The organism is Pseudomonas sp. TYF_14, from assembly GCF_043105275.1.
Taxonomy (GTDB): Bacteria; Pseudomonadota; Gammaproteobacteria; order Pseudomonadales; family Pseudomonadaceae; genus Aquipseudomonas; species Aquipseudomonas alloputida.
In genome coordinates this window covers 1-57,671 of sequence record NZ_JBICLK010000035.1, presented here as the reverse complement: position 1 = coordinate 57,671, position 57,671 = coordinate 1, and the positions used below count along the sequence as shown (strand labels likewise).

Annotated in this window: 43 protein-coding genes (1 of these 43 running past the window's edge); 18 read left to right on the top strand and 25 right to left on the bottom strand. The window is 63.0% G+C overall.

Annotation, left to right across the window (positions count from 1 at the left end; genetic code table 11):
* From qhpC to ACF8O8_RS11790, 3 genes are all read left to right on the top strand, one after another.
* On the top strand, positions 1–184 hold the 3' portion of the coding sequence (gene qhpC, locus ACF8O8_RS11800) for a quinohemoprotein amine dehydrogenase subunit gamma (RefSeq protein ID WP_004375838.1). The gene continues 140 nt to the left of window position 1, outside the view; 184 of the gene's 324 nt are visible here — the last part of the coding sequence; the start codon falls outside the window, past its left edge; it ends in the stop codon at positions 182–184.
* A 31-nt stretch (positions 185–215) separates the two neighbouring features.
* The gene (peaD, locus tag ACF8O8_RS11795) at positions 216–1,337 is read left to right on the top strand and encodes a quinohemoprotein amine dehydrogenase subunit beta (protein ID WP_392509743.1); all 1,122 of its coding nucleotides are present in this window, start codon (positions 216–218) and stop codon (positions 1,335–1,337) included.
* Positions 1,338–1,476: 139 nt separating this feature from the next.
* Positions 1,477–3,165: a fatty acid CoA ligase family protein gene (locus tag ACF8O8_RS11790; protein ID WP_392509742.1), complete on the top strand. Its 1,689-nt coding sequence runs from the start codon at positions 1,477–1,479 to the stop codon at positions 3,163–3,165.
* Between the two features lie 92 nt (positions 3,166–3,257).
* Here the strand turns inward: ACF8O8_RS11790 and mobA are convergent, their stop codons facing one another.
* From mobA to ACF8O8_RS11775, 3 genes are all read right to left on the bottom strand, one after another.
* Positions 3,258–3,833, bottom strand: a complete 576-nt coding sequence (mobA, locus tag ACF8O8_RS11785; RefSeq protein ID WP_392509741.1) for a molybdenum cofactor guanylyltransferase MobA — start codon at positions 3,831–3,833, stop codon at positions 3,258–3,260.
* A gap of 61 nt (positions 3,834–3,894) precedes the next feature.
* Positions 3,895–7,023 (bottom strand): multidrug efflux RND transporter permease subunit, encoded by a 3,129-nt coding sequence (locus ACF8O8_RS11780; RefSeq protein WP_392509740.1) that lies wholly within the window; start codon positions 7,021–7,023, stop codon positions 3,895–3,897.
* A gap of 11 nt (positions 7,024–7,034) precedes the next feature.
* Complete coding sequence (locus ACF8O8_RS11775; protein WP_010954321.1) at positions 7,035–8,210, bottom strand: efflux RND transporter periplasmic adaptor subunit; 1,176 nt, start codon at positions 8,208–8,210, stop codon at positions 7,035–7,037.
* Between the two features lie 244 nt (positions 8,211–8,454).
* Here ACF8O8_RS11775 and ACF8O8_RS11770 point away from each other — a divergent pair, with 244 nt between their 5' ends.
* Together ACF8O8_RS11770 and ACF8O8_RS11765 are read left to right on the top strand one after the other, a co-directional pair.
* Positions 8,455–9,156 carry a response regulator transcription factor gene (locus ACF8O8_RS11770; RefSeq protein WP_019437505.1) on the top strand — a complete coding sequence of 234 codons (702 nt, stop codon included), beginning with the start codon at positions 8,455–8,457 and terminating at the stop codon, positions 9,154–9,156.
* A 6-nt stretch (positions 9,157–9,162) separates the two neighbouring features.
* Complete coding sequence (locus tag ACF8O8_RS11765) at positions 9,163–10,464, top strand: ATP-binding protein (protein WP_392509739.1); 1,302 nt, start codon at positions 9,163–9,165, stop codon at positions 10,462–10,464.
* A 30-nt stretch (positions 10,465–10,494) separates the two neighbouring features.
* On the opposite strand, the gene ACF8O8_RS11760 is transcribed toward ACF8O8_RS11765, so the two are convergent.
* The 4 genes from ACF8O8_RS11760 to nrfB form a co-directional block, all read right to left on the bottom strand.
* Positions 10,495–11,586, bottom strand: coding sequence for a diguanylate cyclase (locus ACF8O8_RS11760; protein WP_010954318.1), 1,092 nt, complete (start codon positions 11,584–11,586; stop codon positions 10,495–10,497).
* Between the two features lie 124 nt (positions 11,587–11,710).
* Positions 11,711–12,550, bottom strand: a complete 840-nt coding sequence (locus ACF8O8_RS11755) for a DUF4434 family protein (protein WP_010954317.1) — start codon at positions 12,548–12,550, stop codon at positions 11,711–11,713.
* Positions 12,550–15,555 carry a phage receptor gene (locus tag ACF8O8_RS11750; RefSeq protein WP_392509738.1) on the bottom strand — a complete coding sequence of 1,002 codons (3,006 nt, stop codon included), beginning with the start codon at positions 15,553–15,555 and terminating at the stop codon, positions 12,550–12,552. Before ACF8O8_RS11750 ends, ACF8O8_RS11755 begins: the two co-directional genes overlap by 1 nt.
* Positions 15,552–17,726: a cyclic di-3',5'-guanylate-activated glycosyltransferase NrfB gene (gene nrfB, locus ACF8O8_RS11745; protein WP_392509737.1), complete on the bottom strand. Its 2,175-nt coding sequence runs from the start codon at positions 17,724–17,726 to the stop codon at positions 15,552–15,554. Before nrfB ends, ACF8O8_RS11750 begins: the two co-directional genes overlap by 4 nt.
* Before the next feature lie 192 nt (positions 17,727–17,918).
* Here nrfB and ACF8O8_RS11740 point away from each other — a divergent pair, with 192 nt between their 5' ends.
* Together ACF8O8_RS11740 and ilvA are read left to right on the top strand one after the other, a co-directional pair.
* Positions 17,919–18,350 (top strand): PACE efflux transporter, encoded by a 432-nt coding sequence (locus ACF8O8_RS11740; RefSeq protein ID WP_010954313.1) that lies wholly within the window; start codon positions 17,919–17,921, stop codon positions 18,348–18,350.
* Positions 18,351–18,532: 182 nt separating this feature from the next.
* The gene (gene ilvA, locus ACF8O8_RS11735) at positions 18,533–20,092 is read left to right on the top strand and encodes a threonine ammonia-lyase, biosynthetic (protein ID WP_392509736.1); all 1,560 of its coding nucleotides are present in this window, start codon (positions 18,533–18,535) and stop codon (positions 20,090–20,092) included.
* A gap of 114 nt (positions 20,093–20,206) precedes the next feature.
* Here ilvA and ACF8O8_RS11730 read toward each other — a convergent pair whose 3' ends face one another.
* From ACF8O8_RS11730 to ACF8O8_RS11720, 3 genes are all read right to left on the bottom strand, one after another.
* Complete coding sequence (locus ACF8O8_RS11730; RefSeq protein ID WP_267827555.1) at positions 20,207–21,388, bottom strand: hypothetical protein; 1,182 nt, start codon at positions 21,386–21,388, stop codon at positions 20,207–20,209.
* Between the two features lie 51 nt (positions 21,389–21,439).
* Complete coding sequence (locus tag ACF8O8_RS11725) at positions 21,440–21,919, bottom strand: VOC family protein (RefSeq protein ID WP_010954310.1); 480 nt, start codon at positions 21,917–21,919, stop codon at positions 21,440–21,442.
* Between the two features lie 110 nt (positions 21,920–22,029).
* On the bottom strand, positions 22,030–23,649 hold the full coding sequence (locus tag ACF8O8_RS11720; protein ID WP_010954309.1) for an NADP-dependent glyceraldehyde-3-phosphate dehydrogenase: 1,620 nt from the start codon (positions 23,647–23,649) through the stop codon (positions 22,030–22,032).
* A gap of 455 nt (positions 23,650–24,104) precedes the next feature.
* Between ACF8O8_RS11720 and ACF8O8_RS11715 the strand changes: the two genes are divergently transcribed.
* From ACF8O8_RS11715 to ACF8O8_RS11705, 3 genes are all read left to right on the top strand, one after another.
* On the top strand, positions 24,105–25,259 hold the full coding sequence (locus ACF8O8_RS11715) for a hypothetical protein (protein ID WP_104887713.1): 1,155 nt from the start codon (positions 24,105–24,107) through the stop codon (positions 25,257–25,259).
* Between the two features lie 73 nt (positions 25,260–25,332).
* The gene (locus ACF8O8_RS11710) at positions 25,333–26,451 is read left to right on the top strand and encodes a glycosyltransferase 61 family protein (RefSeq protein ID WP_392509735.1); all 1,119 of its coding nucleotides are present in this window, start codon (positions 25,333–25,335) and stop codon (positions 26,449–26,451) included.
* Positions 26,452–26,498: 47 nt separating this feature from the next.
* Positions 26,499–27,347 carry an AraC family transcriptional regulator gene (locus ACF8O8_RS11705; RefSeq protein WP_392509734.1) on the top strand — a complete coding sequence of 283 codons (849 nt, stop codon included), beginning with the start codon at positions 26,499–26,501 and terminating at the stop codon, positions 27,345–27,347.
* On the opposite strand, the gene ACF8O8_RS11700 is transcribed toward ACF8O8_RS11705, so the two are convergent.
* Positions 27,312–27,893 carry a LysE family translocator gene (locus ACF8O8_RS11700; protein WP_014590819.1) on the bottom strand — a complete coding sequence of 194 codons (582 nt, stop codon included), beginning with the start codon at positions 27,891–27,893 and terminating at the stop codon, positions 27,312–27,314. The genes ACF8O8_RS11705 and ACF8O8_RS11700 overlap by 36 nt on opposite strands.
* Positions 27,894–28,184: 291 nt before the next feature.
* On the opposite strand from ACF8O8_RS11700, the gene ACF8O8_RS11695 reads away from it, so the two are divergent.
* Positions 28,185–29,756 carry a TerC family protein gene (locus ACF8O8_RS11695; protein WP_010954303.1) on the top strand — a complete coding sequence of 524 codons (1,572 nt, stop codon included), beginning with the start codon at positions 28,185–28,187 and terminating at the stop codon, positions 29,754–29,756.
* Here the strand turns inward: ACF8O8_RS11695 and rarD are convergent.
* Complete coding sequence (rarD, locus tag ACF8O8_RS11690) at positions 29,719–30,606, bottom strand: EamA family transporter RarD (RefSeq protein WP_010954302.1); 888 nt, start codon at positions 30,604–30,606, stop codon at positions 29,719–29,721. The genes ACF8O8_RS11695 and rarD overlap by 38 nt on opposite strands.
* Before the next feature lie 33 nt (positions 30,607–30,639).
* Positions 30,640–32,226 carry a cyclic diguanylate phosphodiesterase gene (locus ACF8O8_RS11685; protein ID WP_010954301.1) on the bottom strand — a complete coding sequence of 529 codons (1,587 nt, stop codon included), beginning with the start codon at positions 32,224–32,226 and terminating at the stop codon, positions 30,640–30,642.
* Between the two features lie 298 nt (positions 32,227–32,524).
* Here ACF8O8_RS11685 and hppD point away from each other — a divergent pair, with 298 nt between their 5' ends.
* Positions 32,525–33,601 (top strand): 4-hydroxyphenylpyruvate dioxygenase, encoded by a 1,077-nt coding sequence (gene hppD, locus ACF8O8_RS11680; RefSeq protein WP_010954299.1) that lies wholly within the window; start codon positions 32,525–32,527, stop codon positions 33,599–33,601.
* A 23-nt stretch (positions 33,602–33,624) separates the two neighbouring features.
* Here the strand turns inward: hppD and ACF8O8_RS11675 are convergent, their stop codons facing one another.
* Positions 33,625–34,431 carry a CSS-motif domain-containing protein gene (locus tag ACF8O8_RS11675; RefSeq protein ID WP_010954298.1) on the bottom strand — a complete coding sequence of 269 codons (807 nt, stop codon included), beginning with the start codon at positions 34,429–34,431 and terminating at the stop codon, positions 33,625–33,627.
* A 129-nt stretch (positions 34,432–34,560) separates the two neighbouring features.
* Positions 34,561–35,247: a type 1 glutamine amidotransferase domain-containing protein gene (locus tag ACF8O8_RS11670; protein ID WP_392509733.1), complete on the bottom strand. Its 687-nt coding sequence runs from the start codon at positions 35,245–35,247 to the stop codon at positions 34,561–34,563.
* Between the two features lie 193 nt (positions 35,248–35,440).
* Between ACF8O8_RS11670 and ACF8O8_RS11665 the strand changes: the two genes are divergently transcribed.
* Positions 35,441–37,504: an ATP-binding protein gene (locus ACF8O8_RS11665; protein WP_392509732.1), complete on the top strand. Its 2,064-nt coding sequence runs from the start codon at positions 35,441–35,443 to the stop codon at positions 37,502–37,504.
* Between the two features lie 6 nt (positions 37,505–37,510).
* Here the strand turns inward: ACF8O8_RS11665 and ACF8O8_RS11660 are convergent, their stop codons facing one another.
* The 7 genes from ACF8O8_RS11660 to gspG all read right to left on the bottom strand — a co-directional run bounded on the left by ACF8O8_RS11660 (position 37,511) and on the right by gspG (position 48,153).
* Positions 37,511–39,127 (bottom strand): response regulator, encoded by a 1,617-nt coding sequence (locus ACF8O8_RS11660; RefSeq protein WP_010954295.1) that lies wholly within the window; start codon positions 39,125–39,127, stop codon positions 37,511–37,513.
* Positions 39,128–39,205: 78 nt separating this feature from the next.
* Positions 39,206–40,261 carry a tetratricopeptide repeat protein gene (locus ACF8O8_RS11655; protein ID WP_392509731.1) on the bottom strand — a complete coding sequence of 352 codons (1,056 nt, stop codon included), beginning with the start codon at positions 40,259–40,261 and terminating at the stop codon, positions 39,206–39,208.
* 224 nt (positions 40,262–40,485) lie between these two features.
* Positions 40,486–41,901 (bottom strand): efflux transporter outer membrane subunit, encoded by a 1,416-nt coding sequence (locus tag ACF8O8_RS11650; RefSeq protein WP_392509730.1) that lies wholly within the window; start codon positions 41,899–41,901, stop codon positions 40,486–40,488.
* A complete protein-coding gene (locus ACF8O8_RS11645) occupies positions 41,898–45,077 on the bottom strand; it encodes an efflux RND transporter permease subunit (RefSeq protein ID WP_003253849.1) in 3,180 nt (1,059 codons plus the stop codon). The genes ACF8O8_RS11650 and ACF8O8_RS11645 overlap by 4 nt, the downstream gene beginning before the upstream one ends.
* 12 nt (positions 45,078–45,089) lie before the next feature.
* Positions 45,090–46,331, bottom strand: coding sequence for a multidrug efflux RND transporter periplasmic adaptor subunit MexE (gene mexE, locus ACF8O8_RS11640; RefSeq protein ID WP_392509729.1), 1,242 nt, complete (start codon positions 46,329–46,331; stop codon positions 45,090–45,092).
* Positions 46,332–46,522: 191 nt separating this feature from the next.
* Entirely contained in the window at positions 46,523–47,716 is a 1,194-nt protein-coding gene (locus ACF8O8_RS11635; RefSeq protein ID WP_392509728.1) for a type II secretion system F family protein, read from the bottom strand.
* An 11-nt stretch (positions 47,717–47,727) separates the two neighbouring features.
* Positions 47,728–48,153 carry a type II secretion system major pseudopilin GspG gene (gspG, locus tag ACF8O8_RS11630; RefSeq protein WP_003253843.1) on the bottom strand — a complete coding sequence of 142 codons (426 nt, stop codon included), beginning with the start codon at positions 48,151–48,153 and terminating at the stop codon, positions 47,728–47,730.
* 185 nt (positions 48,154–48,338) lie between these two features.
* Here gspG and ACF8O8_RS11625 point away from each other — a divergent pair, with 185 nt between their 5' ends.
* From ACF8O8_RS11625 to ACF8O8_RS11610, 4 genes are all read left to right on the top strand, one after another.
* On the top strand, positions 48,339–48,932 hold the full coding sequence (locus ACF8O8_RS11625) for a lytic transglycosylase domain-containing protein (RefSeq protein WP_392509727.1): 594 nt from the start codon (positions 48,339–48,341) through the stop codon (positions 48,930–48,932).
* A 170-nt stretch (positions 48,933–49,102) separates the two neighbouring features.
* Complete coding sequence (locus ACF8O8_RS11620) at positions 49,103–50,554, top strand: sensor histidine kinase (RefSeq protein ID WP_392509726.1); 1,452 nt, start codon at positions 49,103–49,105, stop codon at positions 50,552–50,554.
* 307 nt (positions 50,555–50,861) lie between these two features.
* Positions 50,862–52,355 carry a sensor histidine kinase gene (locus ACF8O8_RS11615; protein ID WP_392509725.1) on the top strand — a complete coding sequence of 498 codons (1,494 nt, stop codon included), beginning with the start codon at positions 50,862–50,864 and terminating at the stop codon, positions 52,353–52,355.
* The gene (locus tag ACF8O8_RS11610) at positions 52,324–53,751 is read left to right on the top strand and encodes a sigma-54-dependent transcriptional regulator (RefSeq protein ID WP_392509724.1); all 1,428 of its coding nucleotides are present in this window, start codon (positions 52,324–52,326) and stop codon (positions 53,749–53,751) included. The genes ACF8O8_RS11615 and ACF8O8_RS11610 overlap by 32 nt, the downstream gene beginning before the upstream one ends.
* Positions 53,752–53,765: 14 nt before the next feature.
* On the opposite strand, the gene ACF8O8_RS11605 is transcribed toward ACF8O8_RS11610, so the two are convergent.
* The 3 genes from ACF8O8_RS11605 to ACF8O8_RS11595 all read right to left on the bottom strand — a co-directional run bounded on the left by ACF8O8_RS11605 (position 53,766) and on the right by ACF8O8_RS11595 (position 56,158).
* The gene (locus ACF8O8_RS11605) at positions 53,766–54,068 is read right to left on the bottom strand and encodes a hypothetical protein (protein WP_020192721.1); all 303 of its coding nucleotides are present in this window, start codon (positions 54,066–54,068) and stop codon (positions 53,766–53,768) included.
* Positions 54,069–54,154: 86 nt separating this feature from the next.
* A complete protein-coding gene (locus ACF8O8_RS11600) occupies positions 54,155–55,507 on the bottom strand; it encodes a GntP family permease (protein WP_060489439.1) in 1,353 nt (450 codons plus the stop codon).
* 111 nt (positions 55,508–55,618) lie between these two features.
* Complete coding sequence (locus ACF8O8_RS11595) at positions 55,619–56,158, bottom strand: gluconokinase (protein WP_010954284.1); 540 nt, start codon at positions 56,156–56,158, stop codon at positions 55,619–55,621.
* Between the two features lie 206 nt (positions 56,159–56,364).
* Between ACF8O8_RS11595 and ACF8O8_RS11590 the strand changes: the two genes are divergently transcribed.
* Positions 56,365–57,384: a LacI family DNA-binding transcriptional regulator gene (locus ACF8O8_RS11590; RefSeq protein ID WP_003253830.1), complete on the top strand. Its 1,020-nt coding sequence runs from the start codon at positions 56,365–56,367 to the stop codon at positions 57,382–57,384.
* Positions 57,385–57,671 lie beyond the last annotated feature (287 nt).

The window sequence follows — 57,671 nt, the reverse complement described above, 5'->3', positions numbered from 1 at the left end:
CTTTGGCGGCGTGAGCTCGCTGTGCCAGCCGATGGAGGCTGACCTTTATGGTTGTTCCGACCCTTGCTGGTGGCCGGCCCAGGTGCCGGACATGATGAGCACCTACCAGGACTGGAACGCCCAGGCGTCCAACTCGGCAGAGGACTGGCGCAACCTCGGCACCGTGTTCCCGAAAGACAAGTGACGGCCCAACAAGAATGACAAGGGGAAACCGCATGAAAGCTGGACGCTGCGCGCCATTGGCGCTCACCATCGCCGCCATGGCTTGCGCCGGGCAGGCACAGGCCGACGACACTGGCCCGGCACTCAAGGCTGGCCACGAATACATGATCGTGACCAACTACCCGAACAACCTGCATGTGGTCGATGTGGCCAGTGACACGGTCTACAAGAGCTGCCGGATGCCCGACAAGTTCGGCCCTGGCACCGCAATGATGGCGCCGGACAACCGCACCGCCTACGTGCTCAACAACCATTACGGCGACATTTACGGCATCGACCTGGACACCTGCAAGAACACCTTCCACGCCAACCTGTCCAGCGTAGCCGGTGAAGTCGGCCGGTCGATCTATTCGTTCGCCATCAGCCCAGACGGCAAAGAGGTGTATGCCACGGTCAACCCGACCCAGAGGCTGAACGACCATTACGTGGTCAAACCACCGCGGCTGGAGGTGTTCAGCACCGCTGATGGCCTTCAGGCCAAGCCCGTACGCACCTTCCCGATGCCGCGCCAGGTGTACCTGATGCGCGCCTCCGACGATGGCAGCCTGTACGTTGCCGGGCCGGACATTTACAAGATGGACTTGAAGACCGGCAAATACTCGGTAGCCCTGCCGCTGCGCAACTGGAACCGCAAAGGCTACAGCGCCCCGGACGTGCTGTACTTCTGGCCGCACCAGAGCCCGCGCCATGAGTTCACCATGCTGTACACCATTGCCAGGTTCAAGGATGACAAGCAGGACCCGGCCACCGCCGAACCGCTGTATGGCTACCTGAGCATCGACCTGAAGACCGGCAAGACCCACACCCAGGAGTTCGCCGACCTGACCGAGCTGTACTTCACCGGCCTGCGCTCGCCCAAAGACCCGAACCAGATCTACGGCGTGCTCAACCGCCTGGCCAAGTACGACATCAAACAGCGCAAGCTGATCAAGGCGGCTAATCTGGAGCACACCTACTACTGCGTGACGTTCGACAAGAAGGGCGACAAGCTTTACCTGGGCGGCACCTTCAACGACCTGGCGGTGTTCAACCCGGATACGCTGGAAAAGGTGAAGAACATCAAGTTGCCGGGTGGTGACATGTCTACCACGACGCCGCAGGTGTTCGTTCGCTAAACCGGTGTGTGCTTCTTCGCGGGTAAACCCGCGCCGACGAAAACCTCCACAGGCCCCAAATGTGGCGCCTCCTGTGTAGGAGCGGGTTCACCCGCGAAGAGGCCAGCACAGAAAACACAAGAACAACAAGAGAACGCCCATGCCCCAGCCAAGCTACACCCAGGGCACCCAGGACAAGCCCCTGCTGACCCAATGCATCGGCGACGCCTTCGACGCCACCGTGGCCCGCTTCCCCGACCGTGAGGCGTTGGTGGTTCACCATCAGGCCCTGCGCTACACGTGGCGGCAACTGGCCGACGCCGTCGACCAGCACGCCCGCGCGCTGATGGCCCTGGGCGTGCAGCCCGGTGACCGTCTTGGTATCTGGGCGCCCAACTGCGCCGAGTGGTGCATTACCCAGTTCGCCAGCGCCAAGGTCGGCGCGATCCTGGTCAACATCAACCCGGCCTACCGCTCCAGCGAACTGGACTATGCCCTTGGCCAGTCCGGCTGCCGCTGGGTGATCTGTGCCGACGCATTCAAGACGTCCGATTACCACGCCATGCTGCAGGGCCTGCTCCCGGGCCTGGCCAGCAGCCAACCGGGTGCGCTGATCTGCGAGCGGTTCCCCGAACTGCGTGGCGTGGTCAGCCTGGCGCTGTCGCCACCGCCGGGGTTTCTGGCCTGGCACGCATTGCAGGCCCGTGCCGAGGCCGTCAGCGGCGGGGCCCTGGCCGCGCGCCAGGCACAACTGCGTTGCGACGACCCGATCAACATCCAGTACACCTCAGGCACCACCGGTTTCCCCAAGGGGGCCACCCTTAGCCACAGCAATATCCTCAACAACGGGTACATGGTCGGTGAAAGCCTGGGCCTTACCGAGCACGATCGGCTGGTGGTGCCGGTGCCGCTGTACCACTGCTTCGGCATGGTCATGGCCAACCTTGGCTGCATGACACACGGCAGCGCACTGATTTACCCCAGCGATGCCTTCGACCCGCTGGCCACGCTGCGCGCAGTGGCGCAGGAAAAAGCCACTGCGCTGTATGGCGTGCCGACCATGTTCATTGCCGAACTGGACCATCCACAGCGTGGTGAATTCGACCTGTCGAGCCTGCGCACCGGGATCATGGCCGGTGCGACCTGCCCGATCGAGGTGATGCGCCGGGTGATTGGCGAGATGCACATGGCCGAAGTGCAGATTGCCTATGGCATGACCGAGACCAGCCCGGTGTCCTTGCAGACCGGTGCCGCTGACGACCTGGAGCGTCGCGTGACCAGCGTCGGTCGCACCCAGCCCCGGCTGGAGAGCAAGGTGGTGGACGCTGAAGGCAACACTGTCCCGCGTGGCGAGATCGGTGAACTGTGCACCCGCGGCTACAGCGTGATGCTGGGTTACTGGAACAACCCCAAAGCCACCGCCGAGAGCATCGACGCAGAGGGCTGGATGCACACCGGCGACCTGGCGGTGATGGACGAGCAGGGCTATGTGCGTATTGTCGGGCGCAGCAAGGACATGATCATTCGCGGCGGCGAGAACATTTACCCGCGCGAGCTGGAGGAGTTCTTCTTCACCCACCCGGCGGTGGCCGATGTGCAGGTGATTGGCGTGCCCTGCAGCAAGTACGGTGAAGAGATCGTGGCCTGGGTGCGGCTGCACCCGGGGCATGCTGTCAGTGAGGTAGAGTTGCGTGAGTGGGCGAGGGCAAGGATTGCGCACTTCAAGGTGCCCCGGTATTTCCGTTTTGTCGACGAGTTCCCGATGACGGTGACGGGCAAGGTGCAGAAATTCCGGATGCGCGAGATCAGTGTCGAAGAGCTGAAAGCAACGGCCTTGCCCAAGATTTGAACCGCCTGCGCGCTCGCCCGTAGGAGCGGGTTCACCCGCGAAAGGGCGGCCCTGCTGGCCAGTGAACTACCTGTGTTAACGGTGTCATGCCCTCAGTCCTGCAGCCGCTCCGGGCTGTTGAAGTTGCTTAGCCGGCGATCACTCTCGGCGCACTCCAGCCCTTGCACCGCCTCGCGCAGCAGGGCCTTCTGCAAACTCCGCTCACCCGCTGCCCAGGCCTGCTCCAGCACCGGCAACACCCGCTTGGGCAGTACGCTGAACATCGGCTGCCAGAAACCACCCTGACGCACCATTGCCGCGCTGTTACCGGCCACTGCCAACCGCAGCAGGCCCTCGATCAATTCGCGATCAACCAGCGGCGCATCGCAAGCCAGCACCACCACCCACGCATGACGTGCCACCCTGAGCCCGGCAATCACCCCCGCCAGCGGCCCGGGGAAGTCGGCTTCTGCATCGCCCACCAACCGGTCGCCGTATGCCTGGTATGCCGCCTGGTTGCGATTGCAGGAAATCACCAGGTCGTCGCTCAGTGGCCGCACCGCTCGATGAACATGTGCAATCAACGGCTCGCCTTGCCAGTCCACCAGGCCCTTGTCACGGCCGCCCATGCGCTGGCCGCGGCCACCGGCGAGAATGAGGATGGAGCAGGGGGGGAGTGCGTCAGGCATGAAAAAGGGTTCCGGGCAGTCATTGCCGAGAACCCTCCCATTTCAGGCGGGGCTTGTCCAGTCAGCTTTCGCGGGGCACGGGTTGCCCGTCGCTGTCATGCGCCTGGCGTCGCCCGGACAGGCGCATCACCACCACGAAGAACACCGGTACGAACACCACCGCCAGGGTGGCGCTGAGCATGCCGCCGATCACCCCGGTGCCAATCGCCTGCTGGCTGGCAGAGCTTGCGCCGCTGGCGATGGCCAGGGGCACCACGCCGAGGATGAACGCCAGCGACGTCATCACGATCGGCCGCAGGCGCAGGCGGGCCGCTTGCACGGCGGCGTCGGCGGCGTCCACGCCCTGGTCAACCAGATGCTTGGCGAACTCGATGATCAGGATGGCGTTCTTCGCCGACAGGCCGATCAGGGTAATCAGGCCAACCTTGAAGAACACGTCGTTGGGCATGCCGCGCAAGGTCACCGCCAGCACCGCACCGAGCACACCGAGCGGAACGACCAGCAGCACCGCAGTCGGGATCGACCAGCTTTCGTACAGCGCTGCCAGGCACAGGAACACCACCAGCAGCGACAGCGCCATCAGCAGGGGGGCCTGGCTACCGGACAGCCGCTCCTGCAGTGACAGGCCGGTCCATTCCAGGCCGGTACCGGCCGGTAGCTGCGACACCAGCCGCTCGACTTCGGCCATGGCCTCGCCCGAGCTGTAGCCGGCGGCAGGCTCGCCTGAGATCGATACCGCCGGGTAACCGTTGTAGCGGGTCAGTTGCACCGGGCCGCTGACCCACCTGGCCTGCACGAACGCGCCCAGTGGCACCATCTTGCCGCTGTCGTTGCGCACGTGAATGTTCAGCAAGTCTTCGACCTGGCTGCGCTGGTCACCTTCGGCCTGCACCACCACCCGCTGCATGCGGCCCTGGTTGGGGAAATCGTTGACGTAGCTGGAGCCCACGGCCACGTCCAGCACCGTGCCGATATCGGCAAACGACACACCCAGCGCATTAGCCTGGCGGCGGTCGATTTCCAGTTGCACCTGCGGGCTTTCCGCCAGCGAGGCTTCGCGCACGTTGGTCAGCACCTTGCTTTTGCTGGCGCTTTCGAGCAACTGGTCACGGGCTGCCATCAGCTCGGCGTGGCCCATGCCGCCACGGTCCTGAAGGCGAAATTCGAAACCGGTCGACTCACCGAGGCCGTCAATGGGGGGCGGCAGTACCGAATAGGCAATCGCGTCCTTGAGCTGGGTGAAGGCCATGGTCGCGCGGTCGGCGATCGACTGGGCGCTGTCGTCGGCGCCGCGCTCGGACCAGTCCTTGAGGGTGGTGAAGGCCAGCGCCGCGTTCTGCCCGCTACCGGAGAAGCTGAAGCCGAGGATCAAGGTGGTGTTGCCCACGCCCGGTTCTTCGGCGTTGTGCGCCTCGATCTGCGCGGCTACCTGTTCGGTGCGCATGCGGCTGGCGCCCGGTGGCAGCTGAATGTCGGTGATGGTGTAGCCTTGGTCTTCGGTAGGCAGGAACGCCGTAGGCAGCTGGCTGAAGCCGTAGCCCAGCACCGCCAGCAGCACCGCGTACACCAGCAGGTAGCGGCCACTGCGCTTGAGCGCCTGCACCACCCAGCGCTGGTAGCCGTTGCTCATGCTTTCGAAGCGGCGATTGAACCAGCCGAAAAAGCCTTTGCGTTCATGGTGCTCGCCCTTGGCCACGGGCTTGAGCAGGGTGGCGCATAATGCCGGGGTCAGGCTGAGGGCGAGAAACGCCGAGAACAGGATCGACACCGCCATCGACAGCGAGAACTGCTGGTAGATCACCCCCACCGAGCCTTGCATGAAGGCCATGGGCAGGAATACCGCCACCAGCACCAGCGTGATGCCGACGATTGCACCGCTGATCTGGCCCATGGCCTTGCGCGTGGCTTGCTTGGGCGGCAAGCCTTCTTCGGCCATGATGCGCTCGACGTTCTCCACCACCACGATGGCATCGTCGACCAGAATGCCGATGGCCAGCACCATGCCGAACAGTGTCAGCACATTGACCGAGAAGCCCATGGCCAGCATCACGGCGAAGGTGCCCATCAATGCCACTGGCACGACCAGGGTCGGGATCAGCGTGTAGCGCAGGTTCTGCAGGAACAGGAACATGACTGCGAACACCAGCAGCATGGCCTCGAACAGGGTGTTGATGACCTGCTCGATCGACACCTTGACGAACGGCGAGGTGTCGTAGGGGATGTCGTACTTGACGCCTTCCGGGAAGTAGCGCGCCAGGTCCTGCATCTTCGCCCGTACCAGGGTAGCGGTTTCCATGGCGTTGGCGCCGGGTGACAACTGCACGCTGAAGGCCGTGGCCGGTTTGCCGTTCAGGCGCGTGCCGTACTGGTATTCCTGGGCACCGATTTCAACCCGGGCGACATCCCCGATGGTGACCGTGGAGCCGTCCGGGTTGGCACGCAGGACAATGGCAGCAAACTCGTCGGGGCTGCTCAACTGGCCTTTGACCACCACGTTGGCGGTGATTTCCTGGGTGCTGCGGCTGGGCAGATCGCCGATGCTGCCAGGGGCGACCTGGGCGTTCTGCGCGGCGATGGCTTCGGCCACATCGTTGGGCGTGAGGTTGAAACCGATCAGCTTGCGCGGGTCGATCCAGATGCGCATGGCCCGTTCGGAGCCATACAACTGGGCCTTGCCGACGCCCTTGAGGCGACGGATCTCGTCCATCACGTTACGTGCAAGGATGTCCGACAGCGCGGTTTCATCGAGCTTGCCGTCTTCGGAGGTGAGGGTCGCCAACAGCAGGAAGCCGGTGGACACTTTCTCCACCTGCAGGCCCTGCTGAGTGACCGGGCGCGGCAGGCGCGACTCGACCACCTTCAGGCGGTTCTGCACGTCGACCTGGGCCAGGTCCGGGTGGGTACCCGGGGCGAAGGTGGCGGTGATGGTAGCGCTGCCCAGGCTGCTCTGCGACTCGAAGTACAGCAGGTTGTCGGCGCCGTTGAGCTCCTGTTCGATCAGGCTGACCACGCTTTCGTCCATGGTCGCCGCCGAGGCGCCCGGGTACACGGCGTAGATTTCCACCTGCGGCGGTGCCACGTTGGGGTACTGGGCCACCGGTAGTTGCGGGATGGCCAGCGCGCCGGCCAGCAGGATGAACAGTGCGACCACCCAGGCGAATACCGGGCGATCGATGAAGAATTGCGGCATGAATCAGGCCCTCACTGGCCGGTATGCTGTGCGATGGGTGGGGCAGCGGGCGTGTTGTCGACCTGCACCTGGTCACCGGCCTTGACGTGCTGCAGGCCCTCGACCACCACCCGCTCACCGGCCGCCAGGCCCTCGCTGACGATCCAGCGGTCACCCTGGGCGCTGCCCAGTACAACCTGGCGGTCGCTGACCCGGGCGTGCTGGTCTACCACCAGCACCTTGGGCACACCGGCGCTGTCGCGCAGGATGGCGCGTTGCGGCACGCTCAGGCCCTTGGGTTGCACCGCTTGCTCCAGGCGTACCCGCACGTAGCTGCCAGGCAGCAGGTCGAGGTCCGGGTTGGGGAACTCGCTGCGCAGGGTGATCTGGTTGGTGCTAGGATCGACACTGATGTCGGAGAACAGCAGCTTGCCCGGCAGCGGGTAGGCGCTGCCGTCATCCTGGATCAGCGTGGCGCGTGCCTGGCCGTCGCCCACCTGCTGCAATTCGCCAGCGCGCAGGGCGCGGCGCAGCGCGTTGAGCTCACGGGTAGACTGGGTGACATCGGCATGGATCGGGTCCAGCTGCTGGATGGTCGCCAGCGGGGTGGTTTCGTTTTGCCCGACCAGCGCGCCTTCGGTGACCTGGGCGCGGCCGATACGGCCGGAGATCGGCGCGGTCACGGTGGCATAGCCGAGGTTCAGCCGGGCGCGCTCCAGCGCCGCCCTGGCTTCGGCCACTTCGGCATCGGCCTGCAGGAAACTGGCCTTGGCGTTGTCGTATTCCTGGCGGCTGACGGCTTTGTCGTCGACCAGCTCGCGGTAGCGCTGCTCTTGCAGGCGCGCCTGGTACCGGGTGGCTTCGGCCTTGGCCAGTGTGGCGCGGGCGCTGTCATGGTCGGCCTTGAACGGCGCCGGGTCGATCAGGAACAGTACATCACCCTGCTTGACGTCGCTGCCTTCGCGGTACACCCGCTTGAGCACCACGCCTGCGACCCGCGCACGCACTTCGGCGGTGCGTGGCGCGAGGATACGGCCGCTGAGTTCACTGCTGATGGCCAGTGGCTGCAGTTGCAGGGTTTCTACGCGCACTTGCGCGGTGGGGGCCTGTTCGTCTGGCTCGGCGCTGTCGCTGCAGCCGGCCAGGGACAGGCTCAGCAAGGCCATGAGCGCCAACGGGCGCAGGCACGGGGAGAGGGTAGTAGGCATGCGGATCTTCCGATGATGACCGTGTATATGCTAAGGCAGACGCTGCCTGGGCGGCTGTTAATACCTGTAGGGCGAGTGTGAAAAAGTGTGAAGAATGATCCTGTCGAGTGGTTGGGTTCTATATTCTGCATGGGCCTGTGCTGGCCTCTTCGCGGGTGAACCCGCTCCTACGGGGACCTGCAGCAGCGGGTTTACCCGCGAAGCGCTCGCCACAGGCTTACTTCAACCCAGACGCCAAGCACCTATGCCGAACATTTTCCTGGTCGAAGACGACAGCGCCCTGTCCGAGCTGATCGCCAGCTACCTGCAACGCAACGACTTCCATGTCCAGGTGATCGCCCGGGGCGATCATGTGCTGGACGAGTACCGTCGGCAAAGGCCTGACCTGGTCATCCTTGACCTGATGCTGCCGGGCATCGATGGCCTGCAGCTGTGCCGGCTGCTGCGCCAGGAGTCGCAGACCCTGCCAATCCTCATGCTGACGGCCCGCGACGATAGCCATGACCAGGTGCTAGGCCTGGAAATGGGGGCCGACGACTACGTGACCAAACCCTGTGAGCCACGCGTGCTGCTGGCCCGGGTGCGCACGCTGCTGCGCCGCAGCAGTGTCAACGAACCGCGCCTGGACAACGACCTGATCCTGATTGGTGGCCTGCGTATCGACCTGGCCGAGCGCACGGTGAGTTGGCGCGGCGAGGAGGTGGAGCTGTCCAGCGGTGAGTACAACCTGCTGGTGGTGCTGGCGCGCAATGCTGGTGAGGTGATGAACCGCGACCGTATCCTGCAACAGCTGCGTGGCATCGAGTTCAATGGCACCGATCGCTCCGTTGACGTGGCCATTTCCAAACTGCGGCGCAAGTTCGACGACAACGCCGGCGAAGCGCGCAAGATCAAGACCGTGTGGGGCAAGGGCTACCTGTTCAGCCGTGTCGAGTGGGAGTGCTGATCGGCCATGCTCAAGATCCTGGTGCGGTTGTACCTGGTGATCATCGTCGCCTATGCCGGTGCATTGCTGTTCATCCCTGACACCATCGTCGGCCTGTTCCGCGACCGGTTCATGGCCTACAACCTGGATCAGGCCAAGGGTGTACAAGCGTTGATCGTGCGCCAGTTCCGCCAGGCCCCGCGCGAGCAGTGGCCAGCGGTGGAGCAGGAACTGGCCAGTGATTTCGCGCCACTGGAACTGCAGCTGCTGCGCAGGGATCAGGCCGGTTTGAGCGATGAGGAGCAGGCGCGCCTGGAGCATGGCCTGTACGCAGTGCGCATTGCCGAGTGGGGCTATTACGAGACGGTGTTGGCGCCGCTGGACAAGGAGTGGCTGATACGCCTGCATTCCCCGCCAGACCCGCTGGACATCAACGTGCTGTCGTGGGGCGTGACCGTGTTGATTGGTGCAGCCATGCTGGGTTGCCTGCTACTGTGGGTTTGGCCGCACTGGCGTGATCTGGAGCGCCTCAAGGAGACCGCTCGGCGCCTGGGCCAGGGGCAGATGGCCGAGCGTACGCACATTTCGCCTCACTCCAACATTGGTGAACTGGCCGGGGTATTCGACACCATGGCCAGTGACCTGGAACGCCATGTCAACCAGCAGCGTGAACTGCTCAATGCGGTATCGCACGAGTTACGCACGCCACTGACCCGGCTGGACTTCGGCCTGGTGCTGCTGTTCGACGAAGTGCCGCCAGCCAGCCGCAAGCGCCTGCTGGAACTGGTCGGGCATGTGCGCGAGCTGGATGAACTGGTGCTGGAGCTGCTGTCCTATAGCCGGTTGTACAACGCCGACCAGGCGCGGGAGCGGGTGGAGGTATCGCTGCTGGAGCTGGTCGACAGTGTGCTTGGGGGCTTTGCCGAGGAACTCGATGGCCGGGGTATCCAGTGGGAAGTGCGGGCCGAGGGTGAGTTGCCGCGCTTTGTACTGGACCCGCGACTGACGGCGCGCGCGGTGCAGAACCTGGTGCGCAATGCCATGCGCTATTGCGATGAAAGCCTGTTGCTGCGCTTGCGCCTGGAAGCCGATGGCGCCTGCCTGCTGACGGTGGAGGATGACGGGATTGGCGTCCCTGTGGAGGAGCGCGAGCGGGTTTTCCAGCCGTTCTACCGTCTGGACCGCAGTCGCGATCGCAACACCGGTGGTTTTGGCCTGGGGTTGGCCATCAGCCGGCGGGCGATCGAGGGGCAGGGTGGCACCTTGACCCTGGCGCAGTCGGCGCTGGGTGGGGCGCAGTTCAGGATTCGTTTGCCCGCCGGCGGATAGGGGCGCTGCAACCGCGAAGAGACGGGCCTGCTAATCCTGCTCTGCCAGCTCGCTGGACCACGACACAAAGCGGTCCTTGCCAGTGTGCTTGGCTTCATATAATGCCTGATCGGCGCGGACCAGCGCGGTGGTCAGGCTCTCTCCCCGGTCTACCTTGGCCAGGCCAATGCTGATGGTGACCGGGTGCTCGCCAGCGTCCTCGCGCACGCGCTGGCACAGCGCGGCCACTCGCTGCTCGGCCCCTTGCTGATCCAGCCCTTCGAAGAAGATCGCGAACTCTTCACCTCCCAGCCGGGCAAACGCCTGATCGGCCATGCTTGTCTTGATATGCAGGGCCACGCGCTTGAGCACTTCGTCGCCCACGTCATGGCCGAAACGGTCATTGACCCGCTTGAAATTGTCGATATCGATCATGGCCAGGTACTGCCCGGACGTCGCCATCCGCAGCTGGCGGTCGGCCTGGGCCATGAACGAGCGGCGGTTGGGAATGTCGGTCAGGGCATCGACGTAGGCTTGCTCCAGCAACACCTTGGACAGGTAGAAATTGTGCAGCTTGGCCTTGCGGATCTGCAGGTAGCTGTAGCTGACCAGGCCGCTTAGAAACACGGCATAGCTGATCAGCATGGCGCCTTCGAGCGCATCGGGCTCGATGCGGGTGTGGTAGAACGGATTAAGCATCACCCAGGTGATGACCATGGCGCAGAAGAATGACCAGCGCCGCACCGGTAGCACCGACATGGCATACAGCACGGTGGACACCCCGAGCACCAACCACACCGGGCGCAGGGCTATCGGGATGCCTTCGATCACCAGGCGCATGCCCAGGGTGATGACGGTAATGAACAGCAGGTTGAGCACGTCGAAGTGATGGCTGCGGCGGGTGAAATGCAGCACTACGATCAGGCTGCCGAGCAGGGCGATGAACAGGAAGGACAGCCAGGTGAAGCCTTGGTCGCCGAGGAAGCTGACGATCAGGTCGAAGACCAGCCAGATCAGGACGCTGATCGAGAATACCAGCAGGCAGAACGAGCGCATGGACTCGAATTCGTGCTGGCGGAACTCGGCGCGCAGGGCGGCGGGCGCGACCTGCTGGCGTATGTGGGCTTCGATGGTCTTGAACATCGGTGGGCTCCTGAGGCTACTACTTTTTCAGGCTTGGACCTTTCGCGGGTAAACCCGCTCCTACAGGGACCGTACGGTGTGGGGGACCTGTGGGTTTATCCGCGAAGAGGCCGGCCCTGGTAATTCATTGCTGTGGCAAGATACCCCGGGCCCAGGGCCGGTAGCGCAAGGCAAACACTGCCTCGGCATGGCACCCGCTACCCACCCTGGGCTCGGCGGGCTCCGCCCGAAACGCCTGCTCCGGCGCGCTCACCTGGCGGAACGCCTCGCGCACCACACCCACCCGGCACGGCAACGCCTGCTCGTAACCCTGACGCACCAACGCCGGCAAACGCCCGGTGCCGGCGCCATCCTGCCACCACACAGTCAAGCCCAAGCCGGCCAGTTGATCCAGCCAGACGGCATTGACCCGCGGCGTCAGCTTGCCTGTGCTGAAGGCGCTGATATGCAACGGCTTGTCCAACTGGCGGTTGAAGGCCTGCAACTGGCTGTACAGCGCATCGCGCCGTTCGGTCTCGCGCAGATGCTGGTCGTCCAGCTCCATGGGCAGGTACCAGCCGTCCACTGGCAACTGCCAGGCCTGGCGCAGTTGCTGGTACTGGCTGAGCGAGCGCCCCAGCTGCGCTTTCCAGTAGCTGTTCAGGCCCTCGCCATCCAGCTCGTCGAGGCGCTGGTAGTAGGCCGGGTCCATGTACAGCCCCAGCACCAGCTGCAAGCCCTCGGCACGCGCGGTGCGCAGGCTGTTGGCCAGCCAGCCCTGGGCACCGCCGAAATCGCTGTCGCCATAGGCACTCCATTGCACGATCAGGGTTTTGCCACCTTGGGCCGCGGTGGCTTGCCACAGTTGCTGCCACTGGGCGGGTGTGACGCTGGCATCGCGGTTGAGGGGTTGGTAGAACAGGCGCTGGTCAGCGGTGGCCGGTAGGCACAGGGCCAGCAGGCAGAAGGCGATGAGCGTACGCATCAGAAGGTCATCTCCGCACCGACCAGCACACCGTTGGCGCGCTCGTAGAGGTTACCGCCCAGCGATTGCTGGTACTCGGCACGCACTTTCAGCGAGCCGCGGTAGGCGTTGTAGCGGTCGTCGTCGAACCACCATTGCCAGCGCACGCCAACCCCGGCGCGGGCGTCCTGGCGCCAGTCGTTGCTGGGGTCCTGGCTGGAGAACTCGACAAAGCCGTAGGGCATGAGGGTTTGCGGCGAGCTGCCCGGCAGCTTCCAGGCGTGGCCCTGCTGGTAGCGCGACAGCCAGGCATGGTCGCCGGCGCGGGTCCACCAGGCAGCATCGAGGTAGAGGAACCGTTCGTTCCAGTCGTCCTCATCGATGCGCCAATCATTGCGCCAGCCTCCCTGGTCGAGGAACGAGGCGGTGGCGCGCAGCAGCAGGTCATTGCTCGATTCGGCGTGGTGGCGCAAATCGCCCCAGTTGCCGCCGACCTTGGCCGGGCTCAGTAACTGGCCAAGGCTGAGGCCGCGATAGTGTGCTTCGTCGATCTGCCGCTGGTGGTAAAGCTCGGCATACAGGTTGAGGTTGGCCTGGCCGAGCGGCTTGTAGCGCAAGCCGACACCGGTTCCCATGCTCTGGGCATAGTCGGTGCGGCTTTGGCCGCCGAACAGTACCCGGCCATACACTGACAGGGTGCTGCCATTGCGGCTGGGCTCCTCGCCCAGGGCATGGTCCCACATGGCCAGTTGCACGTTCTGCGATTGCGCCCGGCGCGAGCTGCCGCTGCGCTGGCCGTTGTCGAGAAACTTGTCGTTGGTCGAGGTGCCGGCCGGCGACCAGGTGCTGGCCAGGGTAATGGTGTCGCGACGTGACAGGCTCTCGTGGGCGCGGCGCTGGCGGTACTTGCGTGCCTCCAGGCTGCCGTATTCGTCATCACCGTCGACCAGGTTCTGCTCTACGTCGAGGATGCGGCGCAGTTCGCGGCGTGCCGCAGCGCTGTCGGCATGTTCGTCGTAGCGCAAGGCGAGTGTTTCGCCAAGGCGGTAGTCCTCGGGGAAGTCGTGAGTGGCGTGTTCAAGGTAGGGGATCGATTGCATGCGCTGAGCCTTGTCTGTCGAGCCAGCCAGGCGCATGCCGTAGTCGGCGCGATAGCGCGGCTGGTCGGGGGCCAGGCGCACGGCTTCGGCCAGCCAGGCGGTGCTCTGCGCACTGTCGCCGGCCAGTTGTGCGGTGCTGGATGCGGCGTAGTAGTGGTCGGGGCGCGGGCTGTGCGCCAGAGCCTGGCGCTGGAAGCCCAGCGCGGCCTGCGGGTCACCTTGGCGCTCGGCGATGGCGGCGCCCAGCGCCCAGTCATCAGCGCTCTGGTGCGCGGCAGCGTCCCAGTAGCGGCGTGCTGCATCGGCGTCGCCTGCATTCAGCGCGCCGCGGGCAGCGGTGAGGCGGGCATTATCGGTAAAGGCGCTGTCTGGCAGGCTGCGCCAGATCGGCTGGGCGGTTTCGGAGTCGCCGGCCGCTTCGAGTGCGTAGGCCAGCGGTAGACGGTTGCCAGGGTCGCCCAAACGCTCGGCAGCCTGGTAGTAGACCACCGCCGCACCCGGTTGGTCGGGCATGGCGCAACGGCCGAGGGCGCGGTACTGGCCAGATTCGCTCGGGGTGGCCGGCACTGCCTGGCGCACGGCATCGCACTGGCCGGCCTCGGCCAGCCGCCCGAGCAACTGGGCGCGGGTGTCGGCGTTGACCCGGGGTATCAGGCCGAGCATGCGGCGGCTGTCCAGGGGCCCGTCGTCACGGGCATACAGGTTGGCCAGACGCTGTAGCAGCGATGGGCCGAGGCGGCCCTGGTGGCGGTCGTAGGCTTGCTCCAGTAAGTGCCGTGCGTGATCGCCGTGGCCCTGTTCGGTCAACAGGAAGGTGGTTTGTTCCAGGGCGGCGAGGTCGCCGGTCTGCCGATAGCGTTGTTCCCATTCTGCGGCGGTGCGCGGCTGCGGGGGCTGCGGCGGGGCGCCATACAGGCGCTGCTTGAGCACGGCATAGGCCTGAGGGTCGGCGTTGGCGGGGCAGGCCTTGAACTGTTCCCGGGCCAGGTCCGGGTCTTGATGTGACAGCCAGTCGACCGTTTCAAGGCAGGGGCGCTGCAGGTCGTTGCTCAGGCGCCGCACCAGCGCTGCATCGTCGCCTTCGCGGGCCAGTTGCCAAAGTTGCTGGCGCTGCTCGGGTTGCTGCAGTTGATCAGGCGGTAGCGACTGCAGCCAGCGTTGGGCCTGCTGGTGGTGGCCGACGGCAATGGCGCGGTTGGCCATGGCCAGCCGCGTCTGGTTGGCCGCTGCGGGGGAGGGGGCGTGGGCCAGCAGCGCAGTCAGGCCCTTTTCGTCGACTTGCTGGATATAGGCATTGGCCAGGCGTTGCCAGTCCTGGGCAGGCAACTGGCCTGTGTCGGCCAGCGGCTGCAGTTGCTCGATGGTTTCTTTCCAGTTGCGCAGCTGTTCGGCGAAGGTGGCCCGGGCCAGGCGCAGGACCTGGCCGTCCCCACCGGGCGGCAGTTGGTTGAGCCAGTCCAGCGCTTTGGCGGCGCCACCAAACTTGGCCAGGCTCAGGCTGTAGGCCTGCCACAGCTGTACCCGGTGGTTGCCGTCGCTGGCGGCCAGCCATTGTTCCACCTGGCTGGCCGGTGGCGGGTCCTGCTCGATCCAGGTCAGGCGCAGCTCCAGCAGCGCGTCGGCATATTCGGGGCTGTCGCCTAGCTGTTCAGCCAGCGCTTGGGCCTCCTTGTAACGGCGCTGGTGGGCCAGGGCTTCGACCAGCAGGGCGCGGGCTTCGTCGTTGTTCGGTACCCGGCCCAGCACATGGCGGGTCAGGCGCTCGACTTCAGCCCAGTTGTCTTTCCTGGCCTCGCGATAGCTGCGGTCCATGAACGGAAAGCTGGTGAACCGCTGGAAGTCGGTCATCGGCGCCGAAGCGGCAACGGGCAGGACGGCGGAGCACAGCAGCAGGCCAGTGAAAGCAAGGGAAAAACGCGGCTTCATGCCACCTCCCGGGTCAGATCAATCGCCACTTGTTGTTCACTGGCCTGTTCGATCAGGGCCTGCTCCAGCACCTGCCTGGTGATGATGCCGCGGGCAATCAGGTGCTCGCCGAGGCTTTGGTGTTCGGGGTCGAAGTCGATCAACGCCTGGTTGAACAGGGTGACAGGGACCATGCCGCGCACCTGCAGCAGCGCGCCTAGCATGACTTGGTGATGGCTGACCCGCTCCAGCAGCGCTTCATCGTCCTGGTGGCGTTCAAGCACAGCCAGCATGTCTCGGGTTTCTTGATGCTGCCAGGGGCTCGGGTAGTGGTAGCGAAGGCCCAGCGTGACCCGGCCCTGGGGGGCCAGGCGTGCCTTTATCGGGCGTTTCAGCTGGCGGCTGATCACACCCAGCGACACCTGGCTGACCGGGCTTTCACTGGCCAGGATCAGGGTGTCGCCGTCTTCGTCCACGGGCAATACGCCGTAATGGGTGGCCAGCTTGCGCGGCAGTTTGGCGATCAGTTGCGGGCTGAGCTTGAACGGGTTCAGCGGTGCCCAGGGCAGGTCCAGTTGTTCGGCCAGGGTGGCCACCAACTGCTCACTGTTCAGCCAGCCACGCAGCAGCAACTCGCGGCCCAGGCGCCTGCGAACCGGGCTGGTGATGGCCTGCTGCAACTGTTCGTCGGTGATCAGGCCCTTGGCCACCAGGCGCTGGCCCAGTGGTGTGCGAGCCGGGGTGGCGATGGCGGGGAACTCGTGGGTGGTCTTGTCCCAGGCCACGCGCCGCGAATCGCCCATTTCCATTACCTGGCGCAGTGCACGCAGGTTGGCGAAAAAGTTGACGAAGTTGCTCCACATCATTCGCGGTGCCGACAGCAGGCCCTCGCCGATGCCATAGAAGCGGGTGACGAACCAGGCGCGCTGGAACAGCCGGTTGAGCAGCATCAGGCCGTTCAGCCACAGCAGGGTCGACAGCAACCAGCTGTCGCTGAGGATCGACATGAAGCGCCACGACTCAGGCGCAATCACCGTGACTAGCCACATGGCCAGCAACACCAGCAGTAACAGGTTGACCAGGAAGCTCAGCAGGTAGGCGAACAGCCCGCGGCGGTCACGCCAGAGGAAATAGTTGAGCGCGCCCTTGCGGCTCCAGCCGAGGTTGCTGGTGCCCTGGAACACGATGCCGACGATCCAGCGCGACTTCTGCCGGATGGCATGCTGCCAGTCACGCGGGAAGTGCTCGCGCACACAGATCACCTGGGAGAATTCGCGGCTCATGCCTGGGCGCCAATCCTGCTTCAGGGTCAGTGCCGGGTCGGTGATGGAGTAGCGGGCGAAAATGCACTTCATGCCTTTTTGCTTCAGGCGAAAGCCGATGTCGTAGTCCTCGGTCAGGCTCTGTACGTCAAAGGCGATGCCGTCACCGTCCTCGAGCAGTGCGCTGATGGCGCGGCGGCTGAAGCAGGTGCCGACGCCAGCACTGGGCACCTGGCCGGTCAGCGCTTCGCGCACGATCACGTCCTTGCCGTGGTTTTCGGCAAACTCGTCGACATAGTGGCCGGCAGTAAAGCCCTTCCACTCCGGTGCGTAGGGATACACCGGGATCTGGATCATGTCCTTGCTCGGCAGCAGGTAGTTGAACAGGCGCAGCTCCATCGGCGAGATCACGTCTTCGGCGTCATGCAGGATGAAACCGGCGAACTCGATGCCGGCGTCCTGCTGGAAGCGCAGCAGCGCGTCGATGATGTTGTTCAGGCAGTCGGCCTTGCTGGTGGGGCCGGGGCGGGCGCAGACCACTTTGTGCACGTTGGGGAAGTGCAGGCACACCGCGTCCACGTCAGCCTGGGTTTGCGGGTCGTTGGGGTAGGTGCCGACAAAGATCTGATAGTTCTCGTAGTCGATGGTCGAAGCGGCCAGGCGCGCCATTTCACCGACCACGCCGACTTCGTTCCAGGCGGGGACCATGATGGCCAACGGTTTTTCCGGGACTTCGTACAAACGCTTCTCATCGGCCCTTTCGAACTTGCCGTAGATGCGATAACGCCGGATCAGCGTGCGCCCCCAATAGCACAGATCGATGAACAGGTCGTCCAGGCCCAGCAGGAACATCAACGAGGCAAGGGTGATCGCCAGGAGCTTCAGGCCGAACAGCAGGTAAGTGAGAAAATCGATAAATACCAGGCTCATGTGTCAGCCACCGGCAGGGCAGAGTGGGCCATCGTCTTATCCTCGCTCGTTCCCTCGACGAAGGTGCAGGAGATGTCACTGTCATGTACGGAATAGATACAAGCAGCCGAACGCGGGATTGTCCAAATTTCGGGCTGTTTCTTGCGGGCTGCATCTTGTAGCTTTACAGGTCGTTCATTCAGGGAGCTGAACATGCAAGGTAAGGCCCGCAAGATCGTCCAGGCCATTCTCTATGAGGCCATCGCCGTCGCCTGTGTGGCGCCCGCACTGGAGCTGGCGTTCGGCGCCGGCATGGCGCAGTCGACCGTGCTGTCGGTGCTGATGTCAGGCATCGCGATGAGCTGGAACATGGGTTACAACTGGGTATTCGAACGTTGGGAAGCGCGCCAGCCCAAACGTGAGCGCACCTTCCTGCGGCGCCTGCTGCATGCGCTGGGCTTCGAGGGTGGGCTGGTGGTGATCCTGTTGCCGCTGGTGGCGTACTGGCTGGACGTGAGCCTGTGGGCCGCACTGCTGACCAATCTGGCGTTGTTCGTGTTCTTCTTCGTTTACGCCTTTGTCTTCCAGTGGGGCTTCGACAAGGTGTTCGATGTGCCGCTTTCGGCGCAGCAGGCCAAGTGTTGACTTTCGGCTGCGAGGCAGGCTAAGTTCCTACCCCAATGAATACATTCCCGCACGTGAACGCCATTATTATTACCGCCATTATCAGCTTGGCGGGCTAGCGCGTACGTGCACCGAACCCGCCCTGGAGGCGGGTTTTTTCTCTCTGACTCTTGGGCAACGTAAAAATAGCCAAGGAGTCATCGATGACCAGCTTCAGTGTCCCTCGTACTACCGTCACCCCCCAGCAACTGCTGTCGGAGCAGGTGCGGCGCATTCTTGCCGCGCCGGTGTACGACCTGGCCATTGAAACGCCCCTGCAAGCGGCCCCGGCCTTGTCTGCCGCCCTAGGCAACCAGGTGTTGCTCAAGCGCGAAGACCTGCAGCCTACGTTTTCGTTCAAGATCCGGGGTGCCTACACCCGCCTGTCGCGACTGACCGATGTGCAGCGTGAGCGCGGGGTGATCACCGCTTCGGCGGGCAACCATGCCCAGGGCGTAGCCTTGGCCGCATCGCATCTGGGTATGAAGGCAACCATCGTCATGCCCACCACCACGCCATCGTTGAAAGTGGAAGGCGTGCGTTCGCGGGGCGGGCACGTGGTGCTGCATGGCGAGAGCTTCCCCCATGCGCTGGCCCACGCGCTGAAGCTGGCCGACAGCGAAGGCGCGACCTTCGTGCCACCGTTCGATGACCCGGATGTGATCGCCGGGCAGGGTACCGTGGCCATGGAAATCCTCCGTCAGCGCCCGGGGGCGCTGGACGCTATCTTTGTGCCCGTGGGCGGTGGCGGCTTGATCGCCGGTATCGCCGCCTACGTGAAGTACCTGCGCCCTGACGTGAAGGTGATCGGCGTCGAGCCGGTAGATTCCAACTGCCTGCAGGCTGCCATGGCCGTCGGCGAGCGCGTGATCCTGCCGCAGGTCGGAACCTTTGCCGACGGCGTGGCGGTGGCGCAGATCGGCGCCCATTGCTTCGAGCTGTGCCGCCACTTCGTCGACGAGGTGGTGACGGTGAGCAGTGACGAGCTGTGCGCGGCGATCAAGGATATCTACGACGACACCCGTTCGATCACCGAGCCGTCCGGGGCCTTGGCCGTGGCCGGTATCAAGAAGTACGTGGCGCGTGAAGGTGTGCAGGGGCAGACCCTGGTGGCCATCGACTCCGGGGCCAACGTCAATTTCGACCGCTTGCGCCATGTGGCCGAGCGGGCCGAGCTGGGTGAGCAGCGCGAGGCGATCATCGCCGTGACGATTCCGGAGCAGCCGGGCAGCTTCCGGGCCTTTTGCCACGCACTGGGCAAGCGGCAGATCACCGAATTCAACTACCGCTTCTACCCCGGGAAGGAGGCGCGCCTGTTCGTGGGCGTGCAGACCCACCCGGTGCACGACCCACGTGAGCAGTTGCTGGCCAGCTTGCGGGAGCAGGGGTACAGCGTGCTGGACCTGACCGACAACGAGCTGGCCAAGCTGCATGTGCGCCATACCGTCGGCGGACATGCCGCGTCAGGGGCTGATGAGCGGGTACTGCGCTTCGAGTTCCCCGAACGGCCAGGGGCGTTGCTGGGGTTTCTGGAGCGGTTGGGCAAACGTTGGAACATCAGCCTGTTCCATTACCGCAACCATGGTGCGGCGCAGGCGCGGGTGTTCGCTGCCTTGGAAGTGCCAGCGGACGAATTGGCGCGCTTGCCGTTGACGCTGGACGAGATGGGGTACCGGTATTGGGACGAGACTGACAACCCGGCGTACAAGCTGTTCCTGGGTTGAGGCACCTGTGCGGCCAATGCACCCTTGTCTAGCCGCTTGCCGCCTGTGTTCGCTGAGTGACCGCCCCGCCCGAAGGGCAGGGCGATCTCCTGCAGGGAACTGCGCGAGTCAATTTCAACGCTCGCGCATGAAAAAGCCCGCAACGAACTTGCGGAACGTTTCCAGGCTTTTGAAGTCGGCGTAGCGCTTGAAGTTCTCGGTATCCGGCTCGGGGCCGATGGGCTGTTCCAGCAGCGACACTGACAACACCCGGTCCTGGTCCGAGGTCAGCACCAGCTCATCCATCACCTGCCCACCGATCACGGGGCGACGCATCTGCACTTTCACCCCTTTACTGGCCATCCAGTCGATCAGCGATACCAATGCCTTGAGCGGCTCGCGCTCTTCATCGCGGTACACCGGGAACAGGTGCGCGCGCGACAGCACGGGCACACTGGCCACATGAATCAGCTCATAGAAATGGCTACCGGCGCTGGTCGGCGAGTAGATCATCAGCGCCAGCAACGGCCCGCTGGTGCGGCTCCCGCCCCAGTACAGGTGATGCCCCTGGAAGTCGAAGCCGTCCTCGCTGCGGTTGTTGAACAACTTGCGCCCTTTTAGCTGGTCGATGCAGTCCAGCAGCAGACCGTGGCGGCGGTGGTTGCCGAACACAGAGGCTTCGCGCAGGCGGGACTTGAGCATCATCATGTGCTTCATGTCCAGGCGGGTTTCCAAGTAGTTGCTGGCGGGCACCCGCTCCAGCAGCGGATAGCGGCTGGCCACGCTGCGCAACTCGGCAAACTGTGTGGTCAGGTCTTTCTTCAGGTGGGTGGCGTAAAGGTTGAGTCCGCTGGTTTCAATCCAGGTCAGCAGCAGTGACAGCAGGCGCTGCTGTTCGCGTCTGTCGTTGCCATCGCCGGCGCCACCGGCCGTGCCAGCACGGAAGTCGCTGATCAGGCGCAAGGGTGTATCGGGTGGCAGCCAGGCGGCGGGTGGGGCGGGGTCGTTTTCACGTTCGGCGGCTTCCCGCTCGTCCTTGGTGAACGGGCAGCCAGGCGCGTGCTCGGCGGTGCCCGGGTTGTTCTTGAGGAAAAGTGTGCCGGTGCTGCCGTTGAGGGTGACATTGAGCACCGGCAAGGCATCGTTGCGGCAGTCGCAAGCCAGCCATTGGTTGGCGTTGCGTACTTTCATCAGTAGCTGGTTGGCCTGTAGCAGGCGCGGGCCGGCGAGGCTGCCGGTGGCAAAGCCGACCAGCAGTTCCTCTTCAGCGGGGGTCAGGCTGCGCACCTGGGTGGCGGTTTTGTCGATGATTCGCATGAAGCAGCTCCAAGCTACGAGCCTCAAGCTTCAAGCAAAGTCGCGCGGCTTTCAACTCGTCGCTTGGCTACCGCCGAACATCTTCGCGGCACGGGCGCGAATCTCGTCGGGGGTCAGGTCCTCTTTGTGGGTGGACACGAACCAGATGTTGCCAAACGGATCTTTCAGGGTGCCGCTGCGGTCACCGTAAAACTGGTCGGTCAAGGGATGTAACTGGATGCCCCCGGCGGCCAGGGCCTGGGCGTAGACCTTGTCGCAGTCCTCAACATACAAGTGCAGGCCAACACCCGCACCGTTGAGCTTCTGGCTGGCGGTGAGGCCGCCTTCCATGTCGCAAGGGTCGCCCAGCATCAGCGACGAATCGCCGATTCTCAGTTCGGCATGGCCAACGCGACCGCCTGGGGCATCGAGGCGGAACATTTCCACCGCACCAAAGGCTTGCTTGTAGAACTCGATGGCCTTGGCGGCGTCGTTGATGGCCAGGTAGGGCGTGATGCTGTGCTGGCCTTCGGGGATGGGTTTGACTGCCATGTTCGACTCTCCTGTGCAATGGGCGCCGAAAGGCGCCCTGTTGCTTAGAGTCGTTCGCCCAGATGGAAAATCGACAGTGACGCTAGATCGATTGTCTATAAGCGCGGCGGTCAGAAGATGTAGTCGGTGGTCAGGAAGCTCGACTGGCGGTTGCGAATGATCTCGCTGATCAGCGCTTTGTTGGCCTCCTGGAAGCGGGTGGCGACCAGCGTCCGGATGGAGAACACACGCAAAGCGTCATCCACCGAGAGCGTGCCCTCGGCGCTGTTCTTGCGGCCGTTGAACGGGTAGGTGTCAGGGCCGCGTTGGCACTGAGCATTGATGTTGATGCGCCCGACCTGGTTGGCGAAGATGTCGACGAGGCTGCCGATGGTGGCCGGGTCGTTGCCGAACAGGCTCAGTTGCTGGCCGTAGTCGGAGTCCAGCACATAGTCGATCACTGTCTGCAGGTCGCGGTAGGGCACCACCGGTACCAGCGGGCCGAACTGCTCTTCGTGGTACACGCGCATTTCCCGGCTGACCGGGTACAGCAAGGCCGGGTAGAAGAATGAGCCGCGGCTATTCCCGCCATTTTCGTTGAGTACGCGCGCGCCCTTTTCCGTCGCATCGGCAACCAGGCCATCGAGGTAGTCGACCTTGCCAGGCTCGGGCAATGGAGTCAGCGCCACGCCAGGTTCCCACGGCATACCGGGCTTGAGCGCCGCCAATTTGTGCTGAAACTTGTCGAGGAAGGCCTCGACCACATCCTCGTGCACGAACAGGATCTTCAGTGCCGTGCAGCGCTGGCCGTTGAACGACAACGCCCCGGTGACGGCCTCTTCGACAGCGTTGTCGAGGTCGACCTGGGGCAGCACGATGCCCGGGTTCTTGGCGTCCAGGCCCAGTGCGGCGCGCAGACGATGCGGGCGTGGGTGCAGTTTCTTCAGGTCGCTGGCGGCCTTGTGGGTGCCGATGAAGGCGAATACATCGACCTTGCCGCTGGCCATCAGCGCGCTCACCGTTTCCCGGCCGCGTCCATAGATGACATTGATCACGCCTGCCGGGAAGCTGTCGCGGAACGCTTCGAGCAAGGGGCGGATCAGCAGTACGCCGAACTTGGCCGGCTTGAACACCACGGTGTTGCCCATGATCAGCGCCGGGATGAGCGTGGTGAAGGTCTCGTTCAGCGGGTAGTTGTAGGGCCCCATGCACAGGGCCACGCCCAGCGGGGCGCGACGGATCTGGCCGAGGGTGCCTTGTTCCAGCTCGAAGCGGCTGGAGCGGCGGTCCAGGTCCTTGAGGGCGTTGATGGTGTCGACGATGTAGTCGCAGGTGCGGTCGAATTCCTTTTCCGAATCCTTCAGGTTCTTGCCGATCTCCCACATCAGCAGCTTGACCACGGCCTGGCGCTGTTCACGCATGCGGGCAAGGAAGGATTCCACATGCTGGATACGCTCGGCCACGCGCATGTTCGGCCAGGCGCCACGGCCTTTGTCATAGGCCTGTACGGCGGCATCGAGGGCGGTAAGCGCGGTCTCGGCATCCAGCAGCGGGGCGCTGCCCAGTATGACCTGATGCTCTTCGTCGCCTTGCTTGAGCCACACCGGGCTGCGCACCGTGGCCAACGGGCCGTCCCAGCGCCTGAGCTCACCGTTGACCAGGTAGTCGCGTTGTTCCAGTGGGGCTCCCAGGCGCCAGGTTTCCGGGATGTTCTCGGCGCTGGGGAAGAGTGAATCGAGCAAACGGTCCATGGGTACTGCACCTCACATCAAAGGGCGGTTTTCAAGTCAGTTGAATCGTTTCAGCTACGAGCATGCACTGGCTGTCGGAAAAACACCAGTCTGGTTCAACATGGCCGCCAATGCCTACCCGGCAAGCAGTCAGCGAACTGAAAGGCGTTGATGCAAGTAGGCTTTAAAGGTTTCTCATTGATAGCGAAGTAGCCAGCGGACGCTTGATGGGCATGGTTATAGCAAAAGTTGTGTTGAGCATTGGTCTGATGCGGGGAATTTGACGCCATGAAACTTGATCAAAAGTCAGCCAGAAGCCGCTTGCCAAAGCGTTTGCAGGCATCTTAAATTGTTACTGAATGTGATAGTAAAGTTTCAAGTAAAACAATAAAAATCAAAGTTTTAAGTGTTTTTGCCGGGTTTTTTCTCTTGTTCCGATTGGCCAACAGTGCACTTCAAAGGACGTCGAAGAAGAAATGAAAAAGACCTTGACGACTGTGGCGCGCAAGCTCCTGTCGCCCTCCCTGCGCTACGAAATCAGGCTGCTGGCCAGCAAAGTGCGAGAAATGTTGGCGCGTGCCTGTCTCTGGCGTTGGGAAGTCGCCAGGTTCCGCCCGCAACAGGAGAGCCCGTACGAAATCCTCTACATCGGCCGCAAGCAGCAACGGGAAATGGCCAAGCTGCTGATCGGTGGCAAGGGCCAGGGCAGCGCCTCGATCGTTGACGGTGCAAGTGCCACGGCGGCTGCCAGCCACGTCGTGGTCATCAGCGAAATGCCCACGTCGGGGTCGCTGTCAGTGCCGCACTACCTGAGCGCCGTGGTGCCGCTGGGGCGCCCACTGGAAGACATCACTGCCCGCTACGACAGCGAACTGCGGCGCAGCATTCGCAAGAACCGGCCGCTTTATCACATGCGCCAAGCCCTTTCGGACGAAGAAATAGCCATGGCCGACCGGGATCTGCTGCGCCCTTATGCTTCGGCCCGTCAGGGCATTCATGCCGCGCAGTTTCCTACCGAAGAGGTGTTCCGTATTGCCAAGAGTGTCGGCCGGCTTGACTTGATCATGCTGGGCGATGAGGTGATTGGCTGCCACCTGGGGTGTGAAGTGGTACGCAGCGGCAAGCGTTACTGGAGCACGTTGCGCTTTGGCTATTGCGAGGCGGTGTTTTCCGATGCGAAGAAACTGCGCGAGGTGAATTCGATCACCACTTTCATGGCGCTTGAATGGGCACTGGAACAGGGCTTCGATTATTACGACATCGGCCTGTGTCTGGCGCGCCCGGACGACGGCCTGCTGAAGTGGAAACGCCGCCGCGGTGGTGATATCGACTCGCTGGGTAACCATGCGTACCTGTTTGTCCGCCTGCCCAAGACCGGTACGGCAAAGTTCCTGTGGGACACGCCGATGTTCGCGGTCGAAGGCGACAAGCTGACGTTGCATCTGGGGCTCCCCGATGGCCCAAGCGATGAGGAAGTTGCCAGCCGCTATCACGAAATGGTGTTTGGTGGCCTGCACAAGATTTATCTCTACGGAGGCAGCGGGGCAGGCGAACCGTTTGTGGAAACATTGCGCAGCCGTTACGCCAGCTTGCAGTCACCGCCCACCATGGAAAGAGTCACGAGTAGTTGAGTAACTGCCAGGGATGCTTTGATCTGGCGCCGGGCGCCGGGCTCCAGTCTTCGTCATCAGGGGGGGACGCTTCATGGGAAGCGACATCTCGCAGTTCAGTGCATCGCCCGCAGCCAGGCAACACACCTGGACCTTGGCCGCCTACCGATACATGGCGCGCAAACGGCTGGGTGGAAAAACGGCGATCGATCTCAAGAGCGTCGCCACCAAGAGTTGGGACATTGCCCCGGGCGAAGCCACGGTTTCACCGCCGGCCATTTTCCTGCCTGGCCAGCTGGATCGGGTGACGGGCTGGGAAGGCAAGCGGTTTTACCCCTACGTGCACCCGGCGCAGACCATGGCGGGAGGTATCCACACGTTGCAAGGGCCAACCCGTGGCTACCTGATCAAGGATGTATGGCTGGTCGATGGGGCATTGTACAAGGGCAAGGCCAGCCACTGGCTGTCACAGAAGCCGACTACCTTCCCGACCATCCTCATCGACCATGAAATCGACCGCGCTGCGATCTACTGCACGCTAAACGGTAACGCCTGGTTCGGCACCTGGCTGATGGAAGATTGCCCGACCTATGCGCTGGCCTGCAACGAGGGCATCCCGGTGACCACCGCCCCCTCTGCCAGGTATCCGCTGTTCACCCAGGCACCGGCCTATGAAGACTGGCTGGACATGAAGCCTTTGCGCCTGCGCAGTGCGTTCTTCCGTGAGCTGGTGCTGTTCGATGACCAGAGCAACAACCGCAGCCGGCATGCTCGCTACCGAGCCATGGGTGACAAGCTGCTGTCGCATGTGACGCACACGCAGCACCCGGGGGTTTTCCTGTTGCGGGGCGGTGATGGTGATCTGCGCCTGTTGCGCAACGAGCTGGAGCTTGCCGAACACCTGCGCACGACCCGCGGTTTTCGCATCGTCAACCCGCTGAAGTCCGATGTGCCGAGTATTGTCGCGGCCTGCGCCGGGGCTAAAGTGGTCATCGGGGTGGAGGGTAGCCAGTTGGTGCATGGCGTGAATGTGCTGCAGGCGGGAGGCTGTCTGCTGACTTTGCAGCCGCCGAACCGTTTCGTCAGTTACTACAAATACCTGACGGATCGTGATCACCAGCATTTCGGCTTTGTGGTAGGCCTACCGGAAGGCGATGGTTTCCGGATCGATATTGACGAGGTGGAGCGCACGTTGGATCTGTTCCCTCGATAAATGTGTAGTATCCGTGCATGGATCAGCGGCGGGCAGGGCAGTAGAGGATGATCGAGGTATCACGGTTTTGGCGCGACCCTGCCTTGCCGTTCGTCGAAGCCCGACAGGTAGGGGACGGGCGCAAGGTGTGCTACGCCGCGCACTCTCACGAGAGTTTCTCCATCGGGGTGATCACGGGGGGACGTAGCACTTACATCAACAGTGACCAGTGCGTTGAGGTTGGGGCGGGTACCACGGTGTTGATGAACCCAGGCGTGGTGCATACCTGCAACCCTGTTGCCGGGGAACCCTGGTCTTACCTGATGCTGTTCGTCGATCAGCCTTGGTTGCAAGCAGTGGGTTTTACCCTGCCCACGCAGACCTGGAGCCGCTCGCCTGTGTTGTATCGGCGGCTGTTGCAGGCCTTTGCCGACCTGTTCGATGCCAGGCTGCCTGATCGCGAAGCCCGCCTGGCGGCCCTGTTTCACGAGTTGCCGGGCATGCTTGGCGGTAATGCCAGCGAGGGTGGCGAGGGCAACCCACGGCTGGATGCAGCGGCAGCGTTCATACGCGCCCATCGCAGTGACCCGCTCAGCCTCGAGGACATCTGCGGGGCTTGCGGCCTGTCTCGGTCCTACCTGATTCGTGCCTTTCGCCAACGCTTCGGCCTGACGCCGCATGGCTACCTGCTAGACCAGCGCGTGCAACTGGCCCGGGCGCAGTTGCGCCAGGGCCGCTTAATTGCTGAAGTTGCACAGGAGGCCGGGTTCGCTGATCAGGCACACCTGCAGCGGGCATTCAAACAGCACCTGGCGGCGACACCGGGGCATTACAGAAATGCCGTCGCTAGCCTGGGCGCTCCTGCAGGAGCCGTGCAAGCCTTAAAGGATCAGGTAAACCGCGCTGGCGACCAGTAACACGGCCAGGCTCCGATTGAGCATGCGCAGGTGGCGTGGGTTGTCCAGGTACTGGCGAATCACGCTGCCGGCCCAGGCCCAGCAGGCTACCGAGATGAAACAGATCGGCCCGTAGATCCAGGTAAACAGCCACAGCAAGTGCTGTTCACCGCCGGTGTAGGCACCCACCCCGGCAACGGCTGCCAACCAGGCTTTGGGGTTCAGCCACTGCATCGCTGCGCCGTGCCAGGCTGAAGGGGCTTGGGTAGGCTGTGCGTTGTTGAGGTTACCGTCGTCACTGGCCAGCTTCCACGCCATGTACAGCAGAAACGCTACACCGCCCCAGTGCAACATCAGGCCCAGCAAGGGCCAGCGTAACAGTAGTTGATGCAGGCCCAGCCCGACCAGCACCAGCAACAGGCAGAACCCCAGCGTGGCGCCGGCCACATGGGCAACGCTGGCGCGCAGGCCATGGCGGGCACCGCTGCCAAGGGCGACGATGTTTACCGGGCCGGGGGAGATCGAGGCCGCAAGGGCGAAGGCGGCCATGGACAGGTATAGGCTCATGAGGAAGATCCGCGTGGTTGGGGAGGCCTTATCCTCGCGTGGCTGGCGTTCTGATGTATTGAACAAAAGTACCTGCGCACAACCCGCGCCTGCAGGGCTAATGGCGATGCAGGGTTGTTACAGGTTTTGTAATAGTTTTGCGCTACTACAGAAACCTGCTGTGCTTGTAGTATCGTTCTCCCAATTTGTTATCAAGGTCTATATGAGCACCTTCGCGGAGCCCCCCAGTCTTCGGCCTTTCTGGCCATCCTTCCCCCGTCCTTGTGACGTGTCCCACGTGAGTACCCACTAATGGAATGGCTAGCCGACCCCACGGCCTGGCTAGGCCTGTTGACGCTTATCGTCCTCGAGCTGGTGCTGGGTATCGACAACCTGGTGTTCATCGCCATCCTTGCCGACAAGTTGCCGCCCCATCAGCGCGACCGCGCGCGGGTCATTGGCCTGAGCCTGGCGCTCATCATGCGCCTGGGCCTGTTGGCCAGCATTTCGTGGATGGTCACCCTGACCGCACCGCTGTTCGAAGTGTTCGGCAAGAGCTTCTCTGGCCGTGACCTGATCATGCTGTTCGGTGGTGTGTTCCTGTTGTTCAAGGCCACCATGGAGCTGCACGAACGCCTGGAAGGTCACGTAACCCAGGCCAGTGGCACGCTGCGCCATGCCGCGTTCTGGCCGATCGTTGCCCAGATCGTGGTACTGGACGCGGTATTCTCGCTGGATGCCGTGATCACGGCGGTCGGCATGGTCGATGAGTTGTCCGTGATGATGATCGCGGTGATCTTCTCGATCGGTATCATGATCGTTGCCAGCAAGCCGCTGACCCGCTTCGTCAACGCCCACCCCACGGTGATCATGCTGTGCCTGGGCTTCCTGATGATGATCGGTTTCAGCCTCACCGCCGAAGGCCTGGGCTTCCATATCCCCAAAGGCTACCTGTACGCGGCCATCGGCTTCTCGATCCTGATCGAGCTGTTCAACCAGCTGGCCCGTGCCCGCCGCAAGCGCAGCCTGCAACAGCACAGGCCGTTGCGCGAACGTACTGCCCATGCCGTGCTGCGCCTGCTGGGCGGCCGCCGGGTCGAGGCTGACGAGGTCGGCGAGGAGATTGCCGACCTGGTCGAGGGCGGCGGGGAACAGGTGCTGTTCGACCGCCGTGAGCGGGTCATGATCAGCGGCGTGCTGAACCTGGCCGAGCGGCCTATTCGTACGGTGATGACTGCCCGTGCCGAGGTTGATGTGATCGACCTGGCGCAACCGGCCGACGCCATTGCCCAGGCCCTGGCCAATTCGCCGTACTCGCGCCTGCCGCTGATCCGCGATGGTCGCGTGGACGAGCCCTTGGGCTTTGTGCACAAGAAGGAACTGCTGAAGGAACTGCTCTCGGGCAGCCAGCCCGACCTGGAAAGCATGGCCCGGGCGCCGTTGAACCTGCTGGAGAGCTTCAGCATCCTCAATGCCCTGGAGCAAATGCGCGGTCAGTCGACCCATATTGCCTTCGTGGTCAACGAGTTCGGTGACTTCACCGGGCTGTTGACCATGACCGACATCCTTGAGTCGATTGCCGGTGAGCTGCCGGATGCCAGTGAGGTTGAAGGCCCGGGCATCGTTCAGGAGGGGGAAGGCTTTGTGGTCAGCGGTGCGCTGAACCTCAGCCAGGTGCAGGCGCGTACTGGCTTCAGCGCCCGTGCTACCGAGGATTACCAGACCCTTGCGGGCCTGGTGATGAGCTTGCTGGACCGCCTGCCGATGGTCGGTGACCGGCTAGCCTGGAATGGCTGGATGCTGACCGTGGAGGCGGTTGAAGAGCGACGGGTACGCCAGGTTCGGCTTACACCGAACGGCGACGCTGACGTAGCAGGTGCTTGAAGCCCTCAAGCACCAGCACCAGTACTGCGGCCCAGATTGGCAGGTAGGTCAGCCACTGATCCGGGCCGATGGTTTCGCCCAGCAGCAACGCCACGCCTACCAGCAGCACGGGTTCGACGTAGCTGAGCAGGCCGAACAGGCTGAATGGCAGCATGCGGCTGGCCAGCACGTAGGCGATAAGCGCCGAAGCGCTGATCGCGCCAAGGATCGGTACCAACACGTACAGCCCGGGGTGTGCTTGCAGGTCAGCACTGGACAGTGGGCTCTGGATCACGAAGTACAGCGCCCACGGCAGCAGCAGGCACATGTCACACCACAGGCCGCCCAGGTTGTCGGTGCGGCAGCGTCGGCGCAGCACGAAGTAGACCGGGTAGCCGATCGTTACCAGCAGGGTTTCCCAGGCAAAACTGCCATTTTGGTACAGCTCGTGGCCCACGCCCAGTGCGGCGCAGGCCACGGCTACCGTCTGCAGGCGTGACAGCCGCTCGCCATATACCAGCCGCCCGGTCAGGACCATGGCCAGTGGCAGCAGGAAGTAACCCATCGACACTTCCAGGCTGCGCCCATGCAGGGGCGCCCAGAGAAACAGCCACAGTTGCACCCCCATCAGCCAGGACGTGCCGACCATGCCGAGCAACAGCACCGGCGTGCGTTTTACCCGGCCCATCAGTTCGCCCACCCGCTTCCAGTCTTTCGAGACAAGCATGAACAAGGTGAGGCAGGGCAGTGTCAGCAGGGTGCGCCAGCCAAAGATTTCTTCGCCATCGAGTGGCTTGAGCAGGGAGGTATAGAAGTACATCACAGCGAACAGGCAGGACGCCATGACCGATGAAACAATGCCTTTTGACACGAATGCCTCGAATACGGGAATTGAGCGGGTTGATCAGCCGCGCATGATCTCAGGGGGCGCATCTTGCGGCAACTGCGTTGCGCCCGGGCGAGTGGCCAGGGCTTCGAGGAACTGGGCGGCCGGCATGGGTCTGGCGAACAGGTAACCCTGCTGGAAGTCCACCCCGTGCGCGGCCAGGTAGTCGCGCTGCAGGTCGGTTTCCACACCCTCGGCAACGATGCCCAGGTCCAGCTTGCCCGACAGCTCGATGATGGTCTCGAGTATGTGCACTGACAGCGCATCGGCGCCGATCATGGCAACGAAGCTCTGGTCGATCTTCAGGTAGTCGACCTTGAATTGCCGCAGGTAGTTGAGGCTCGACTGGCCGGTGCCGAAATCGTCGAGGGCAATCATCACGCCCATGGCATGCAGCTTTTCGAACAACTCAAGGGTGACCGGCGTAGGCTCGATCAGCTTGCGCTCTGTCAGTTCCAGGGTCAGCACCACCCGGCCGGGCGGAAAGTGCTGCAGGAACGTGCGGCAGTCATCCAGCAGGCTGAGGTCGCGGCAGTGGTCAGCGGTGATGTTGACACCAATATGGAAGCCGTCTTCCAACAGGCCGGCATAGGGCGCCAGGCTTTGCGCGGTATGTGTCAGCAGCGCACGGGTCATGGCGACAATCTGCCCGCTATGTTCGGCATAGGGGATGAACAGGTCGGGACGAACCAGGCCTTCGCGTGGGTGGTGCCAGCGCATCAGCACTTCCGCACCGGCCCAGCGGTAATCGCCCTTGCGCACCACTGGCTGAAAATACGGCAGGAATTCATCGGCCTGCAGGGCACGGTCCAGTTCGGCACGCGGTGAGGTGGCGCGGCGAATCTGCCAGCGGCATGCCAGCGCCGCCAGGGCACCCAGTATCAGCAGCAGGCTGAGCAGGCCAGGGTAGTGGCTGCGTAACAGTTGGCCTTGCTTGTCGGCACTGTAGCCGCCCTGCACGCTGAAAGGGTAACGCGTCGAGCCTATCAGCACGTTGGCACTGGCGGCGGCAGGGGAGGCGCCTTTGTGGACCACGCCGTCCTTGCCCATCCAGGCGTCGCCCACGCGGATTTGCAATTCTTCATCGGGGCCGATCAGGCGCAGTGCTGTCAGCAGGTGGTCGCCATCCACCGTGGTGATTGCACCGTGGTCGCCGTCGCTGGCACGGTAGACCAGCAGCGGGTGGCCCGGGGTAACCGAGTTGCCGTCCATCAGCCATAACTTGCCGTCGACGTAATCGCCAGGATTGACCGGTTCTTCGAACTCGCCGAACAGCGAGGAGCAATAAAGGTTGTTGTGCCTGAACAGGTTGGTCGAGCGCACGAAGGCATTGCGGGTAACCTGGGCCCGCAGCATGAGCTGGGCCTGCTCGCATGGGCTGTCAGTCAGTGGAAGTAGCGAATTGGCGGCACGGGACAGGTTGTCGAGGATGTGTTCGACGTGCTCCAACGCCTGGCGGGTGGTGGCGTGGCTGCTGGCCTGCATTTCACGTTCGACCTGCCAGTTCATCACGGCCAGGCCGCACATGACCGGCAGCACGCCGACGACCCAGGGCAAGAGCGTGCGCCAGCTGAGTGCGGCGCGGCGTTTGACGGTAAGGGGCATGCTGATCTGACTATCATGGAGTAAAAACGAGAGGATAGCCGTTTGTCGCCGCGTACGAGCAACTAAAACGCGACAAACCATTTTACGCAATGTAGAATCGATTTACGAATACAACAATAAGGTCCTTCACGTCCGAAGGATCAAGCCCGCCGAGATGGGTCCATATGACATACCATGGGTTCAAGCTGATCATAGGTGACTACCTCGCCCGTAGCGTGCGGGGCATTCCGTGCTCACCGCCGTTCCTGTTCCACATCCCACGCAATCAATAATTTTCGCTGCAGATGAGAACACGAACATGGCTGATATCTTTGAAAATCCAATGGGCCTGATGGGCTTCGAATTCATCGAACTGGCTTCGCCGACCCCAGGCGTACTAGAGCCTGTATTCCAGATACTGGGCTTCACCAAAGTGGCCACCCACCGTTCCAAGGATGTGCACCTGTATCGCCAGGGTGGCATCAACCTGATCCTGAACAATGAACCCAAGAGCATCGCTTCGTATTTCGCCGCTGAACACGGCCCGTCGGTATGTGGCATGGCTTTTCGCGTGCGCAATGCCCATGAGGCTTATGCCCGCGCCCTGGAACTGGGCGCTCAGCCGGTAGAAATCGAAACCGGCCCGATGGAATTGCGCCTGCCGGCGATCAAGGGTATCGGGGGGGCACCGCTCTATCTGATCGACCGCTTCGAGGAAGGCAGCTCTATCTACGACATCGACTTCAACTTCATCGAAGGCGTGGATCGCAACCCGGTAGGGGCCGGCCTGAAAATCATCGACCACCTCACCCATAACGTCTACCGTGGGCGTATGGCCTACTGGGCCGGGTTCTACGAGAAGCTGTTCAACTTCCGCGAAATCCGCTACTTCGACATCAAGGGCGAATACACCGGCCTGACCTCCAAGGCCATGACTGCGCCTGATGGCATGATCCGCATCCCGCTCAACGAAGAGTCATCCAAGGGTGCAGGGCAGATCGAAGAGTTCCTGATGCAGTTCAACGGTGAAGGTATCCAGCACGTGGCCTTCCTGACCGATGACCTGCTCAAGACCTGGGATGCGCTGAAGGGGCTGGGCATGCGCTTCATGACCGCGCCACCGCAAACCTACTACGAAATGCTCGAAGAGCGCCTGCCGGGCCATGGTGAGCCGGTCGACCAACTGCAAGCGCGTGGCATCCTGCTCGATGGCGCCTCGCAGCCCGGAGACAAGCGCCTGCTGCTGCAGATTTTCTCGGAAACCCTGCTTGGCCCGGTCTTCTTCGAGTTCATCCAGCGCAAAGGTGACGATGGCTTCGGTGAAGGCAACTTCAAGGCGCTGTTCGAATCCATCGAGCGTGACCAGGTACGCCGCGGCGTGCTGAGCACAGACTGATCGCCCCTGGAGTACCGTCGTCGTCATGTTCGTTCGGCGGCGGTACCCCGCCTGTTGGCACGTGCCCTGAACAGGGCCAGGTAGACGATCGAGCCGGTCACGATCCCCACCAGCATCAGCGAGGGGACGATCTGCAGCACCGACTGGCGGATTTCCTGAGCGGTGAAACCCTCTGGGTAGCCACCTTTGACCGTGTATCCATACTTGGCCGACATGGCGCTTGTAAAGAATTCGGACTGTGAGGGGCGCTCAAGGTCACGGCTGTCACCATTGCTCCATATGTAGCGGTCGCCAAATTCGACCAGCAGTGTCAGCCCATCCAGAAATCCATCCAGTTCATTGCGAATCTGCATGGCATAGGCTGTCACGATGATGCTATGGCTTTTGCCCTTCTGGTGAAAGTCGACCAGCAGCTTCTGGCGCGTGTCAGGAGGGCCGTAGGACAGTGCGACCCGCTGGCCGGACGACGCGAATGATGAATAATGCTCCAGCGAACCTGAAGCCGTGCTGCAGTAGGGTTGATTGTCTTTGAGCAAGGTCAGCGACCTGACCATGGAGCGGATGGCAACCTGGTCCTGCAAGGCGCTTTTGACGTTATCGCAAGATTCCCCTGCAAATGGCAGGGTGCGCAGGGCCGTCTCGTGCATTCTGTCCAGTGCACTGTCGACGCTGAAAACCGCCTCCTGAACGGAAATGCTGGCGTTTTCCGCAAGTTTCGCTTCCAGCTGGAAAGCCATCACCAGCAAACCGGAAACCACAGGCACCAGCGCCACTGCAATGAGCAGCAGCAGCTCCACCATGCTGCGCCCCGCGTGCATGATCTTCGACATAGGCTAATAGTTCTCCGCTCTGAAACTGTCCGAGGTGAACAGCTGAGCCCTGAGCCTATGTATTTGCTGACCGGGCTGCTGTAGTCCGGCTGCAGTTGAAGCGGTAGGAAAGCGAGCGCCTTGATGTAGCTAACTGCCCTTGAGCTTTTTCAGCACTGCCTCGGCCAGCAAGGCGGTGGAAGCGGGGTTCTGCCCGGTGATCAGCCTGTCATCGTCGACCACGTACGGCTTCCACGGCTCATCATGTTTGCTGAACTCACCGCCGCGCGCCCCAAGTTCGTTCTCCGTCAGGAACGGCACTACGTCGTCCAGTTCGGCCAGTTTTTCCTCTATGTTGGAAAAGCCGGTCACCTTGCGGTTTTTGAGCAGCAGGCAGTTGTTACTCAGCTTGATGTTCAGCAGGCCGACTACGCCGTGACAGACTGCTGCGACAATGCCACCTTTTTCGTAGATTTTGCGTGCCAGGTCCTGCAGAGCATGGTTGTCTGCGAAGTCATACATCACCCCATGCCCACCGGTGTAATAGATGACGCTGTATTCGTCAGCCTTCACCTGCCCTGGGGCCAAGGTACTGCCAAGACGCGTCATGAAGCGCTTGTCGTCGTACCACTGCCAGTCCAGGTCCGGGGCCATCTGCAGGCTGTGCGGGTCGACGGGAACGTAACCGCCCTGTGGGCTGACATAGTCGACCGTGTAGCCGGCCTTTTCGACTTTCTCGACAAAGTGAACGGCTTCACCCAGCCACAACCCGGTCGCCCGTTTGAGGGTTGGATACTTCGCTGTATTGGTCAACACCACCAGAATTTTCTTGCTCATGACCCTGCTCCCGTCGGCAACCTGAATGGGCCGGTGCTCCCTGGCCCGAGGGAAAACCTAAATAGCATAGCTGCCACCAGCAAGTCCGCCATGGTGTGCCGGACGTGCTGTGCTAACTTGAATCCATCCACGGGCGAGCGTGCCAGGCTTGGCGGCGCTGTGGTCAACCCTGAGCATTGCTGGAGTCACGATATTGGTCGCTAACGGTAAGCCATGCGAGCCCGCGCCGCAGGTCATCCTGCAGTCGCCTGTTTTGCCATCGATCGAGCCGATGGGGGAGCGGATAGCGCAGTTCGACTGGTGGCGTACCTCGCTTGGGCCATTGTCGCGCTGGCCTGCTTCGTTGCGCATTGCCGTGGACATGATGCATTTGTCACCTTTCCCATGTGCAGTGGTCTGGGGGGCGGACCTGTGTGTGGTGCATAACAATGGCTACCGGGCGTTGCGGGCATTACCGGATGCGCTGGGCATGGCGTTCGATACCCTGTGGAGTGATATCTGGCCTGCAGTGGGCCCCTGGGTGTTCAAGGCACTGGAAGGCCACTCGAATTTTGTCGAGGACCCACCCCTGCGTATCGTCCGCAGTGAAGGCGCTGAACCACTATGGTGCGCATTCGGTTATGCCCCCCTGCACGATGAACTCGGTAACGTGGCGGGGTTTCTGCATACGGTGATCGAGACCACGGCCAGCGTCGAGGCCCACCGCCATTGGCGTGAGCAGGTGCAGAGCTTTGAACGCCAGGTTGCGCAGCATGTGGCCGAGCGAGAGCAGTTCTGGTTGCTGTCGCGCGAAGCGATGATGATGCTCACCCCAGAATTGAAACTGCATGGCGCCAACCCGGCCTGGTACCGCATTCTGGGCTGGACACAAGAGCAGGTGCAGGCGATGTCGGTGATGGAGCTGGTGCACCCGACAGAGCGTACCGAAGTACGATTGGCAGTGTCCGGGCTGTTCCAATGCAGCCACGCGGAGCAACTGGAGATCCGCCTGCGACACCGCGATGGTCACTACCACTGGTTTCGCTGGAGTGCGAGGTTTGACGGCAGCCTGCTGACGGCGGTTGGCCGGGACATCACCGCAGACCGTGAAGAGGCTGCGCGTCAGGCAGAGGCGCTGATGCACAACAGTGAGCGTATGGAGGTGGTTGGCCAGTTGGCGGGCGGCATGGGCCATGAAATGAACAACTTGCTGTCCGGTATCGGCGGCAGCCTCGAACTGCTGCAGCGGCGCCTGCAGGAGGGGCGGCTGGAGCGTGTGGAGGCCTACGTGGACGTTGCGCGCGACTCGGTGCAGCGTGCCATGGACCTGACCCATCGGTTGATCGCATTTTCCCGCCATCAGCCATTGGCCCCTCGGCCACTGGACTTCAATCGGCAGTTACGTCTGAGCGAACCCCTGTTGCTGCGGGCGCTGGGGGCAGAGATGAGTTTGCACTGGCAACTGGACGTTGCACCTTGGGCAGTGAGCCTGGACGTACCCCAGCTAGAGAATGCCTTGATCCACTTGTGTGCCAATGCGCGTGAAGCGTGCCTGGAGCAGGGCAATGTCACCATCAGCAGCGTCAACGAACGGCTGACCGCGTTTTTCCCGGATGAAGGTGGCTTGCCGCCGGGCGACTATGTGGCCTTGCATGTCGAGGATGATGGCCATGGCATAGCCGCGGCGGATATCGCCAGGGCTTTCGAACCGTTTTACACAACCAAACCTCTCGGGCGTGGGGCCGGGCTTGGCCTGTCGATGGTGTATGGCTTCGTCCGACAGTCGGGGGGGTATGCCTGGATCGAGTCGACGCCGGAGCAGGGCACCAGGGTTTCTATGCTTTTCCCGAGGAGCCATGAGCCGGTTCCGGATGAGCCCGCGCCGGTACCGCTTTCGCAGCGCATGGCACGGGGCGAGCGCCTGCTGCTGGTGGACGACGAGCTTGATCTGCGCGCGGTCATGCGCGAATACCTGACTGAGCGTGGGTTTGACGTCACGGATGTGGGCGATGCCAATAGCGCACTGGAGCGCTTTCGCCATGGCGGCCCTTTCGATCTGGTCATCACCGATATCGGTTTGCCGGGTGGGTTCAGTGGCCGGCAAGTGGCCAAGGCCATGCGCATGCAGCTTGCACAGCAGAAAATTCTGTTTATCACCGGTTATGCGGACCAGTCGATTGAAGCGCAATTGCTCGATCAGCCGGGCACGGCATTGTTGAACAAGCCGTTTTCGCTGGCGCATCTTGCCGATGAGGCGCTACGCCTGCTTGACGTGTAAGGCGCTTCAAGGCTTACCTAGAATGTGTGTCACTCGAGCCTGCAACTGCTGCAACTCGAACGGCTTGCAGATCAGGTGCATGTCAGCGCCCAGGAAGCCTTCGCGGGCCATGGCCGTTTCCGCGTAACCGGTGATGAACAGCACCGGTAATCGTGGGCGCAGGCTGCGGGCAATTTCTGCCAGTTGTCGGCCGTTCATGCCGGGCAAGCCCACATCGGTGATGAGCAAATCCACCGGTTGTGCCGAGCGTAGCACCTTCAGTCCCTCATTGGCGTCGGCTGCGCTTTGGCAGGGGAAGCCGTTTTCGCCCAGCGCCTGGCAAAGCAGTTGGCGCACATGGGGATCGTCCTCGACAACCAGCACGTGTCGGCTGCAGCCGTCTTGCCTGGCTGGCACCGGTTCGCTGTATGACAGGGCCTGATCGACATGGCGTGGCAAATACAGCTCCACCTGGGTTCCCTGGCCAATCTCGCTGCTGAGGGTGATATGCCCATGGGACTGCTTGCTGAAGCCGTACACCATCGACAACCCCAGGCCAATGCCCTGGCCGGTCGCCTTGGTGCTGAAGAAGGGTTCGAAGGCGTGCTCCAGCGTGCTTTGCGCCATGCCTTGGCCGCTGTCGGTGATTCGCAGGCGCACATAGTCGCCAGTGCGCAAAGCGCCGTCAGCAGCTTGCTCGGTGGCGATGTGATGATTGTTCGCCTCGATGCGTAGCAGGCCACCGTTGGGCATGGCCTCGCGCGCATTGAGCAGCAGGTTGTCGAGGGCCTCCTGCAACTGCTGGTCATCCGCCTCCACGGGCCACAGGTCTTTGGCCGCGTGCACTTGCAGGGTTATCGACGGGCTCAGGCGAGCGCCCAGGCGTTCTGCCTTGAGCAAGGTATGCAGGTCTATACGTTGGCTGTGCAGCGATTGACGGGAAGAGAAGGCAAGCAAGCGGTGGGTCAGGCGGGCGGCGCGTGAAACGGCCTCGCGGCCCATGCACAGAACGCCATCCAGGCCGTCGCTGCGGCCTTGGCGCAGGCGCCGCTGGATGAGTTCGAAGCTGCCGCTGATGCTGGTGAGCAGGTTGTTGAAGTCATGGGCGACGCCGCCGGCCAGTTGGCCGATGGCCTCCATCTTGCGTGCCTGGCAGCGGGCGAACTCACCGCGGTCCTGCACTTCTTCCGGCGTTGAAGGCCGGCTGTCCAGGCGCTGCTGCATGCCATGGAGTTGATCACGTGTCACGTACTGTCGCCGCCGGTTGCGCAGCGCGGACTGGGTCATGTGCAGCAACTGGGCATTTTCGTAGGGCGTGACCAGCCAGAGAAGATTGCCCACTGGATGATGATTCACCCCAGCGGCCGACCAGGCGCCCTGGGTCAGCAGCACGATGGGCAAATCCGACCAGCTCGGTTGCTGGTCGATGAATGCCTGCAGCAAAGTGCTTGGGCCTTGGCTGAACACCTGCTCGGCAATGATCGCCAACCCTGCGCCCTCGGTCAGACGCGCCTGCAGGTTGGCAAGGTCGACCGCGCAGAGGCTGTTGATGCCGGCGGAAGACAACAGACGTGAGGTATCCGCCGCCAGTTGTGGCGGTGCGAGGATCAAGGCACGTTCATCCAGCGCCAACGAACTGGCCAAAACGACTCTCCTTCAGGGTGGCCTGATACCCACTGGACCCTGGCACAGGCTCAGGGTTCAACTAAGTTCAGGTACTGCCTACAGGCCCTGTTGCAGCACAGGGTCGTCCGGGTTCTGACGCTCCAGCTCGGCGAGCGATACTTGCACGTTCTGCAACTGGCCGGACTCTTTCCAGTACTGAATCAGCAGCACCCGTGCCCGGCGATTGGCTGGCTGCCGATTGAGCACGGTTTCCAGTTGCTTCTGGGCGGCGTCGAGCTGGTCCAGCTCATGCAGGGTGACCGCCAGGGTATAGCGGTAATCGGCGTTGTCCGGGTCCAGTTCGACGGCGCGGGACAGGGCCAGCAAGGCATACTCGCGCTGTTCGTGGCGCTTCAGCCAAAGCCCTAGCTCATACTGCAGAAAGGCCGAGTCGGGGCTCAGCGCCAGGGCTTTGCCCAGCACCTGGCGGGAGGCGTCGTGGTGGCCCTGGCGCTCGAGCAGGCGTACCTGAGTCGCCAGGCCATCGAGGTTGCCGGGGGCAACCGCGAGCGCTCGCTGCAGGGCTACAGCGGCGTGCGTGTAGTCGTTTTCGTGCAGGTACAGGCGCGCCAGGTGCACTTGGGCCTCGGCATCTTCAGGCTGTTGCTCCAGGGCTTGCTGGTATTGCTCCAGGGCTGACTGCAGGGGGCCGAAATAGAGGCCGATGGCGTCGGGATCGAGGCCCAGCAGGGCATCCACGGCGGCAAAACGCACGCTTTGCTCACTGTCGTCCAGCAGCGGGCCGAGTACCAGGCTGCGCTGTGCTGGCGGTAACAGGCGGCGGATACTGGCAATGGCCGCTCGACGCACCAGCGGCTCGGCATGTTCCAGGTCCTGGCGGGCCAGTTTCAATGCCTGCGGCGAGGGGTAGTTGGGCAACTCGGCGTACAGCGCCGCACGGCGGATCGCAGGCAGGTCGTTACGTTGCAATTGCTGGTACAACACCCGTGCGGCACCGGGCTGACCGTCGTGGGCCTGGCGCAGCGCCTTGGCGTAGCTGTGTGCTGGCAAGGTCGGCGGGGTTGGCGGGGCGTCGCGCCACAGGTAGCCGAACAGGGCCGATACCAGAATCGACAACAGCAGGGCGATCAGGTAGCGGTTGCGTCTGGGCATCGGACGATCCGTGGCGGCGGGAAGGGCAGAGCTTGGGCCAGCCGGGGGGTAAATGCAACCGAACCGGGCACGCCGTTGGCCAGGCGCCAGGCCTGCGGTGGCATTCCATGCACTGCGTATTGGGGTGAATACGATGGCAAACATAAAAAAGCCCCGCGGGCCATGGCCTGCGGGGCAAACGGTTGGGGGAGGAGCCAACCAAAGGAGTCGTTGAGGCAGTGGAATCAGTGCGCGCTGGCCACCGTCTCCGGTTGCCAGCCGCCACCCAGGGCCTTGTAGATCGAGACGATGCCGCGATAAAGGTCGACTTCACCCTGGGCTTGTGCATCTTCAGCACTTAGCCGCTCACGTTCGGCATCGAGCAGTACCAGGTAGTCCACGGTACCTTCGCGATAGCGAATCGAGGCCAGTTCTGCAGCCTTGCGGCTGGCGTCGCTCTGGCGCATCAGCGACAGCAGACGCTGTTGGGTCTTGTCGTAATCGCTGAAGGCGTTGGCCGACTCTTCCAGTGCCAGCAGCACCTGCTGTTCGTAGTTGGCCAGTGCCCCTTCGGCATCGGCCTTGGCGCCGCGCAGGCGGGCCCGCACGCTGCCCAGGTCGAAGGCCGCCCAGGTAATGCTCGGGCCCAGTGCCCAGGCGTTGGCCGCCGACGAGCCGATCTGCGAGCCGCGGGCGGCGGTAAAGCCGAGGAAGCCACTGAGGCTGACGCGCGGGAACAGGTCGGCGGTGGCCACGCCAACGTTGGCGGTGGCGGCCGCCAGTTGGCGCTCGGCGCTGCGGATGTCCGGGCGGCGGCGCAACAGCTCAGCCGGGTCACCGACCGGCAGCGCCTTGGCGATGGCCGGCAGGGCCTTGGGCGACAGGTCTACGCTGAGCGCGTCAGGGCGCTGGCCGAGCAGGGTGGCGATGCGATGCCGCGCCCGTGCCTGTTCGGCTTGCAGTTGCGGCACGGTGGCTTCGACTCCGGCCAGGCGGGCATCGGCACGCACCACATCGAGGTCATTGCCCACGCCGGCATCGCGCAGGGTTTCGGTGATGGTGCGCGATTCCTGCTGGGTCTTGAGGTTGGCCAGGGCGATCTTCTCGCGCAATTGCGCGCCACGCAGCTGCCCATAAGCATCCACCAGCTCGGCGATCAGGCTGACCTGCAGCTGTTGCAGGTCGGCGGCGGCCACCGCTTCCTGGGCTTCGCTGGCTTCGATCTGGCGCTGGATGCGCCCGAACAGGTCAAGCTCCCAGGCCATGTCCAGGCCCAGGTCGTAGCGCTCGCTATTGACCCGCTCGGTGGTCTGGCCGGGGATCTGGCCTTTGCCGAGATCGCTGCTGGCACGGCTGGTGACCACCGGGAACGGGTCGTTTTCGGCGTCTTCGCGGATCGAGCGGGCAGACTTCAGGCGGGCGAAAGCCACGCGCAAGTCACGGTTGCCGTCCAGCGAAGCCTGCACCAGCTGGTTCAGCACCGGGTCGTCGAACTGCTTCCACCACAGGCTCTCGAAGCGGCTACGGTCGTAGGCCTTGGCCTGCACATCGCTGCCCAATTGTGCAGGTTCGGTGGCTGGCGCCTGGTAGTCCGGGCCTACCGCACAGGCCGCCAGGGCCACTGCCAGCAGGCTTGGGGTCAAGGGTTTGAGCAGGTTCATGCGTGGTTCTCCAGCACTTGAGCGTGTTCAGCCTTGCGGGCCTGGCGACGCTCGACGAAACGGCGGATCAGGAAGAAGAACACCGGGGTCAGGAACAGGCCGAACACCGTTACGCCGATCATCCCGGAGAACACCGCCACACCCATGGCATGGCGCATTTCCGAACCTGCGCCGGAGCTGAACACCAGGGGCACCACACCCATGATGAAGGCGATCGAGGTCATCAGGATCGGCCGCAGACGCAGGCGGCAGGCTTCCAGCACCGCAGCCAGCGGGTCGAGGCCCTTGGCCTGTTCGTCCTTGGCGAACTCGACGATCAGGATCGCGTTCTTGCACGCCAGGCCCACCAGTACGATCAGGCCGATCTGGGTGAAGATGTTGTTGTCGCCACCCGAGACGATCACACCGGTGATGGCCGACAGCAGGGTCATCGGCACGATCAGGATCACCGCCAGCGGCAGGCTCCAGCTTTCGTACTGGGCGGCCAGCACCAGGAACGCCAGCAGTACGCACAGCGGGAACACCAGCAATGCGGTATTGCCCGAGAGGATCTGCTGGTAGGTCAGGTCGGTCCACTCGAAGGTCATGCCGTTGGGCAGTTCCTCTTTCAGCAGCTTCTCGATCGCAGCTTCCGCCTGACCAGAGCTGTAGCCCGGGGCGGCAGCGCCGTTGATCTCGGCAGTGATGAAGCCGTTGTAGTGCATGACCCGGTCCGGCCCGGAGGTGTCGCTGACCTTGAGGAAGGTCGCCAGCGGGATCATCTCGCCAAGGTTGTTGCGCACTTTCAGTTGGCCGATCTGCTCGGCATCAAGGCGGAACTGCTGCTCGGCCTGGACGTTGACCTGGTAAGTGCGGCCAAAGCGGTTGAAGTCGTTGGTGTACAGCGAGCCCAGGTAAACCTGCAGGGTGTCGAAGATGTCGGTAATCGCCACACCGTGGGTCTTGGCCTTTTCCCGGTCGATGGCGGCATCGACTTGTGGCACGTTGACCTGGTAGCTGGTGAACAAACCTGCCAGCTCCGGGACGTTGTGGCTCTTGGCGATGATGTTCTGGGTTTCCTTGTACAGCGCTTCGTAACCCAGGTTGCCACGGTCTTCGATTTGCAGACGGAACCCGCCAATCGTGCCCAGGCCCTGTACCGGCGGCGGTGGGAAGATGGCGATGTAGGCGTCCTGTATGTCGGCGAACTGGGCATTCAGCGCGGCTGCGATGGCTGCCGCCGACTGGCTCGGGTCCTTGCGCTCATCGAATGGTTTGAGCGGGGTGAACACGATGCCGCTGTTGGGGCTGTTGGTGAAACCGTTGATCGACAGGCCCGGGAAGGCTACCGAGTCGGCCACGCCAGGCTGCTTCAGGGCGATTTCGCTCATGCGCTTGATCACCGCTTCGGTACGGTCGAGGCTGGCCGCGTCCGGCAGTTGGGCGAAGGCCACCAGGTACTGCTTGTCCTGGGCCGGCACGAAACCGGTCGGCGTGGACGAGAAGCCGAGGTAGGTCAGGCCCATCAGGCCGGCATACACGAACAGGGCGATGCCGCTGGAGCGGATGACCCGGCGCACGCCACCGACGTAGCTGTGGCTGGCCCGGTCGAAGAACCGGTTGAAAGGGGAGAACAGCCAGCTGCCCAGCAGCTTGTCGAGGAACCGCGAGAAACGGTCCTTGGGTGCGTGATGATCCTTGAGCAGCACCGCGGCCAAGGCTGGCGACAGGGTCAGCGAGTTGAACGCCGAAATGACGGTCGAGATGGCGATGGTCAGGGCGAACTGCTTGTAGAACTGCCCGGTAAGGCCGGAAATGAACGCTGCAGGTACGAACACCGCGCACAGCACCAGGGCGGTGGCGATGATCGGGCCGGTCACTTCGCTCATGGCCTTTTGCGTGGCTTCCAGCGGTTTCAGGCCCAGCCCGATATTACGTTCGACGTTCTCCACCACGACGATGGCATCGTCCACCACGATACCGATGGCGAGCACCAGCCCGAATAACGACAGCGCGTTAAGTGAAAAACCGAACAGGTGCATGACCGCGAAGGTACCGATCAGCGAGACCGGCACCGCCAGCAGCGGGATGATCGAGGCGCGCCAGGTCTGCAGGAACAGGATCACCACCAGCACCACCAGCACCAGGGCTTCGAACAGGGTGTGCACCACCGCTTCGATGGAGCCGCGCACGAAGATGGTCGGGTCATAGACGATGCTGTAGTCCATCCCTTCCGGGAAGTCCTTTTTCAGCTCGGCCATTTTCGCCCGCACTTCGTCGGAGATCTCGATGGCGTTGGAGCCTGGGCGCTGGAAAATCGGGATGGCCACCGCCGGCTGGTTGTTCAGCAGCGAGCGCAGGGCGTACTGGCTGGAGCCGAGTTCGACCCGGGCGATGTCTTTCAGGCGGGTGATCTCGCCATCGGCACCGGCGCGGATGATGATGTTTTCGAACTCTTCCTCGTTGACCAGACGGCCCTGGGTATTGATCGACAGCTGGAAGCTGGTCGAGCCTGGGGCAGGCGGCGCGCCGAGCTGGCCGGCGGCTACCTGGCGGTTCTGCTCGCGGATTGCCGCGACCACATCACTGGCCGTCAGGTTGCGCGAAGCGGTCTTGTTCGGGTCCAGCCAGACGCGCAGCGAGTAGTCGCCCATGCCAAACAGCTGCACGTCGCCTACGCCGCCCAGGCGCGCCAGCTCGTCCTTGATGTTGAGGATGGCGTAGTTGGACAGGTAGAGCATGTCGTAGCGGTTGTCCGGCGAGGTCAGGTGCACGACCATGGTCAGGTCAGGCGAGGCCTTGTCGACGGTGATACCGATACGGGTCACTTCCTCGGGCAGCTTGGGCTGGGTACGGGTCACGCGGTTCTGCACCTGCACCTGGGCGTTGTCCAGGTCGGTACCCAGGGCGAAGGTGATGGTCAGCGTCAGCTTGCCGTCCGCAGTGGACTGGGAGGACATGTACAGCATGTTCTCCACACCGGTAATGGCCTGCTCCAGCGGCGCGGCAACGGTTTCGCCGATGACCTTGGGGTTGGCGCCGGGGAAGTTGGCGCGCACCACCACGGTGGGCGGCACCACTTCGGGGTATTCGCTGATCGGCAGCTGGAACAGCGAGATGGAACCCGCGATCAGCAGCACCAGCGACAGCACCGCGGCGAAGATCGGCCGGGTAATGAAGAATTTCGAGAAGTTCATCGGTAGGGTCCCTTAACCGCGTGGCGCCTGGGCGCTGGCGACTTTCACGTTGTTGCCCGCCACCTTCGGCGCCGGGTTGCTGGCCTCCAGGGCCTGGCGCTGCTGGGCGAGGGCGGCGAGGGTTTGTTCGCTGGCCATCTGTGTTTCTTCCGGGGTTACAGGCGAACCAGGGCGTACCCGCTGCAGGCCCTTGACCACGATGCGGTCGTCCTTGCCCAGGCCGCTGCGCACGATGCGCAGGCCTTCCAGCTTCGGCCCCAGTTCCACGGCGCGGTAGGTGGCCTTGTTGTCCTTGTCCATGACCAGCACAAACTTCTTGCCAAGGTCGGTACCCACGGCTTCGTCGTTGATCAGCATGGCGTCGTACTGGGCGCTGCCGACCAGCTTCAGGCGCGCATACAGGCCCGGGGTGAACTGGCCTTTGCTGTTGTCGAATACCGCGCGGCCGCGGATGGTGCCGGTGCGCGGGTTGACTTGGTTGTCGACAAAGTTCATCTGGCCCAGGTGCGGGTTGCCGCTTTCGTTGGTCAGGCCCAGGTATACCGGGGTGCTCTGGCTACGCTGGCCTTCACGGGCCAGCTGGGTGTACTTGAGGTACACGCGCTCGTCGGCGTCGAAGTAGGCGTAGACCTTGTCGGTGGACACCACGCTGGTCAGCGGGGTGACATCGGCGGTGACGATGTTGCCGGCGGTGAACTCGGCGCGGCTGACTCGGCCGCTGATGGGCGCGGTGACGCGGGTGAAGCTGAGGTTCAGGCGCGCCAGGTCGAGCTGGGCCTGGATGGCATCGACCCCGGCACGGGCTTCGGCGGCGGCACTGCTGCGCGATTCGGCCAGTTCGGCGGAGATGGCGTTGCTGTCACGCAGTCGCTCGCCACGGCGGGCTTCGTTGGCGCTGCGGATGGCGGTGGCCTTGGCCTGTTGCAGTTGGGCTTCGAGGCGGCGGACTTCAGCCTGGAACGGGCGCGGGTCGATCTGGAACAGCAGGTCGCCTTTCTTGACCTGGGCGCCTTCGGTGAAGGCGACCTGGTCGATCTGGCCGGAGACCCGCGGGCGCACTTCGACGGTTTCCGGGGCTTCGAGGCGGCCGGTGAACTCGTCCCATTCGGTGATCGGTTGTTCGATCACCTTGGCCACACTTACCTTCGGCGCAGCGGGAGCCTGCACGGCGTCGGGGGTTCGACCGCAAGCGCTGATCACCACCACTGCCAGGGCAGCGAGGGGGAAGCGCAAAGGTTTGAGTGATTGTTCCATGGAGAACTCCGCCAATGTATTAGTAGTGGGCGGAGTGTGAGTGTGTTGCGCGCGAGGCACGAATCGAACGGGACGAAGGTTAATATCACGCTGAATGATAAGTGGGGATCAACTATCGATGGCGGCCCGGGTTGGGCGCAGAACACCGCCTGTGTGGGCTTCAGGTTACGCGAAAGCCTGGGCCTGGCCATTCAGTGAATACTTGAGGCCAGCTCGAAGATCGGCATGTACATGAGGATTACGATCAGGCCGATCAGCAGGCCGATGAAGGTCATCAGCAGCGGTTCGAACAGTTTGACGAACCATTCCACCCAACGGCCGATTTCCTGGTCATGGAAGTCGGCGCAGCGCTCCAGCATCTCGCCCAGGTTGCCAGACTGCTCGCCTGCGCGCAGCAGGCGCAGGGATACCGGCGTCACCAGGTGCCCGGCCGCCAGAGCATCGGAAAGCGGCAGCCCTTCGCCCACCCGCTGGCTGGCCTGCTCCAGGCCCTGCGCTGCTGCGTTGCCGAGCAGGCCGCGGGCCATGCCCATGGCGGTGAGGATGGGGATGCCGCCTTGCAGCAGAATGCCCAGCGAGCGATAGAAACGCGCCAGCTCGTACATCATCAGGCGCTGGTGCAGTGCGGGCAGGCGCCGCAGCTGGCAGGAGGCCCAGTACCGTACACGCGGGTGCCGGCGCAGCAGCCAAAGCGCCGCGACCCCACCGACGGTGCCCAGCGCCAGTGGCGCTTGCTGGGCATGCAGAAACAGGCCGACCTGCATCAGCACCCGTGACAGCCAGGGTAGCTCGGTGCCCATGCCTTCGAACACCTGGCTGAAACGCGGCACCACATAGCCGAGCAGGAACAGCACCACACCGCCTCCCACCAGCAACAGCAGTAACGGGTAGACCGAGGCACCCACCAGCTTCTGCCGGACCAGGTCCAGGCGCTGGCGATAGCTGATGTAGCGGGTGAGGGCGTCGCCCAGGGCACCGGTGCGTTCGCTGGACTGCACCAGCGCCACATACAACGGCGGGAATACCCGCGGTTGCTGGCCCAGCGCCTGGGACAGCGAGCGGCCCTCGTACAGCTGGCGCACCAGCTCGGCGAGCACCTTGCGCGCTGTCGCTGCCGGGCTTTTCTCCGCCAGGCTTTCCAGTGCGTCGATCAGCGGCAGGCCGGCATTGAGCAAGGTTGACAGTTCCTGGCTGAACAGCACCAGGTCGAATGCCGCTTCACGGCGCCAGGCCATGCCGCGCAGCGCGCCGCCGCTGCTGCTGCGCAGGCTGAGCACACGCAGGCCTTGGTCTTCGGCCTGGCGGCGGGCCTGGTCGGCGTCCTCGGCATCGATCTGCAACTGCACCACGCCCTGCCTACCCAGGGCCTTGAGGCTGTAGCGCATGGCCGCTCTCCTTACTGCCAACTGGTGATTTCGGCGTTTTCCCCATCACCACCCGGCTGGCCGTCCTTGCCCATCGACAGCAGGTCGTACTCACCGCCGTTCTCGCCGGGTTGCCGGTAGATGTAAGGGCGGCCCCACGGGTCTTGCGGCACGGCCTTCTGCAGGTACGGGCCGGTCCAGCGAGCCTCGCCACTGGGGGCGACCACCAGCGCCTGCAAGCCTTGTTCGCTGTTGGGGTAGTGGCCGACCTCCAGGCGATACAAGTCCAGGGCCTTGCTCAGCCCCTCGATCTGCGCCCGCGCTACCTTGGCCTCGGAGCGGCCGAGCTGACTGAAGTACTTGGGCGCGACGATGCCGGCCAGCAGGCCGAGTACTACCAGGACCACCAGGAGTTCAAGCAGAGTGAAGCCACGTTGCGGGTTGGTTCTGCGCTGCATGGTGAAACCCTCCACTGCATGGGGACAAGCGTTGACATGCACCATGCAACAGCCGTGCACGTCTGCCTCGGGGCCTTGCGCCATGCGGCACAGGAAGCGGCACAGTGCTTGCGTCGTGGTGACTGTCCTCGGGTTTTCCGGGGCATTTCCCCCACATCGGGGGCCACGACGAAGAGGCGACCGGCATGCGTGGACTCATTATCGGTTTGATCTGGCTGGCGGCAGGTGCTGCCCAGGCCGATGTGTACATCTCAATCGATGCCAAGGGTGGCTACGTACTGACCAATGTCCATCGACCAGGGCGACACTATGAGAAGGTGATCAGCGAGCCGCTGGCCCAGGGTGGGCCGGTCAACGCGCAGATGATCACCGGCCGCCCTTACGCCGAGGTTGTCGCCACGGCTGCGCGCCTCCACAACCTGCCGCCGGCGCTGCTGCACGCGGTGATCAAGGCCGAGTCCGGCTACAACCCCAAAGCCCGTTCGCGGGCGGGTGCAGTGGGGTTGATGCAACTGATGCCAGACACCGCACGCGAGATGGGGGTGCAAGACCGCCTGGACCCGGAAGACAATGTGCAGGGTGGGGCACGCTACCTCAAGCAGATGCTCACCCTGTTCGACAACGACATCACCTTGGCCGTGGCGGCCTACAACGCCGGCCCGGATGCTGTGCTGCGGCGTGGTGCCGTGCCGCCGTTTGCCGAGACACGGCGCTATGTGCCGACGGTGCTGCGGGAGTATCGAAAGTTGCAAGGGTTGACTGATGATTCGTCGTTGTAACAACTGGCGTGCAGCTCACGCATTCCCGCAGGGGGCCGCGCCACCCTCAGGCTGTTTCGGGTAGGTGAGGAGGGAATAAATACCCTTCGGCGGATGCCATCAATTTAATACTATGGTTTCCCCAAGTCTGGGCTATAACCTTCTGAAGGTGCCCAGCTGAGGAGTCCGTTATGGACGTCGCCCCTCGTTCCGTCACTCTTGAAGTGCCTGCCGGTAGCGAGCTGGCCGCCCCGCGCAAGCCATTCAACCTGCTGCGCTGGTATGCCTGGGTCAGTCTGGCCATCATTCTCTCGGTGGCTGCCGGGCTGGGGCTGATTTCCAGCCGTTTCATCATCGACGAGAGCGTCGAGCGTGATGCGTTACTCACCGCACAGTTCATCACCTCCATTGCCGATGCCGAAGTGCGCCATGTGTCGATCCCCAATGTGCGGACCATGGGCGAACTACTCGATCCGCGCACTGACCGCAATAACTTGCCCGACGTCGACCCGGAAGCCCGGCGCAAGGCCCGCGGCGAGTTCCTTGACCATATCGCTCACCTGCCCGATATGCTGCTGGCCAATATCTATGCTTTGGACCATACAGTGATCTGGTCCACCAACCCGGCACTGATCGGCAAGCTGATTGAAGGCGACGAAGACTTGAATCGGGCTTTCGAGTACAAGATGCGGGTTTCGGCCAGCTACCACAATTTCGAACAGGCCCGCTCCGAGCAGAAGTTCATCATCCCGCCCCGGCAGCTATTGATCGAGAACTATATTCCGCTGTTCGATGCCGATGGCGAGCAGGTCACAGCGATGGTCGAAATCTATAAAGAGCCCCATGACCTGATCGCACGCATCGAGCATGGCCTGGTCCTGATCTGGTTGGCCATCACCGTCGGCGCTGCACTGGTCTATATCGGCCTTTACGGCATCATGCACCGCGCTGCACGGCTGCTGGCGGTGCAGCAGAAACGCCTGATCAGCAGCGAAACCTACGTGGCACTGGGTGAGGTGTCTTCGGCGGTGGCCCATAGCCTGCGCAACCCGCTGGCCAGCATCCGCTCAAGTGCCGAACTGGCCCAGGCGTTCGACGAAGGCCCGGCGCAACGCCAGGTCAACGATATCATCAGCCAGGTCGATCGCATGTCGCAATGGATCCGCCAGATGCTGCAGTCACTGCGCCCGCTGAACGACGAGGTATTGGCAGTGGACTTGCCGCAGGCGTTGCAGGAAAGCCTGCAGACCTACGCTGTGCCGCTGGCGCGCAGCGGGGTAAGCCTGGACCTGCAACCGTTACCGGCCGTGCAGGTGTTGGGGCACCCGGTATTGCTGCGCCAGGTGTTCAGTAGCCTGATCGCCAATGCCCTGGAGTCGATGGAGCAGGGCGGGCGGTTGCGTATCGAGGTGGTACGGCACAACCGGCGCAGCCTGACTTTGCGCCTGTCCGACAATGGCAAGGGCATGAACGAAGAGCAGCAGCGTATGGCTTTTCGACCGTTCTTTACCACCAAACAGGGTGGGCTGGGGGTGGGGCTGGTGCTGGTGAAACGCATCATGGAACGTTTCGGCGGTACGGTCCGGCTCAGCAGCAGTGAAGGCCATGGCACAAGGGTTTCGTTAAGTTTCCGACTGGCGTGAATTCGTTAAATGACATCAAGATTGTTCAGTAAGATTTTGATATGAAAAGGATTTGTGTTTTTTGGGTGATAATCACCCAAATGTGGGGGTTGATCCTCTAATCGATCTTAAAAAGTTCTGGCAACCTACTGAAAAATAGAGTTTTTATTTTGTAATGTTTCTGCTGGCCAAGTTTTTGCAGCGAAGTTTGTGAAGCGCGACACGCGACAAATGGCAGCTGCGACTGCCCAGGTGGATTGCTACCCAGTGGCTGTTGCCATTGGCCTTGATGCAGTTCTGAACGTACGCCCTGCGCGGGAATCACGGGATGCAGATGCTGGAAGACGAAGTGCCCGACAAGGCCAATGCGACCGCCAGCGGACGGCCCGTACCCTTGCGTGAATTCAACCTGCTGCGCTGGTTTTCGGTGATCAGCCTGTTGATCATTACCGCGGTGGCAGGTGGGCTGGGTTACGTTTCGACGCGCTTCGTGGTGCGCGACAGCGTGGAGCGCGATGCCATGCTTACCGCGCAGTTCATTCAGGCAATGGCCCAGGCCGAAGTGCGGCATTCGCAATTGCCGCCTGGCACCACCATGGGCGAGTTGCTGGACCCGCGGCTGGACCTGCAGCACTTGCAGTTCACCCCGGCCTTGGCCGAATCGACCCGCGTCGAGTTCCTCGATCATGTCGAGCACCTGCCGGACACCTTGCTGGCCAACGTCTATGCCCGCGACCGCACCATTGTCTGGTCCACCAACGTAGAGCTGATTGGCAAGCGGATAGAAGTTGATGGCGATCTTGAGCGGGCCTTCCGCTCGCGCAAGGCGGTGTCGGCCAGTTATCACAAGGCCGCCGAGGATCGCGAAGAGCAGAAGTTCCAGCGCGCACCGCGTTACCTGTTCATCGAGAACTACATCCCGCTGTTCGACAGTCAGGGTGAGCAGGTACTGGCCATGGTGGAAATCTACAAGGAGCCGCAAGACCTCATCCGGCGCATCCAGCGCGGCTATGTGCTGATCTGGGCCTCGACACTGGTGGGTGGGGCGTTGATCTACTTCGGCCTGTTCTGGATCGTGCGCCGGGCGGCACATATGCTGCACCTGCAGCAGGACAGGCTGGTGGCAAGCGAAACCTACGTTGCGCTGGGTGAAATGTCGTCGGCAGTGGCTCACAGCATGCGTAACCCGCTGGCCAACATACGCTCCAGCGCCGAACTTGCCCAGGAAACCGCCAACGCTGCTGCGCAGAAGAACATCACTGACATCATCAGCCAGGTCGACCGCATGTCGCGCTGGGTGCGCGATCTGCTGGTGTCGTTGCGCCCGGCCAGTGACGAACCCGAGGCCGTGGACCTGGTGGCGGCCATCGAGGACACCCACCTGGCCTTCGCCCAGCAGATCGAACGCAACGGCGTGCGTTTCCATTTCGAAGGGCCTGACGTGCAGTGGGTGGTCAGCCAGCCGCTGCAGCTTACGCAGATTCTCAACAGCCTGTTTTCCAACGCCCTGGAGGCCATGCCCGCTGGCGGGATGCTCAATGCCCAGGTCAATGTGCAAGAAGGCGTGCGTGCCGAGTTCGTGCTGACCGACACCGGCAAAGGCATGAGCCAACAGCAGGAACGGATGGTGTTCAAACCGTTCTTCACGACCAAGCAGGGTGGCCTCGGTGTGGGCCTGGCCCTGGTCAAACGCATCATGGAACGTTTTGGCGGCTCGGTCAGCCTGAGCAGCCGCGAAGAGGAAGGAACCCGCGTCAGCCTTACATTCAATATTGCAGCGGGAGGGGAACATGGAGCAGAGCATCCTGGTCGTCGAGGATGATGAAATCCTTGCCGACAACATTCGCACCTACCTCAGCCTCAAGGGCTACGAAGTCATCGTGTGCCACAGCGCGGAGCTGGCGTTGGAGCAGATCAAGCGGGCGCAACCTGACGCGGTGCTGACCGACAACTCGTTGCCAGGCATGAGCGGGCACGACCTGCTGCGCACGCTGGTGGCCCAGGCGCCGGACCTGAAAGTGATCATGATGACCGGCTACGGCAATGTCGAAGATGCCGTGCAGGCGATGAAGGAGGGCGCCTTTCATTACCTGACCAAGCCGGTGGTACTGGCCGAGCTCAAACTGACCCTGGACAAGGCCCTGGCTACCGAGCGCATGGAGCGCACGCTGTCGTTCTACCAGGAGCGCGAGGCGCAGAAGTCCGGGTTGCAGGCTTTGATCGGCGAGTCGCCGGTGATGCTCACCCTCAAGCACACCCTGCGCCAGGTACTCGATGCCGAGCGGCGCATGGCCAGTGATGACCTGCCACCGGTGCTGATCGAAGGCGAGACCGGTACTGGCAAGGAACTGGTGGCCCGTGCCCTGCATTTCGATGGTTCGCGCAGTAAAGGGCCTTTCATCGAGTTCAATTGCGCTTCGATCCCTGCCAACCTGCTTGAGGCCGAACTCTTTGGCCACGAGAAGGGCGCGTTCACCGATGCCAAGGAGCGCCGGGTAGGTCTGGTGGAGGCTGCCGATGGCGGTACCTTGTTCCTTGACGAGATCGGCGAAATGGACCTGGTGCTGCAGGCCAAGCTGCTCAAGTTGCTGGAAGACCGCAGCATCCGCCGGATTGGTGCCGTGAAGGAACGCAAGGTCGATCTGCGGGTGATCAGCGCCACCAACTGTAACCTGGAGCAAATGGTGCAGCAGGGCAAATTCAGGCGTGACCTGTTCTTCCGCCTTCGCATTATCGCCCTGAAGGTGCCGCGCCTGTATTCGCGCGGGCAGGACATCCTGCTACTGGCGCGGCATTTCCTTGCCCACCATAGCCGGCGCTATGGCAAGCCGAACCTGCGCTTTTCGGCCGAGGCCGAAAGCCTGCTGCTCGGTTATAGCTGGCCTGGCAATGTGCGTGAATTGCGCAACATGCTGGAGCAGACGGTGTTGCTGGCGCCGAACGAGGTGGTGCAAGCGCATCAGTTGAACCTGTGCATGACCTTGGTTGACGAGCCGTTGGCGCAACAGCCGATGGCGGCCATGTTCGAAATGCCGCGGCACGAGCCAGAACCGGGGACAAGCCTGCCTGACATGGAGCGTGACCTTGTCTGCAAGACCCTGGACCGCACCGACTGGAACGTGACCAAGTCGGCGCGGATGCTTGGGTTGTCGCGGGATATGCTGCGTTACCGGATCGAAAAGCTGGGGCTGACCCGGCCTGACAAGCGTCAGTGGTAGTACAGGCCGTGTCGTCAGGGGTTACCTGTGCCTGAGCTGCCTTCTCCTTGCCGGCCGGTACCTTCCGACCCACTGCCCTCCATCCCCGGCAGATCGCGGTTGTCATTCTGCTTGGCTGGCGGGCTTTGCGGTTCGTTGCCCTGTATGCGCGGGTCGGTGGCCCGCGGCAAGGGCTTCTCGATCGGGTTGAGGGTGCTGTCCACGCCGGGTTGTGGCGCCGTATTGTGCGGGTCGTCGGGGTAGGTCGGACCTGTGCCGACAGCAAAGGCCAGCGGCGAGGCGAGCAGGGCAATCGACAGGAAGATCGAGCGGGGCATGGCAGGCTCCTTTGCTGTACGGGTAAGGCTCATACTTCCCTTTGGCCTTACCCGGAACGTCAAGGTGCCATTACCCCGATCAACGGTCACACCACCAGCGACAGCAACATGATGAAAATGATGCCGACGATGGACAGGATCGTCTCCATCATGCTCCAGGTCTTGAAGGTTTCTGCCACGGTCATGTTGAAGTACTGCTTCACCAGCCAGAAACCGGCATCGTTCACATGCGACAGGATCAGCGAGCCGGCACCGGTGGCCAGTACCAACAGCTCACGGTTCACCCCCGGCACCAGGTCGATCACCGGTGCCACGATACCCGCGCCGGTGATGGTGGCGACCGTGGCGGAGCCGGTCGCGATGCGGATCACCGCCGCCACCAGCCATGCCAGCATGATCGGCGAAATTTCTGCCTGCACAGCCATCTGCCCGATCACGTTGCCTACGCCGGTATCCACCAGCATTTGCTTGAAGCCACCGCCAGCGCCGACGATCAGCACGATGGCGGCAGTCGGTGCCAGGCTCTGGTCGAGCATCTTCATGATCTGCTGGCGGTTGAAGCCGCGGGCCGAGCCGAAGGTGTAGAAGGCCAGTAACAGGGCGGCGAGCAGGGCGGTGATCGGGTGACCGATCAGGTCCATCCACTGGCGCACGATGTGCTCGGCAGGCAGCACCACGTCGGCGAACGTTTTCAGCAGCATCAACGCGACCGGCAGCAGTACAGTGATCAGGGTAATGCTGAAGCTTGGCAGGTTGCCCTGATCGGAGTCCTTGGCGATCTGGTCCATCAGCTCCTGGGACGGGTTGCCCGGGATGTAGCGGGAAATGAAGTTACCGAACAGAGGGCCGGCGATGATCGCGGTGGGCAGTGCGACGATCAGGCCGTAGAAGATGGTCTTGCCAATGTCAGCGTGGAAAATGCCGATCGCCAGCAAGGGGCCCGGGTGTGGTGGCACCAGACCGTGCACCACCGACAGGCCGGCCAGCAGCGGAATGCCGATTTTCACCAACGAGACGCCCGAGCGCCGGGCGACGATGAACACCAGTGGAATCAGCAGCACAAAGCCGATTTCGAAGAACAGCGGGATGCCCACCAGGAAGGCGGCGAACATCATCGCCCAATGCACGTTCTTCTTGCCGAAGGCGCGGATGAGGGTTTGCGCGATCTGGTCGGCACCACCGGAGTCGGCCATCAGCTTGCCGAGCATGGTGCCCAGGGCGAGCACGATACCGACGAAGCCGAGTACGCCGCCAAAACCGTCCTGGAACGATTTCATGACCTTGGCCACCGGCATGCCGGAAGTCAGGCCCAGGAAGCCGGCCGCGAGGGTGAGGGCGACGAAGGGGTGAACCTTGAAGTGGGTGATCAGCAGGATCAGCCCGACGATGGTAACCAGCGCGTCGAGCAGCAGGAAGGTATCAGTAGCCAGTCCGAACATGGTTTGAAGGCCTCGGTCTTATCGTTGTTTTGGGCGTAGCTTTTTGGAGTCTTTGCCGCGTTTACGGGTTGGGGTAGCGCTGTCTTTGGTGAGACGGAAATGCCGCCGAGGTCAGGCGGTTTGCGCCAGGCCCGGCTCACCGCAGTGCTTTAGCCAGTGGTCCACCGCTTCGGCCAGTGCTTCGATCGGTTGGGTGGCGTCCAGTGCAAGTGTCAGTGGCTCGCCGCGTGGCGATTCCAGGGCCGCGAACTGGCTGTCGATGAGGCTGGCCGGCATGAAGTGCCCTGGGCGAGCCAGCACGCGTTTTTCGGCCTCGGCAGGCGACAGTTCGAGGAACACGAACACCAGCCCGGGCATGGCATCGCGCAGGGTGTCGCGGTAGCGGCGCTTGAGTGCCGAGCAGGTCAGGATCGGGCGTTCACCGGCCTGGGTGGTGGCTTGCAACTCTTCACCAAGGCGGACCAGCCAGCCGGCACGGTCGCTGTCGTCCAGCGGGATGCCAGCGCTCATCTTGCGGATGTTTTCGGCAGGGTGGAAAGCGTCGCCTTCGATCAGGCGGCCGCCGCTTCTGGCAGCGATGGCGGCGCCGATGCAGCTTTTGCCACAACCGGCTACGCCCATCACCACAATGGCGGACAGGGGAGAATTCATCAGTACCTCCTGCGGGTGAGATAGCGCTGTCTCGCCGATGACGAACAGCCACCTCCCCGGTGTTATTGGTCTTGTCCTTACGCAGTATGGACGCCTGGTGGCGAGCGCGTGGTGGCTGCTACCAAAGATTACATTGCCTGCATCCTGAGACAGCGCTACCTTAGTGGCCGTTCCCTCTCCTTGCAAGTAGTAAAATTACAACATTCATGTCCCGCACCGGCTCCCGAACTACAGGTCGTCCCACCCTGGCCGAAGTTGCCAGGCTTTCCGGGGTTTCCCCGATTACCGCTTCGCGCGCCTTGCGTGGGGTCAGCACCGTTGCGCCTGACCTGGTGGAAAAGGTCATCGCCGCAGCGGCGAACCTTGGCTATGTGGCCAACCCGGCCGCCCGGGCGCTGGCCTCGGCACGCAGCCAGTCGGTGGTGGTGTTGATCCCGTCGTTGTCCAACCAACTGTTCATCGACACCCTGGAGGCCATTCACGAGGTCATGCGCCCTCGTGGGCTAGAGGTGCTGATCGGCAACTATCATTACGACCTTGCCGAAGAAGAGAACCTGATCCGCAATTACCTGGCCTATCAGCCCTGCGGCATTTTGCTGACCGGCTTCGAGCGCAGCGATGCTGCCCGGCAAATGCTGGCTGCCAGCGGCGTGCCGTGTGTGCACATGATGGAGCTCAATGGCGAGCCAGGGGCTTTGTCGGTCGGCTTCTCGCAGCATCAGGCCGGGCGTGCTGCTGCACGGCACCTGATCGAGCGCGGGCGCAAGCGCCTTGCATTCATTGCCGCGCAGCTGGACCCGAGGGTGATGCAGCGTGCCGAGGGTTTCCGTCAGGCTTTGGCAGAGGCTGGTTTGCAGGCTGCGGAGCTGGAGGTATTGGCCCCGGAGCCATCGTCGATTGCCCTGGGCAGTGTGCTGTTCAGCCAGCTGATGCAGCAGGCGCCGGATGTCGACGGTATCTTCTTCTGTAACGACGACCTGGCTCAGGGCGCGGTGCTGCAGGCCTTGCGTCAAGGGGTGGAGGTGCCACGCCAGGTGGCGATGGTCGGTTTCAACGATCTCCCGGCCTCGGCGCATATGGTGCCACGGCTGACCTCCATTCGCACACCGCGGGCTGCGGTGGGGCGGGGCGCGGCACAGGCGCTGCTGGCGTTGCTGGATGGGAAGCGGGTGACGAATGCGCAGCAGGATCTGGGCTTTGAGCTGATGGTGCGCGAGAGCACCTGAGAGCGACCGTCAAGGCGTCGGCGCGCCCTCAACACAGGCGCTGTAGATTTAGATTCTCTGTTGGCGGTCAAGTTTTTCTGAGGTGTTCCATGCCCGTTTGTGTCAGGGCGGCAAGGTGCCTGCCTTGGTTTTTACGGTGATGCGTAGATCGAGCGCCGCCCGCGCGGCGCATCGCGAGCAAGCTCGCTCCTACATTTGTTTCGGGCCGATTATTCCTGGGGCAGACGCGCACGTCCCGTTGGCGCTCACCTCGGTATCGTGGGGAACAAACAGGGCGGTCGCGTGCG

Coding starts and splice junctions, on each gene's coding strand:
- ACF8O8_RS11645 (WP_003253849.1), bottom strand. CDS start 45,077: ATGAACTTCTCGAAATTCTTCATTACCCGGCCGATCTTCGCCGCGGTG.
- ACF8O8_RS11715 (WP_104887713.1), top strand. CDS start 24,105: ATGAAAAAGACCTTGACGACTGTGGCGCGCAAGCTCCTGTCGCCCTCC.
- ACF8O8_RS11765 (WP_392509739.1), top strand. CDS start 9,163: ATGCTCAAGATCCTGGTGCGGTTGTACCTGGTGATCATCGTCGCCTAT.
- ACF8O8_RS11705 (WP_392509734.1), top strand. CDS start 26,499: ATGATCGAGGTATCACGGTTTTGGCGCGACCCTGCCTTGCCGTTCGTC.
- ACF8O8_RS11695 (WP_010954303.1), top strand. CDS start 28,185: ATGGAATGGCTAGCCGACCCCACGGCCTGGCTAGGCCTGTTGACGCTT.
- ACF8O8_RS11625 (WP_392509727.1), top strand. CDS start 48,339: ATGCGTGGACTCATTATCGGTTTGATCTGGCTGGCGGCAGGTGCTGCC.
- ACF8O8_RS11780 (WP_392509740.1), bottom strand. CDS start 7,023: ATGCCGCAATTCTTCATCGATCGCCCGGTATTCGCCTGGGTGGTCGCA.
- ACF8O8_RS11700 (WP_014590819.1), bottom strand. CDS start 27,893: ATGAGCCTATACCTGTCCATGGCCGCCTTCGCCCTTGCGGCCTCGATC.
- ACF8O8_RS11730 (WP_267827555.1), bottom strand. CDS start 21,388: ATGCGAATCATCGACAAAACCGCCACCCAGGTGCGCAGCCTGACCCCC.
- ACF8O8_RS11740 (WP_010954313.1), top strand. CDS start 17,919: ATGCAAGGTAAGGCCCGCAAGATCGTCCAGGCCATTCTCTATGAGGCC.
- hppD (WP_010954299.1), top strand. CDS start 32,525: ATGGCTGATATCTTTGAAAATCCAATGGGCCTGATGGGCTTCGAATTC.
- ACF8O8_RS11635 (WP_392509728.1), bottom strand. CDS start 47,716: ATGCGCTACAGCCTCAAGGCCCTGGGTAGGCAGGGCGTGGTGCAGTTG.
- ACF8O8_RS11725 (WP_010954310.1), bottom strand. CDS start 21,919: ATGGCAGTCAAACCCATCCCCGAAGGCCAGCACAGCATCACGCCCTAC.
- ACF8O8_RS11675 (WP_010954298.1), bottom strand. CDS start 34,431: ATGTCGAAGATCATGCACGCGGGGCGCAGCATGGTGGAGCTGCTGCTG.
- ACF8O8_RS11615 (WP_392509725.1), top strand. CDS start 50,862: ATGCAGATGCTGGAAGACGAAGTGCCCGACAAGGCCAATGCGACCGCC.
- ACF8O8_RS11770 (WP_019437505.1), top strand. CDS start 8,455: ATGCCGAACATTTTCCTGGTCGAAGACGACAGCGCCCTGTCCGAGCTG.
- ACF8O8_RS11790 (WP_392509742.1), top strand. CDS start 1,477: ATGCCCCAGCCAAGCTACACCCAGGGCACCCAGGACAAGCCCCTGCTG.
- ilvA (WP_392509736.1), top strand. CDS start 18,533: ATGACCAGCTTCAGTGTCCCTCGTACTACCGTCACCCCCCAGCAACTG.
- ACF8O8_RS11600 (WP_060489439.1), bottom strand. CDS start 55,507: ATGTTCGGACTGGCTACTGATACCTTCCTGCTGCTCGACGCGCTGGTT.
- ACF8O8_RS11775 (WP_010954321.1), bottom strand. CDS start 8,210: ATGCCTACTACCCTCTCCCCGTGCCTGCGCCCGTTGGCGCTCATGGCC.
- mobA (WP_392509741.1), bottom strand. CDS start 3,833: ATGCCTGACGCACTCCCCCCCTGCTCCATCCTCATTCTCGCCGGTGGC.
- ACF8O8_RS11620 (WP_392509726.1), top strand. CDS start 49,103: ATGGACGTCGCCCCTCGTTCCGTCACTCTTGAAGTGCCTGCCGGTAGC.
- gspG (WP_003253843.1), bottom strand. CDS start 48,153: ATGCAGCGCAGAACCAACCCGCAACGTGGCTTCACTCTGCTTGAACTC.
- ACF8O8_RS11650 (WP_392509730.1), bottom strand. CDS start 41,901: ATGAACCTGCTCAAACCCTTGACCCCAAGCCTGCTGGCAGTGGCCCTG.
- ACF8O8_RS11610 (WP_392509724.1), top strand. CDS start 52,324: ATGGAGCAGAGCATCCTGGTCGTCGAGGATGATGAAATCCTTGCCGAC.
- mexE (WP_392509729.1), bottom strand. CDS start 46,331: ATGGAACAATCACTCAAACCTTTGCGCTTCCCCCTCGCTGCCCTGGCA.
- ACF8O8_RS11750 (WP_392509738.1), bottom strand. CDS start 15,555: ATGAAGCCGCGTTTTTCCCTTGCTTTCACTGGCCTGCTGCTGTGCTCC.
- ACF8O8_RS11720 (WP_010954309.1), bottom strand. CDS start 23,649: ATGGACCGTTTGCTCGATTCACTCTTCCCCAGCGCCGAGAACATCCCG.
- ACF8O8_RS11670 (WP_392509733.1), bottom strand. CDS start 35,247: ATGAGCAAGAAAATTCTGGTGGTGTTGACCAATACAGCGAAGTATCCA.
- ACF8O8_RS11685 (WP_010954301.1), bottom strand. CDS start 32,226: ATGCCCCTTACCGTCAAACGCCGCGCCGCACTCAGCTGGCGCACGCTC.
- ACF8O8_RS11590 (WP_003253830.1), top strand. CDS start 56,365: ATGTCCCGCACCGGCTCCCGAACTACAGGTCGTCCCACCCTGGCCGAA.
- ACF8O8_RS11595 (WP_010954284.1), bottom strand. CDS start 56,158: ATGAATTCTCCCCTGTCCGCCATTGTGGTGATGGGCGTAGCCGGTTGT.
- peaD (WP_392509743.1), top strand. CDS start 216: ATGAAAGCTGGACGCTGCGCGCCATTGGCGCTCACCATCGCCGCCATG.
- ACF8O8_RS11755 (WP_010954317.1), bottom strand. CDS start 12,550: ATGCGTACGCTCATCGCCTTCTGCCTGCTGGCCCTGTGCCTACCGGCC.
- nrfB (WP_392509737.1), bottom strand. CDS start 17,726: ATGAGCCTGGTATTTATCGATTTTCTCACTTACCTGCTGTTCGGCCTG.
- ACF8O8_RS11605 (WP_020192721.1), bottom strand. CDS start 54,068: ATGCCCCGCTCGATCTTCCTGTCGATTGCCCTGCTCGCCTCGCCGCTG.
- ACF8O8_RS11655 (WP_392509731.1), bottom strand. CDS start 40,261: ATGCCCAGACGCAACCGCTACCTGATCGCCCTGCTGTTGTCGATTCTG.
- ACF8O8_RS11710 (WP_392509735.1), top strand. CDS start 25,333: ATGGGAAGCGACATCTCGCAGTTCAGTGCATCGCCCGCAGCCAGGCAA.
- ACF8O8_RS11760 (WP_010954318.1), bottom strand. CDS start 11,586: ATGTTCAAGACCATCGAAGCCCACATACGCCAGCAGGTCGCGCCCGCC.